Source organism: Blautia sp. HCP3S3_C4, assembly GCF_052064095.1.
Taxonomy (GTDB): domain Bacteria; phylum Bacillota; class Clostridia; order Lachnospirales; family Lachnospiraceae; genus Blautia_A.
In genome coordinates this window covers 1-56572 of record NZ_JBQHWF010000003.1, presented here as the reverse complement: position 1 = coordinate 56572, position 56572 = coordinate 1, and the positions used below count along the sequence as shown (strand labels likewise).

The following is a 56572-nucleotide window of genomic DNA, read 5'->3' as shown; positions in this document are numbered from 1 at the left end:
CACTCAAAAAAGGGCGCTGCCCAAGCAGCCGCCCTTTCGTTAAATCACATCTTTTTTGAAACTATACTCTAATCTTCTTCACTTCCCACTTCACAACCTACCCAACCAGGCAAATCCGCAAAGTTAATACTCTCCTCCACACCACAATCCCGGCGCTCCCAAAAAAGAAGCGCAAGGGTGGAGTCCAGAGGAGGGACAGCGCTTTCTGTCCTTCCTCTGGAACCTTCCGTCCCGGAAAGAGTTTATTTAAAATATTCCACACCAGACTCGAATATTTTAATATCCTGCTCCCCATAGATATTAATAGCAACTCCGTCCCCGCGGCGCTCACTATGTGCCATCTTACCAAGGATACGTCCATCCGGGCTGGTAATACCTTCAATGTTCATATAAGAGCCATTGACATTCCATTCTTCATCAACGCTGAGCTGTCCATCCGGAGTTACATACTGAGTTGCAACCTGTCCGTTTGCAAACAGCTTCTGCAGCCATTCTTCATTTGCAACGAAGCGTCCTTCACCATGTGAAGCCGGGTTACAGTATACACCGCCAAGCTGTGCTTTCTGCAGCCAAGGAGATTTATTACTAACAACCTTAGTATAAACCATCTTGGAGATATGGCGTCCGATAGTATTAAATGTCAGTGTAGGAGAATCTGCTTTCTGTCCGCAGATTTCACCGTAAGGTACAAGACCAAGCTTGATCAGAGCCTGGAATCCGTTACAGATACCAAGTGCCAGACCGTCTCTTTCATTGATCAGCTTCATAACAGCTTCTTTGATCTTCGCATTCTGGAATGCAGTTGCAAAGAATTTCGCAGAACCATCCGGTTCGTCACCTGCGGAGAATCCGCCCGGGAACATGATGATCTGTGCCTGATCGATTGCCTTCTCAAAAAGCTCTACAGAATCATGGATATCTTCAGCAGTCAGGTTCTTGAATACTTTTACATCCACCTCTGCACCTGCACGCTCAAATGCACGTGTGCTGTCATACTCGCAATTTGTTCCAGGGAATACAGGAATAAACACACGAGGTTTTGCAACTTTGTTCTTGCATACATAAATGCTGTCTGCACGATAAAGCTTCTCATCTCTGTCAGCTGCCTCTTTATCATTCTCAGAAGAAACTGTCTTAAACACTTTTTCCAGAGTACCTTTCCATGCATTTTCAGCTTCGTCTACAGTGATCACTGTATTTCCATAGGAGAAGTTACCGTCAGCAGTTACTTCACCGATCACTGTATAAGTAATGGAAAGCTCTCCAACCTTACCATCCGGAACTTCCAGGATAATATCACCAAATCCAGGTGCAAAGAAATCTCTCGGATCAAGGTTATGCTCAATCTTTACGCCCATGCCATTACCAAATGCCATCTTTGCAACTGCAGCTGCAATACCATGGCGGTCAAGTGCATAAGCAGAAACAACTTTGCCGTCCTGCATATCTTTATGAAGTTTTTCATACTGATCCATGATTCCTGCATAATCCGGCAGATCATACTGATCCTTCGGTGCGCGAAGCCATACCAGTTTGTTTCCTGCTTTCTTTAATTCCGGTGTGATCACATCCTGGATCTTCGCAACGTCAACTGCGAAAGATACCAGTGTCGGAGGTACATCAATATCATTGAACGTACCGGACATACTGTCCTTACCACCGATGGATGGAAGTCCGAATCCCATCTGTGCTGCATAAGCACCGAGAAGTGCTGCGAAAGGCTGGCTCCATCTCTTAGGATCTTCTGTCATACGGCGGAAGTATTCCTGGAATGTGAAACGGATTTTCTTATAGTCACCACCTGTAGCCACGATTCTTGCAACGGACTCTGTTACTGCATAAGCAGCTCCGTGGTATGGGCTCCAGGAGGATAAATACGGATCAAAGCCATAGCTCATCATGGTTACAGTATCTGTTTTACCATTCTGTACCGGAACCTTGGCAACCATGGACTGAGTCTCTGTAAGCTGATATTTACCACCGTATGGCATAAATACGCTGCCTGCTCCGATAGAACCGTCGAACATTTCCACAAGTCCCTTCTGAGAGCATACATTTAAGTCTGCAAGAGTTTCCATCCATTTTGCTTTTACATCAGCAACGTCCGGGCGTTCTTCAAAGAGATTACCTTCTTTATTCGGGATTTCTACTTCTACAGTTGTTTCCTGATGTGCACCGTTAGTATCCAGGAATGCACGGGAAATATTTACGATCTCCTTACCTCGCCATACAAGTACCAGACGAGGATCCTCTGTTACAACTGCAACCGGAATTGCCTCCAGGTTCTCTTCATTTGCATAACCAAGGAAAGTATCTACATCTTTCGGGTCAACTACTACAGCCATACGTTCCTGAGATTCGGAAATTGCAATCTCAGTTCCGTCAAGACCTGCATATTTCTTCGGAACCTTGTCAAGGTCTACCCTCAGACCTGCTGCCAGCTCACCGATAGCAACGGAAACACCGCCTGCACCAAAGTCATTACATTTCTTGATAATATGGCTGACTTCTTCACGGCGGAACATACGCTGGATCTTACGCTCAGTAGGTGCATTACCCTTCTGAACCTCAGCACCGCACACTTCGATGGAAGCCTCTGTATGAACCTTGGAAGAACCGGTAGCACCACCGATACCGTCACGTCCTGTACGTCCTCCAAGTAAGATAATGATATCTCCCGGATCAGAATTCTCACGGATTACTGCGCGTCTGGGAGCAGCACCCATAACAGCACCGATCTCCATACGTTTCGCTACATAGTTAGGATGGTAAACTTCTTTTACATAACCTGTTGCAAGACCGATCTGGTTTCCATAGGAGCTGTAGCCATGAGCTGCGCTTCTTACCAGTTTCTTCTGCGGAAGTTTACCCTTGAGAGTTTCTTTTACAGAAACAGTAGGATCTGCTGCACCTGTTACACGCATTGCCTGATATACATAAGTACGTCCTGAAAGCGGGTCACGGATTGCACCGCCAAGGCAGGTAGCTGCACCACCGAATGGCTCGATCTCAGTAGGATGGTTATGTGTCTCATTCTTGAAGTTGATCAGCCATTCCTCTTCTTTACCGTCTACGTCTACAGGAACTACAATACTGCAGGCATTGATCTCATCAGATTCTTCCTGATCAGCAAGCTTTCCTTCTGCTTTCAGTTTCTTCATAGCCATCAGAGCCAGATCCATCAGGCAGACAAATTTATCCTTACGGCCTTTGTAAAGTTCTTCTCTGTCAGCAAGATATTTCTTGTAAGTATCTACGATCGGTGCTTTGTAATCACCTTCGTCAAATTTTACATCTGTCAGCTCTGTGGAGAAGGTTGTATGACGGCAATGATCTGACCAGTAGGTATCAAGTACACGAATCTCTGTCATAGACGGGTCACGTTTCTCTTCTTCCTTGAAATAATGCTGGATATGCTGGAAATCCTTGAATGTCATTGCAAGATTTAAAGAATCATAAAGTTCCTTTAATTCTGCTTCCGGCATTTCCTTAAATCCATCGAAAATCTTAACATCTTCCGGTTCCGGAAATACAGTTACCAGTGTTTCCGGTTTCTCCAGACCTGTCTCACGGGAATCTACAGGGTTGATGCAGTGATGCTTGATAGCATCAAATTCTTCATCTGTGATAGTTCCTTCAATTACATAAGTAGTTGCGGAACGAATGATAGGCTGTGCGTTCTCATCCAGGAACTGTACACACTGAACAGCAGAATCTGCTCTCTGGTCAAACTGTCCCGGTAAAAATTCTACAGAGAAGATGCGGGAGCCTTCTGCTGCCTCAAAATTCTCCAGATATAAATCATCTACAGGTGGCTCTGCAAAAACAGTTTTGCATGCTTTATCAAAAACTTCATCAGAAATATTCTCTACATCATAGCGGATCAGCACACGTACTGCTGTTACGGACTTAATTCCCAGATAGCTGCTGACCTCATGTTTTAATTCCTTTGCCTGTACAGCGAAGGCCGGTTTCTTTTCTACATAGACACGTCTTACGTTACTCATAGAAACTCCTTTCTTGTGTATGCATTGTTTTAAAAATGCTTTAAAAGCATCTTGCAGCCCGACTCCAGTGAACCTGCTGCTTGAACTATTGCTTTCTTTATAGTATCATAGGAAATATCATTAGTAAAATTAATATATCTTATATTTTTATTAATGCAACTAATTAATCACTATCCGTGAAATGTTTTGGAATGAATATGCTAAAATCCAGAGACATACAAGCTCTAAAGTTCCATTGCTGCAGACAATTTATATCATCATATTATTTTATGAAAGGATTTATTTCTATGGATATTAATCTGGAATTATACAAAGTATTCTACTATGTTGCCACCACCCTGAGCTTTTCTGAGGCTTCCCGACAGCTTTTTATCTCCCAGTCAGCAGTCAGCCAGTCCATTAAAACCCTGGAAAAAAAGCTGAATCATCCTCTTTTTATCCGAAGTACCAAGAAAGTATTATTAACTCCTGAAGGAGAACTTCTGCTCCAGCATGTAAAACCTGCGCTCCAGCTTCTGGATGAGGGAGAATCTCTCCTGTCCGGAGACAATCTGCTGAAAGGCCAGCTGCGTATTGCTGCCAGCGATACGATCTGCCGGTATTTTCTCATTGATTATCTGCAGAAATTCCATCAGACCTATCCTGATGTCCGCATTAAAGTCACAAACAGTACCTCCATCGGCTGTGCAGAGCTTCTGGAAAAGGGTCAGGCAGATCTGATTGTATGCAACTGTCCTAATTCCAGGCTTGGCAGTCATTTTCAGACCCGTGTGTTAAAAGAATTTCACGATGTGTTTGTTGCCAATACGAATTACTTTCCTGTACACACTGTTCAGACCGAACTGCAGGAGCTTCTGAACTATCCGATCCTGATGCTTTCCCCCAAAAGTACCACCAGTGAATATTTGCGGGAAGCATTTACAGCCCATAATCTCAAGCTTCTTCCTGAAGTAGAGTTAAACAGTAATGACCTGCTTCTGGATCTGGCAAGGATCGGACTGGGAATTGCCTGTGTTCCTGATTATATGTTAAAAGAAAATGATCAGCTGACACCGCTCATGCTAAAGGAGCCTCTTCCCGGACGTCAGCTTGTACTTGCTCAACATGACAGTCTTACTGTCTCTCAGGCTGCTGAACGCTTTATTGAAATGTTTACTTCCATATAATAAAAGAAGTCCTCACTCAGTACTGAAACAACAATTTTCATAATCGCGTTTCCTACTGAATGAGAACTTCTTTTTCTTATTTCGGCATTACAGCCAGTGCATCAGTAATATACTGATTATCGATTGCTGCAAAGAAACCACCGTCTGCCTTAGTTGCATAATCCATATCGATCGGCATTTTTCCAAGTACAGGAACCTTCAGCTCTGCTGCGATCTCATCAATATGGCTCTCACCAAATACTTTGATCTCTTTTCCGCAGTCCGGACATTTCACATAGCTGTAATTCTCTACGATTCCAAGTACCGGTATCTTCATCATCTCAGCCATATTAAAGGCTTTCTTAACGATCATCTTAACCAGATCCTGAGGTGATGTTACGATCACGATTCCTTCAATCGGCAGAGACTGGAATGCTGTAAGCGGAACATCACCTGTTCCAGGAGGCATATCCACAAACAGATAGTCTACATCGCCCCAGATAACATCTGTCCAGAACTGTTTTACCATATTTGCAAGAACCGGACCTCTCCAGATTACAGGAGTATCCTCTGTAGGAAGCAGAAGGTTGATGGACATTACCTTGATCCCGTTTTTTGTGATCATCGGGTAGATACCTTCATCATTTGCCATTGCTGCACCCTTTAATCCATACATTTTCGGAATGGACGGTCCTGTGATATCCGCATCCAGGATACCAACCTTGTATCCCTGTGCTGCCATCATATTTGCCAGGGAGCCTGTTACGAAGGATTTACCAACGCCACCCTTTCCGCTGACAACTCCGATCACATGTTTTACATTTGACTGAGCATTCATTTCTGCCAGAAAGCTCTGCTGTTTTTTGCTGCTGGAACAACCCTCGCAGCTTGCTTTGTCGCATGAAGTGTTGTTACATTCTTTTGCCATAATTAATCTTCTCCTTTATATTTATCTATATTATTTTACAAATCTGTCAATTGCTACCTCAAGTTCTTTGATTGCATCTTTGTCACCATGTTCCACTGCATCTACAATACAATGCTCAATATGATCCTGCAGAATAATCTTGCCAGTATTATTGATGGCAGATTTCACTGCTGAAAGCTGTATCAGAACTTCCGCACAGTCTCTTCCGTCCTCTATCATGCGTTTAATAGATTCCATATGCCCGATTGCTCTGGACATACGATTCAGCACTGCCTTTGTATGTGCATGACTGTGATGATGTCCATGTTCCCCGTGAGAATGTTCAACTACCGTCCCATCCTCCAGTACATGTGTATGTGTCTTTTGTTCCTCGGCCATAACATTCTCCTTTCTTTTTCAGAATGTATCTGAGATATCAGGGACAAACTAACTTTTGATCCTGACATCTGTCTGAATTTACAGCATAATTAATATTATACCACATTTGTCAAATTTCTGTAAAGGAGCAACGCTGTTTTATTTGTGAAGTTATAATATCAAAAATAATGGTTCCGTCCTCCAGAACGGTTTTCTCATAGGAAACCTCTTTTCCTTTGAATTTATTTCTGATATATTCTTCCGGATCCTCAAGTTCCAGTTCTTCCACAAAAACATCTCTCATCTGATTACGCGGACATTTATTAAAAATTTCCCATATCAGTTCATATTCTTTCATCTCTTATGGCCTCCCCTGCGGTTCATTTTCTGGTAATATTATAATTTTTTTCTCCTTTTTTGTCAAAAATAATTGCACTGAGACAGATTATATCGTATCATAGATACAATTATCAATAGCACATCAGTTGCTTTATCATACTATAATTAATTACATAGAAGGAGAGAAATCTAATGAAACTTTTAAAAGACCGTATTCTTAAGGATGGAATCGTAAAACCGGGAAATATTTTAAAAGTAGACAGTTTCTTAAACCATCAGATGGATATCACTCTCATCAATGAAATCGGCAAGGAATTCAAGCGTCGTTTTTCTGACTGTCCCATCACCAAGATTCTTACCATCGAAGCTTCCGGTATCGGTATTGCCTGTATCGCAGCACAGTACTTTAATGTACCTGTGATTTTTGCAAAAAAAGCGCAGAGCGTAAATCTGGATGGCGAAATGTATACTACAAAGGTAGAATCCTTTACCCATAAAAAAGTATATGATGTTATTCTTTCCAAGAAATTTCTGGGACCTGAGGATCATGTGCTCCTGATCGATGATTTTCTTGCCAATGGCTGTGCACTTCTGGGCCTGATCGACATTGTAAAGAAATCCGGAGCAACTCTTGAGGGTGCAGGAATCGTTATTGAGAAAGGCTTCCAGCATGGCGGTCAGGAGATCCGTGATATGGGTATCCGCCTGGAATCTCTGGCAATCGTAGATTCCATGACTGATGACTCCCTTACCTTCCGTGAATAATCCATTTTTCTGTTTACAACACCATCAAGAATATCAGAACCCCGTCAGCAGGTTGCTTTGTAACCTGCGGCGGGGTTCTTAATATTGTCAAGAGGATATTCTCAATCCGGTTATATTGTTTTGTCTGCTGTAGCCGGAGTCCCACTTGCTGTGGGTGTCACAGTTGCCTTCGGAGTTATCGTTGCCTCCGGATCGGAAGTTACTTCCGGGGTCAATGTTGGTTCGGGGGTAGCAGTCGGTTCCGGGGTAGCAGTCGGTGTTGGATCCGGCTTGATTTCTTCCTCATCATAGGTTCCGTTATCAACCAAAATCTGATAATTATCCTTATCGATCAGCTGTGCCCCACAGGTAAAGGTTCCCACAATCTTGGTACCATTATCATACTGGGAATAATCCTTCACATCTACTTTCTCTCCTGCAAGATAGTCAAGCGCCATCTTTGCTCCACCCTGCGCCAGCTCTTTTCTATCCAAATATGTTGTCAGTGTGATCTTACCCTCTGCCACATCCTTTACAGCCTGCATCTCACTTCCATATCCTGTGATCACAGGCCATTCTTCACTGTCTGACAGGATTCCACGTTCTTCCAGAAGCTCCTGCACTCCAATTGCAAATTCATCTGACGCTGTGATAATAATATTCGGTGTTTTTTCTTCCTGGTAAAACTCATCCAATATGGATTTCATCTTCGCCTGTGCAGCGTCCTGGTCCCAACGAAGGATTCCGGTAGAATCAAAGGTCATATTTCCGGATTTGCATACCAGAGTTCCATCATCCAGATATTCCTGAAGCTTTTCCAGAACACCATTACAAAAGAAAAGTGCCCCATTGTCATCTGTAGATCCCATCAGGAACTCAATGGTATAGGATTGTTTTTCTTCCTGTGCCTTATCCAGATCCATGTTCTTAATAATCTGACCGGCAACCTCTTTTCCGATAGCTCGGGTATCATCGCAGGCATAATAATTCACTGCTGCCGTATTTCGGATCAGCGTGTCATAAGAAATCACAGGAATACTTTTCTCCTTGGCAGTCTCCAGAATATCTGTCAATGCATAAGGGTCCACCGGATCAATGATCAATGCAGATACTTCCTGATCAATGAATTCCTGAATCTGTGAAATCTGCTGAGTAGAATCTCCCTCTGCATTTTTCACTTCTGCCTCATAGCCACCCTCTGCGATCGCCTTAGACATTTCTGTCTCATCCACAGCTGCATTATCATTCTTTTCCGGAAGAAGGATTCCTATTTTCCCTGCCGGTGCTGCTGCCTGGGCATCCTCGCTGTTATCCTCTGCCTGCGGTGCTTCCGACTGATCCTCTGCGCTGTCTTTGGAATCGCTGTCTTTCTCATCACTGCTTTGGGCAGTATCTTTCTGCTCTGCCTCTGTAGTCTCTACTTTTTCTCCCTCTTCCGTTCTCTCACCGGTTCCCTCTTCTTCTACCTGCACACTCTCGCTTGCTGCCTCTTTGGCCTCATTGCTTCCGCAGGCAGAGAGGAGCATGGAAGAAACCATCACTCCCACCAGAATTCCCACTGCTCTTTTTTTCATAGCCGATCCTCCCAGTCTTATTTTTCAATTCCCTTATAGTCTCTGGCAATACTTTTCAGATAATCTCGATAAGCAATAGCCACTTTCTTTGGCTTCACAATATGTACAGTTCTTCCCATAGAAGTCAGCCAGCCATAAAATTTTTCGTCAGGCTCTGTCTGTACAACAACAAGGAAATTATCACTTCCCTTGGCTTTACAGGAAATATCTTTTCCAAAAGTATCAAAAATCTTTTCTTTTACAGAATTTCTGCAGAGAAACTTCAACTCCTTTTCCCCTTTTACAGGGATTTCAGGAGCTACAGTCTTTACCACTTCTGTCTTCACTGTTTCTGTAGCTTCTGTTTTCTTTTCCTCCTGTACAGACTTCCCTTGCTGTATCTCAGGATCTGCAGACCGCTCCAGATAGTAACCGCCCTCACGGCCTCTCTTATACTGTATCTCCATACCAAATTCCCGGAGAGTTTCCATATCATCATAAATACTTTTTCTCTCAGCACGGATTCCATGCTCTTCAAGAGTTGACAGGATTTCCTGCATAGTAATAGGCTTTCCTCCCGCACTTTCGTTCAGCATCTTTTCCAGATATAAAATCTTACTCTTTTGATTACATGATTTCGCCATATTATCCCCTTACAAATCTGTGGTATACATACTCATTTGCTTCTTTTTCCTGACTGTCATCCAGCGGTGCAAGTTCTATCTTTTTTCCATACTTCTGTTCCAGCGCATGGCTGATCAGCCAGTCTGCAAGCTGTGGATTTTTTGGCAGAAGAGGTCCGTGAAGATAGGTTCCGATCACATTTTTATATACAACGCCCTCATATCCTGATTTTCCGTCATTTCCTGCACCATATAAAACCTTTCCCAAGGGCTTATTATCTTTAATATAGGTTCTTCCTCCGTGATTCTCAAAACCTACAATAGGCATATCAAACAGATCGCTTTGCAGTACGATATTATCAATCAGACGTCCTTCTCCCTGCTCTGTGTACAGATCTACCAATTCCAGTCCCTTCATGGTTCCCTGCTCTGTTTTGTAATAATTTCCCAAAAGTTGATAACCACCACAAATTGCGATCACAACTCCATAATTCTCTACATAGGCTTTAAAATCCTTCTGAATTTCCTTAAGCTTTTCGCATACCAGCATCTGCTCACGGTCGGAACCTCCGCCCAGCAGCACAATGTCCAGCTTTGAAAAATCAATTTCATCCTCCAGTTCAAAGGGAATAGTCTCGGCCTCAATTCCACGCCACTGACATCTCTTCATCAGACACTGGATATTTCCTCTGTCCCCGTACAGATTCAGAAGATCCGGATATAAATGCCCTATTGTAATTTTCATGATTTCTCACCCTCCAGCTTCTTCAGAATATTCCTGGTACTGAACAATGCGGTGTAATTTACCAGTACATACAGATTTCCTACTCCATCTTTTACACGGTCACGGATTGCCTTCTCCACATCGCCCTCCAGAATAGAAGGAATATCCACATATTTCAGACGGAGACGCATATCCTGACAACGGATACCACTGACTGTAATTGATCGGATGCTCTCCTCACCCAGAAGATCAAAATCCACATCCCACAGCCAGGAAATATCTGTCCCGTCCTGGGCATTATCATTAATGGCAATTATGATGTCCTTAGGTGATTTGTCCTGCATCACAGCAGAAATATTCTGGTTAAATCCTGCCGGATTTTTTGCAAGATTCAGGGTAACTCCGGTTCCCATGATTCGGAATTGCTCCATTCTGCCGTTTTCAGGATTAAATTTCTGAAGCATATCCTGGAAATGATCTCCCGCAAATCCTGCTGTACGTACTGCGGCATAAGCAGCCAGAATATTATATACATTATAAAATCCCTTATAATTGGCAACTATATGCTTATCCTCCACCCGGAAACTTAACTGATCTCCCACCTTTACATCCTCAGCATCAAAGTTAAGCTCAGGTCTTGCAAAACCACATTTCGGACAGTGATAGTCACCTAACTGGCTGTAATGATAGAAACCATACTCCAGTTTCTCTCCACAGCGTTTACAGAAACGTCCCTCTCGTATCTCATTAGCTGCAGACTGTATCACAGGTTTACTGATTCCATAAGTAACATAGGGGTTTCCGGCATCCATAGCCAGGTAGGCTGACAGGGCATCATCACCATTGACAATGATCTTCATGTCCGGAATCTTCTGCATCATTTCCTCCAGGATCTTCATGGTAATATCAATCTCACCGTAACGATCCAGCTGATCCCGGAACAGATTTGTCAAAAGCATATAGTCCGGTTTGATCCGTGGGAAAATATGTCTGGTTGATGCTTCATCTGCCTCAATGCATGCATAATCTGCATCAATCTTTCCATTCCATTTCGCAGCAAGTACAAAAGCTGCCACTACTCCATTTAACATATTGGAGCCTGTATGGTTACAGATTACCTTCTGCCCTTCAGCCTCCAGAGCTGCGCAGAGCATATTATTGGTTGTGGTTTTTCCATTGGTTCCACAGGTTGCAAAAATGCCCTTGCGCACCTGAGAGGAAAGCTGTTCCAGAATATCCGGGCAGATACCCAGCGCGATCTTACCAGCCCAGGTCACCCCCTGCCTTCCCATTTTCTTGCAGATGTATCCTGCCAGTTTTGCTGCAGTCACAGCAATCATCACTCTAATTTTCATGTTTATCTATATCCTTTTTATCCAAATTCAGATCTCTGTCCTGAAGATAATCGGAACATATGCCGGCAACACCTTTCTGCATATATTCTTTTGCTTCCTTCAGATCATTTACAGTATAAATATAAAGCTTTATTCCCTTTTTGTCAAAAATATCCTGCACATCTTCACTCCAATATTTGTAATATACGGTAGCTGCAGGAATCCCTTTTTCCTTGCAAAAAGATGCAATTTCCTTCAGGTCCTTTACAGAATATTCCTGCCACAGAGAATAGATATAAGTTGGGAAATTATAAAGCAATGCAGTTCCTGCAAACATAGGCTGCGTATAAATCTCAGGTATGATCTGATCCAACACTTCCTCTGCTCCCGCAGCTTCCGCGATCTCCAGATAGTCTGCATAATCCTCCACTGTGGTCTGGTAGCTTCTCACCGAATACTGTTTGGAATCCAGCATCACAAATGCATCAGGATAGTTTTTCAGCAGTTTCAGAAAATCTGCCAGGGTCATAGGTGTATATTTTCTATAGATAGGACTGGAAAGAAACTCTGCTTCAGAAAGAACTCTTGCCTTATCTCCTTCCCACTGTCCCATAGGCTGTGTCCAACTGTGGCGGCATACCCAGACGCCATCAGAAGTCTTTGTCAGGTCTACCTCAAACAGTCTGCATCCCATCTGATAACTGGCCAGAAAACTTTCCTTTGAGTTCAGATAGGTCTTATCTCCGATTCCTCCCAGTGCATGTGCCACAGTTTTATAATTCTCCCAGGAAAAAGCCGGTGTAGTTACAGAAGCAGGAAATACCTCCTGCCCCCACAAAAAAGCTGCAATCCCCATCATTTCCAAAAAAAGAAGCAGCATTCGGCCAAATATTCCTGCTTTACTTTTCTTCTTATCTTGTTTCAATTATGTTCTCCTGATCACAGGTTCCTATGCATTTTCCCCTGCGATCTTCACTTATGTATTTTATAAAGATTTGCTAAATAGTATAAATCATTGTTCTCTACGATTTTACGCTATCCTCATCTAATAATCAAGGAGAAAATTATTCCTACAAATTTTTATGTTATAGGCACATTACAGAATAATTTCCTATAACATAAAAAAGCTGTATATACATGGCTTACGCCACATATATACAGCTCTGTTTTTGGAAATTTAAGCAATTATACTAACTCGATGAGTACTTCCATTGCTGCATCACCTTTACGTGGTCCGATCTTTACGATTCTTGTGTAACCACCGTTACGGTCAGCATATTTTGGAGCGATCTCTTCGAACATTTTAGCAACCATATCTACGTCTTTTGTGTTTTTCTTTCTTCCGGCGCCCTTTGCAGGTACTTCTTTAACCGGATAGAAAACTTTCATCATCTGACGACGAGCATGAAGTCTGGAAGGAGTATCTTTCTTGATCTCTTTCTGAACTTCATCGTATACAGTCTTCTTCTTTCCGTCAACAACTTCTTTCACTCTCTTGCCTTCAGCATCTTTACGTGCAACTTTAGCAGTTACAGTAACAGTTTCGAAGTTATCTTTTTCGCGAACAGCCATAGCTACCAGGCTCTCTGCGATTTTACGGATTTCTTTTGCTTTAGCTTCTGTGGTAACGATTTTTCCATGATATAAAAGGCTTGTTACCTGGCTTCTCAGTAATGCTTTTCTCTGATCAGAAGTTCTGCTTAATTTTCTATATTTTGCCATTTGATTTTCCTCCATCTGTGGGACAGCCGGACACGCTTGTTCGGTCTTACTGTCCGGCTGCTTAGGCATTCCCACCGTATAATCTCTTCGTTAGGGGAGTTCTTACTCTTCTGTTGGCTGAAGCTGTAATCCCAGCTCTTTCAGTTTTGCAAGAACCTCTTCTAATGACTTGCGACCCAGGTTACGAACCTTCATCATATCATCAGAAGTCTTGTTACATAATTCTTCAACTGTATTAATGCCGGCTCTCTTCAAGCAGTTATAGGAACGAACTGATAACTCAAGTTCATCAATGCTCATTTCCAGAACTTTTTCTTTTTCATTGTCTTCTTTCTCGATCATAACCTCAGCGGTCTTTGCATTCTCGGAAAGATCAATGAAAAGGCTTAAGTGCTCGCTTAATACTTTTGCTGCAAGGCTTACTGCCTCATCCGGATCCAGTGTACCATTTGTATACACATCCAGTGTCAGCTTATCATAATCAGTTACCTGACCAACACGGGTATTCTCTACACTCATATTTACTCTGTCAACCGGTGTATAAATGGAATCCACTGCAAGTACACCGATCGGCATATCATCAGATTTACCCTTTTCAGCACTGATATATCCACGACCCTTTGTAATAGTAAGCTCCATAGCCAGTCTGCAGTCTTTACCACCATTTAAGGTAGCGATCACCTGATCCGGATTCATGATCTCGATATCCTGGTCAGCCTGAATTTCTGCTGCAGTTACCACACCGGAACCTTCACACTCAATGTATGCTGTTTTCGGCTCATTATCTGTACTGTGGTTCTTGATTGCAAGGCTCTTCAGATTCATGATGATTTCGCTTACGTCCTCTTTTACGCCCGGAATAGAGCTGAATTCGTGAAGCACACCATCAATTTTGACCTGGCTTACTGCTGCACCCGGCAGGGAAGACAGCATAATTCTTCTTAAAGAATTTCCCAATGTAAGTCCATATCCTCTTTCCAGAGGCTCAACTACAAATCTGCCAAATCTCTTATCTTCGGATAATTCAGTAATCTCGATTTTTGGTTTATTAAAATCAAACACTATAGGGTTCCCTCCTTCTGGGTTAATGAAAGTTTGAGGGTATTAATTATAATCCTATGGATTATTTGGAGTACAACTCGACGATAAGCATCTCGTTAACCGGAACATCGATAGCAGCTCTGTTTGGAAGCTCTTTTACAGTTCCTTTCAGGTTTTCCTGATCTACATCGATCCATTCTGGAACAAGACGTCCACCTGTTACTTCGAGAACAGCTTTGTATCTCTCAGAACCTTTGGATTTTTCTCTGATTTCGATCTGATCACCAGCTTTTACAAGGTAGGAAGGAATGTTTACACATTTTCCGTTTACAAGTACATGCTTGTGGTCAACGATCTGACGAGCTTCTCTTCTTGTTCTTGCAAATCCCATACGGAATACTACATTGTCAAGTCTGCTCTCCAGCATGATCATCAGGTTTTCACCAGTCTGTCCAGGCATTCTATCCGCTTTGTCATAGTAGTTGTGGAAAGGTTTTTCCAGAACTCCGTAGATGAATTTTGCTTTCTGTTTTTCTCTTAACTGTAAACCATACTCAGACATTTTACGATTTGCACGTTTTAACTGTCTTGTGGATTTTTTGTCAATTCCTAAATAAATCGGATCCAGGCCAAGGGATCTGCATCTTTTCAGAACAGGCACTCTATTTACTGCCATTTCTCAAATACCTCCTAATATTCTAAATCAATCAGACTCTTCTGCGTTTTGGTGGGCGGCAACCATTGTGTGGTACCGGAGTTACGTCACGGATGCTTGTTACTTCCAGTCCGCATGCCTGAAGGGCACGGATTGCTGCTTCACGTCCAGAACCTGGTCCTTTTACCATAACGTCTACAGTTTTTAAACCATGAATAAGAGCAGCCTTTGTTGCAGTCTCAGCTGCCATCTGTGCTGCATAAGGAGTAGATTTCCTTGAACCTCTAAATCCAAGACCACCGGCACTTGCCCATGAAAGAGCATTTCCTTCATTATCAGTCAGGGTAACAATTGTATTGTTGAAAGAAGACTGAATATGTGCCTGTCCGTGTTCAACGTTTTTCTTGACACGACGTTTTGTTGTCGCTTTTTTTGTCACTTTAGCCATTTTAAAACTAACCTACACTTTCCTGATTATCAAATATATTTGTTACAAAGAATTATTTCTTCTTGTTAGCTACTGTTCTCTTAGGACCTTTACGTGTTCTAGCGTTGGTCTTAGTCTTCTGACCACGAACCGGAAGTCCTTTACGATGACGGATACCTCTGTAGCATCCGATTTCCTGCAGTCTCTTAATGTTGAGGGCGATTTCACGACGAAGGTCACCTTCTACTGTCATTGTTTCATCAATTACTGCGCTCAGTCTCTTTACTTCGTCATCAGTCAGATCTCTGACACGTGTGTCAGGATTAACCTCAGCCTTTGCAAGAATTTTGTCAGCGCTTGGTCTACCAATACCATAAATATAGGTAAGACCGATTTCAATACGTTTTTCTCTTGGTAAGTCTACACCAGCTATACGAGCCATGTACTGTTTCCTCCATTTTCTTACTTGAAAGCTTCCATAGTGCCTGTACACCACTTACTGATCCATTTGATCCGCAAGGTGAAATGGGGTGCATCTGTCACCTGCTTTCATTATTTCTTAGTTCCTAATTGGGGTGCCTCGGTAAAACACCCAGCTGCAATTGGCGAATAGCAGCCTTTCCGAATGTTGCGGCCAACGGGCCAACGTTGCCTCTCGGTATTAGGCAATACATGCTAAAACTATTTAAACAGTCTGAACAACCCTTCCGGGTGTCTCACACTGCAGCCGCACGTTTCACAAACCTGAATCAGTGAATCAACCCTGACGCTGTTTGTGTTTTGGATTCTCACAGATAATTCTGATGGATCCTTTTCTCTTGATGATCTTGCATTTCTCGCAGATCGGCTTTACAGATGATCTTACTTTCACTGGAAATCCTCCTTCCGTAAATTCATTAAAATCTGCAGTTTTGAACACGCAAAAAGACATACTATCTGCGCGTTCGGGTTATATAGTATCACAACAAAAAATAAAATGCAAGCACTTTTTTGAATAAAATCGCATTTTTCTACGCATTTCCTTTACAGCGCAAAAAAAGAGAACCAGATTTCTCCGGCCCTCTTTCTCATCACTGCACCAAATGCAGTCAATATTTCTTATTTATCTCTCCAGATAATTCTGCCCTTGGACAGATCATACGGAGACAGTTCAATTGTAACTTTATCTCCGGGAAGAATACGGATGAAATTCATACGTAACTTTCCACTGATATGTGCAAGCACCACATGTTTGTTCTCCAGTTCCACTTTAAACATCGCATTAGGCAGCTTTTCCAGAACAGTGCCTTCCACTTCAATTACATCTGCTTTTGACATTTTAAACCTCCTGTATGTCGTCCAATTATTTCGTAAGAGTCAGAATCTCCGGATCTCCGTCTGTAATAAGAATCGTATTCTCATAGTGAGCAGAAAGAGAACCATCCATAGTTACAACTGTCCACTCATCATCCAGCCATGCCACATCTGCTCGTCCCAGATTGATCATAGGCTCTACAGCAAGTGTCATACCCGGCATCAGACGAACTCCTCTTCTCTTCTGTGGAAAATTAGGGATCTGCGGATCCTCATGAAGGTGAGTGCCGATTCCATGTCCAACCAGGTCACGGACAATTCCGTAATGATATTTGGCAGCGTGAGCACCGATCGCTTTGGAAATATCATTCAGATGATTTCCTGCACGTGCGGCCTTAAGTCCTTCAAAGAAACACTCTCTGGTCACATCCATCAGCTTACGTGCCTCCGGTGAAACCTCACCGACAGCATAAGTCCTCGCTGCATCAGAATGATACCCCTTATAAATAAGACCGGCATCAATCTTTACAAGGTCTCCCTCCTGAATGATTTTCTCTTCAGACGGGATTCCATGAACTACCTCATCATTCAGACTGATACAGAATGATCCGGGAAATCCTCCGTAGTTCAGAAAATTCGGGATACAGCCCATATCACGTATCATCTGTTCTCCGATACGGTCAATCTCCTTGGTGCTCACTCCCGGTTTAATGTACGGGATCAGTCCATCATGCACTTTCTCAAGCAGATGTCCTGCCTCTCTCATAAGTTCAATTTCATGTTCTGTCTTGATAGAAACCGACATTTTACCTCCAGATGGTGTTTGAAAACACCCGATTACTCTCCCAGGATGGCAACAATATCTGCAAATACCTCTTCCAGATCCTTTGTGCCATCTACTGATTTTAAAATTCCCTCTTTAGTATAATAATCGATCAGCGGCTGTGTCTGCTCATGGTATACATTAAGACGTTTCTGAACTGTTTCAGGCTGGTCATCATCGCGAAGCACCAGTTTCTCTCCACAGGTATCACAAACGCCCTCAACCTTCGGTGCTGCATGTACTACATGATAAGTAGCACCACATTTCAGGCAGGCACGTCTTCCGGACATACGATTTACAATATTGGAATCCGGAACATCCACATCGATTGCATAGTCAACTTTACTTCCCAGTTTGTTCAGAGCTTCTGTTAAACACTCTGCCTGAGGAATTGTTCTTGGAAAACCATCCAGTACATAGCCATTTGCTGCATCCGGCTGTTTTATTCTATCCACAACCAGATCACAGGTCAGTTCATCAGGTACAAGAAGTCCCTGATCCATATAAGTTTTTGCTTTTTTACCCAGTTCTGTTCCATTTTTGATGTTTGCGCGGAAAATATCTCCGGTAGAAATGTGCGGAATCTGATATTTCGCAGCAATTTTCTTCGCCTGAGTTCCTTTTCCTGCTCCCGGTGCACCTAACATAATGATTTTCATAAGATAATACCCTCCGTTTTCTTTTTTAGCAAATCAAGGCTGTGATGCAATGCACCACAACCTCTCATTTTTAATTGTTCAGGAAGCCTTTGTAATTACGCACGAGAAGCTGAGATTCAATCTGTTTCACTGTCTCAAGGATAACTCCTACGATAATGATGATAGATGTACCACCAAAGGAAACATTTGCTCCAAATACACCATTAAAGATAAATGGGATTACGCACACAATAATAAGACCTACTGCACCTATAAATATAATATAATTTAAGATATTAGTCAAATAATCTGACGTAGGTTTTCCAGGACGGATGCCTGGGATAAAACCACCCTGCTTTTTGATATTGTCTGCTACCTCCAGCGGATTGAATGTGATGGAAGTATAGAAATATGCAAAGAAAACGCAAAGCACGATGTAAAGAACCAGTCCCCAACTATACTGAAGCTGAGAAGGATTACACCAGTTATTAGAAGAAAGACCTCTCAGGATCTCACTTCCGATTCCTGTTCCGTTGCCTTTACCGGTCAGCTGTGCAATAACAGTTGGGAAAGACATCAGGGATGATGCAAAAATGACAGGAATAACACCTGCAGTATTTACCTTCAGAGGGATATTGGTGGACTGACCGCCCATCATTTTTCTTCCCACCATTTTCTTGGAATACTGTACAGGGATTCTTCTCTCTGCTCCGTTAAGGATAAGTACCAGAACTACTACTACAAGGATAACAGCTGCAATAATGATTCCTGCAAGAGTACCTTTTGCAATGGTCTTTCCTTTAATAAAGTTCTCATATAACAAAGCTAAGTCGCTTGGCACTCTGGAGATGATATTAATAGTAAGTACGATGGAAATACCATTTCCAACACCTTTTTCTGTAATACGCTCACCCAGCCACATCAGCATAGCTGAACCGGCTGTAAGGCAGGCTACTACTACCACACCTTTAAAGAAATTCATGTTCGGGATCATGCCCTGGCGGCCAAAACCAATTGCCATCGCAACAGATTCAAACAATGCAAGACCGACTGTCACATAACGTGTGATCGCGGTCATCTTTTTTCTTCCCTCTTCACCATCACGCTGCATTTCTTCCAGTGACGGAATGGCAATGGTAAGAAGCTGAATGATAATGGAAGATGTAATGTATGGTGTGATGTTCAATGCGAAAATTGACATTCGCTCAAATGAGCCACCGGTAAATGCATCAAAGAAGTTAAATGCATCTCCGGTATTGCTGCTGAACCACTGTTTGAAGAAATCACTGTCAACACCCGGAACCGGGATCTGGCAGCCGATACGGATGATAAATATCATCCATATCAGATACAGCAGTTTACGTCTCATTTCTTTCACTCTAAAAACATTTTTAAGAGTTTCAAACATTAGATCACCTCTACTGTACCACCAGCAGCTTCAATTTTTGATTTTGCAGTCTCGCTGACAGCGTTAACCTTGACATTAAGTTTCTTTGTCAGCTCACCGTTTCCAAGAATTTTAACGCCATCAGCGATCTTGGAGATTGCACCGTTTGCAAGTAAGCTTTCTACTGTAACTTCTGCACCATCTTCAAAACGGTTCAGTACGTCAACGTTGATTGCAATGATCTCTTTTGTATTTCTGTTTTTGAATCCTCTCTTAGGCAGACGTCTGTATAAAGGCATCTGTCCACCTTCAAATCCCGGTTTCTTGTGACCGGAACGAGCTAACTGTCCTTTGTGTCCTTTACCGGCTGTCTTGCCGTTTCCAGAACCATGTCCACGGCCTCTTCTGAAGTTATCGCTGTGCTTAGAACCTTCTGCTGGTCTTAAGTTTGATAATTCCATGTTGGCACCTCCTTATTATTATTTCAAATCTATAAGTTCAGATCGTATCTTTTCTGAATATGTTTCTGTATGTTCCCGCTACTCTTGTGAATAACAGGCTTAAATCAGATCCATATCAGAGTTCTCTCTGGTTAAATCGCAATTAAGCTTCTTCAACCTTTACCAGGTGCTGTACCTGCTGAATCATTCCTCTGGTTGCAGCATTATCTGGCATTTCAACTGTTTTGTGCATTTTTGTAAGACCCATAGCTACAACAGTTTTTTTATGCTTCGGAACTGCACCAATAGGAGATTTTACTAATGTAACTTTTAATGTATCTGCCATTTTTGTATTCCTCCTTAAGCCAGAATCTCATCAACAGATTTTCCACGAAGTTTAGCAACTTCTTCTGGAGTTTTTAACTGTCTTAAGCCTTCGATTGTTGCAAGAACAACGTTCTGTTTGTTTCTGGATCCCATACATTTTGTACGGATGTTTTTGATACCAGCTAACTCGATTACCGCACGGGCAGGACCGCCGGCGATAACTCCAGTACCTTCCGGAGCTCTCTTCAGAAGCATTTCAGCGCTTCCGTATTTTCCAACGAAGTCATGTGTAATAGAGTTGTTTTCGTCTCTTGCTACTGTAACTAATTTTTTCATAGCATCCTCTTTTCCTTTGCGGATTGCTTCAGGAATTTCGGCTGCTTTACCTAAACCTGCACCAACGTGTCCGTTGCCGTCACCTACAACAACTAAAGCTGTGAAACGGAAGTTACGACCACCTTTAACAACCTTGGTAACACGCTTGATTGATACTACTTTATCTTCTAATTCTAACTGACTAGCATCAATAAGATTACGTTTCATGTGTTTCGCTCCTCCTTATTAGAATTTCAGCCCAGCTTCTCTTGCTGCGTCTGCCAGTGCTTTAACTTTACCGTGGTACATGTAGCCTCCTCTGTCGAAAACAACGCTTTCGATACCAGCTTCAACAGCTTTCTTACCAATAACGGTTCCTAAATGTGCAGCTGCTGCTACATCATCAGTATTCTCTAACTCAGCTCTTACTTCTTTCTGAAGAGTAGAAGCAGATACTAAAGTTTTTCCTACAGTGTCATCAATGATCTGAGCATACATATGCTTGTTGGAACGAAATACTGCTAAACGAGGTATTGTTGCAGTTCCGTTTAAATGATGACGTAATCTTCTATGCTTATTCTCACGAATTTTCGCTCTAGATGCTTTATTTACCATTTTCTCACCCTCCTGAATTATTTCTTACCAGTCTTACCAACTTTACGTCTGATAACTTCATCAGCATACTTGATACCTTTGCCCTTGTATGGCTCAGGTCTTCTCTTGTCTCTGATCTCAGCTGCAAACTGGCCGACTTTTTCTTTACTGATACCGGATACGATAATCTTGTTACCATCAACTTTGGTTTCGATTCCGTCTGGATCTTCCATTTCTACCGGATGAGAATATCCAAGGCTAAGCACAAGCTTTTTGCCCTGTTTTGCTGCTTTATAACCTACACCGTTAACTTCAAGCTCTTTTGTATAGCCTTCGCTTACACCAACAACCATGTTGTGGATCAAGCTTCTTGTTAAACCGTGAAGAGATTTCATTTTCTTTAAGTCGTTTGGTCTGGATACTACTACATGACCATCTTCAACTTTGATTTCCATTTCTGTAGGAAGTGCTCTTTCGAGTGTTCCTTTTGGTCCTTTTACAGTTACTACGTTGCCTTCAGCGACTTTTACTTCTACGCCTGCAGGAATAGCAACCGGAAGTCTACCAATTCGTGACATATGTTTGTCCTCCTTACTTAGATTATCGGAGAGGATGTTTCATCCTCTCTGTTTTCAGTTTGTTCTCTATAAAAAATCTTGGTTCAAATTACCAAACGAATGCTAATACTTCGCCGCCAACCTGAAGTTTGCGAGCTTCTTTGTCAGTAATAACACCTTTGTTTGTTGAAAGGATTGCGATTCCAAGTCCACCAAGAACTTTTGGAAGCTGATCCTTGCCTGCGTAGATACGAAGACCAGGTTTGGAGATTCTCTTTAAACCAGTGATGATTTTTTCGTTTTTGTCTTCACCGTATTTCAGTGTGATATGAAGAGTTTTAACAACTCCGTCTTCAACTAAATCATATTTTGCAATATATCCTTCATCAACAAGGATGTTAGCAATTGCAATTTTCATTTTGGATGCCGGAACATCTACTGTGTCGTGTTTTGCAGTATTTGCATTACGGATTCTTGTAAGCATATCTGCGATTGGATCGCTCATTGTCATGTTAGTTTCCTCCTATAATTCAGACTTTACATGTGCATGTATATTTATTGTTTACATTGTTACCTGTTTTATCATAAATCTCGCTTGGACACATGACCGGACTGATAAATCAGCCGATCGTTTATTAATATTGAAATCCGGTTCCTACCAGGAAGCCTTCTTAACGCCCGGGATCTGTCCTTTGTAAGCTAATTCACGGAAGCAGATTCTGCAGATTCCGTATTTTCTTAAAACAGAATGTGGACGTCCACAAATGTTGCAACGTGTATATTCTCTTGTGGAGAATTTAGCTTTGCGCTGCTGTTTGATTTTCATTGCTGTTTTAGCCATGAATCGTTCCTCCTATTATTTTGCAAACGGCATATTGAATAATGTCAGTAATTCACGAGCTTCTTCATCAGTCTTTGCTGTAGTAACGAAGATGATATCCATACCTCTTACTTTGTCAACTTTATCATATTCAACTTCCGGGAAGATCAGCTGCTCTTTGATACCCAGAGCATAGTTTCCACGGCCATCGAATGCGTTCGGGTTAACACCACGGAAGTCACGTACACGAGGAAGTGCAAGGTTGATCAGACGATCAGCGAACTCATACATCTTTTCTCCTCTTAATGTAACTTTACATCCGATCGGCATACCCTCTCTGATCTTAAAGTTAGCGACAGATTTTTTAGCCTTTGTAGCGATTGCTTTCTGTCCTGTGATCAGCTCCATATCTGCGATTGCAGCATCCAGAAGCTTAGCGTTTTCTTTGGCTTCACCAACACCCATATTGATTACGATCTTATCGAGTTTTGGCACTTCCATAACATTTTTGTATCCAAATTTTTTGGTCATGGCATCCATGATCTCATTTTTGTACATTTCTTTTAATCTACTCACTTGTCATGCCTCCTCTCTTAATTAATCGATAACCTTACCGGTCTTTTTAGCAACACGGACTTTTTTATCTCCGTCCATCTGGAAGCCTACTCTTGTAGCCTGTCCATCAACAACTAACATAACGTTGGAGATATGAAGAGGAGCTTCTTTTGTGATGATTCCACCCTGCTGGTTTGCAGCAGATGGTTTGCTGTGTTTTGTAACCTTGTTGATGTTCTCAACAACTACGGTATTGTCTTTTGCGTTAACTGCAAGGACTTTACCCTCTTTGCCATTATCTTTACCAGCGATAACCTTTACAGTATCACCTTTTTTAATTTTCATAGCTGACATTAGGCACCCTCCTATAATACTTCCGGAGCTAAGGAAACGATCTTCATGAATTTCTTCTCACGAAGTTCTCTGGCAACTGGTCCAAAGATACGTGTTCCTCTCGGAGTTAAGTCGTCTTTAATGATTACGGCAGCATTTTCATCGAAACGGATGTAAGATCCGTCTTTACGACGAGCGCCTTTTTTAGTTCTAACTACAACAGCTTTTACAACGTCACCTTTTTTAACAACGCCACCTGGTGTTGCATCTTTAACAGTAGCAACGATTGTATCGCCAATGTTTGCATATCTTCTTGTAGAGCCGCCCATAACACGAATACAAAGGATTTCTTTTGCACCAGTGTTGTCGGCAACCTTCAGTCTTGTTTCCTGCTGAATCATACTGGTATCCTCCTTATTTAACTTTCTCTACGATCTCAACCAGTCTCCATCTCTTATCCTTGGATAACGGTCTGGTTTCCATAACTTTTACGGTATCACCGATATTACACTCATTATTTTCGTCATGAGCTTTTAATTTATATGTTCTCTTCACGATTTTTTTGTAAAGAGGATGTTTTACATGGTCTTCAATAGCAACAACAATGGTCTTGTCCATCTTATTGCTGACAACCTTACCCACGCGGGTTTTTCTCAGATTTCTTTCCACGATAGTTTCCTCCTATTATTTGGAAGCGTTAGCCTGCTCAGTGATCACTGTCTGGATTCTTGCAATGTTCTTGCGAACCTCTTTGATACGGCTTGTATTGTCTAATTGGTTAGTTGCATTCTGAAATCTCAGATTGAAAAGTTCTTTTTTAGCAGCTACTAATTCTTCATTCAATTCTGCAGCTGATTTTGCCTTTAAATCTTCCACGAATTTATTAATTTTCACTGTTATCACCGCCTTCTAAGTCTGCACGAGAAACGATTTTGCATTTACATGGTAACTTGTGCATAGCAAGACGTAATGCTTCACGAGCGATTTCTTCAGAAACGCCTGCGATTTCGAACATTACACGTCCTGGCTTAACAACTGCTACCCAGTATTCAAGAGTACCTTTTCCGGAACCCATTCGTGTTTCTGCTGGTTTCGCTGTTACTGGTTTATCTGGGAAAATCTTAATCCAAACCTGACCACCACGTTTGATATAACGGGTCATAGCAACACGGGCTGCCTCGATCTGGTTGGAACGGATCCAACACGGTTCGGTTGCAACAAGTCCGAATTCACCATAATTGATCTTATTACCTCTAAGGGCTTTTCCTCTCATGGAGCCACGGAATTGTTTACGACGTTTTACTCTTTTTGGCATTAACATTATTTATCGCTCCCTTCCTTAGTTCCTTTTGTTGGAAGTACTTCGCCATTGTAGACCCAAGCTTTTACGCCAACTTTGCCGTATGTTGTGTCTGCTTCTGCGAATCCATAGTCAATATCTGCACGAAGTGTCTGAAGCGGAATAGTTCCTTCGCTGTAGAACTCTGTACGAGCCATATCAGCTCCACCAAGACGTCCGGATACGGATGTTTTGATACCTTTAGCTCCAGCCTTCATTGTTCTCTGCATTGTAGATTTCATAGCACGTCTGAAAGAGATACGGTTCTCAAGCTGCAGTGCGATATTCTCTGCTACTAACTGAGCATCCTTGTCTGGTCTCTTTACTTCTTTGATATCTACGATAAGTTTTTTGTCTGTGAATTTCTTTAATTCAGCTTTTACTTTTTCGATCTCAGCTCCGCCCTTACCGATTACGATACCAGGTTTAGCTGTGTAGATGATGATCTTAACTCTGTCAGATGCTCTTTCGATTTCAATCTTGGAAACACCTGCGCTGTATAATTTCTTTTTAAGGAATGTTCTGATGTTGTAGTCTTCTACCAGGTAATCAGCGAAGTCTGCATCAGCATACCATCTTGAATCCCAATCCTTGATAACACCGACTCTAAGGCCATGTGGGTTAACTTTCTGTCCCATGCTTTTCCTCCTTATCTTTCATCCAGCACGATGGTGATATGGCTTGTTCTCTTCTCGATTCTGTAAGCTCTACCCTGTGCTCTTGGCTGAATTCTCTTCATTGTAGGTCCTTTATCTGCATAGCAGGCTGCAACGTAGAGGTTGTCTGCATTCATTCCGTTGTTGTTTTCAGCATTTGCAATTGCTGACTCAAGAAGTTTCTTGATCACGCTGGAAGCGTATCTTGGGTTGTATGTTAAGATACCAAGTGCTGTCTGCACATCTTTACCGCGGATTACATCTAACACGTAGCAGGCTTTCTGAACAGAAATTCTTGCGTAAGATAATTTTGCAGACGGTCTTGTCTCTCTATTACTCTCATTTCTGGCTCTTTTTATCTGGCTTCTATGTCCCTTTGCCATTTTAAAGTGCCTCCTTTCCATTTTCTCTCAATATCAGGTTAAACCTGCCTGCTGCATTGCAGCAGACAGAATATAAAGTCAAATACTAGCGAACACCGGATTTCTTTTCGTCTTTTCCGTGTCCTCTGTAGGTTCTGGTTGCAACGAACTCACCAAGTTTGTGGCCAACCATATCCTCTGTTACATATACCGGCACGTGTTTTCTTCCGTCATGGACAGCGATTGTGTGTCCTACGAAGGACGGGAAGATTGTAGAACGGCGTGACCAGGTTTTGATAACGGATTTATCATTTGCAGCGTTTAACGCATCTACTTTTTTCAGTAAGCTTGCATCTGCAAAAGGTCCTTTTTTCAGTGAACGAGACATGCTTAATCCTCCTTATTATTTCGATAAAGCTTTTCCATCGCGTCTTCTTACGATGAGCTTGTTGGACGGTTTGTTTTTCTTTCTTGTCTTCAGACCAAGAGCAGGTTTTCCCCATGGAGTGCATGGACCTGGGCGACCGATACCGGTCTTTCCTTCACCACCACCATGTGGATGGTCATTCGGGTTCATTACGGAACCACGAACAGTAGGTCTGATACCCATGTTACGTTTACGTCCGGCTTTACCGATGTTAATCAGGTTGTGATCTCCGTTTCCGACAACACCAACAGATGCGCGGCATACGATCGGAACCATTCTCATTTCACCAGATGGCAGACGCAGTGTTGCGTATTTGCCTTCTTTAGCCATTAACTGAGCGCCGTTTCCAGCAGAACGAACCATCTGTCCGCCCTTTCCAGGATGAAGCTCAATGTTGTGTACCATAGTACCAACCGGGATAAGCTCTAATGGTAAGCAGTTACCAACACGAACTTCTGCTTCTGCTCCGTTCATGACTTTCTGGCCTACTTTTAAGCCTTCCGGTGCAAGGATATATGCTTTCTCGCCATCTGCATAGCAGATAAGAGCGATGTTTGCTGTTCTGTTTGGATCATACTCGATGGAAACTACTGTTGCAGCGATTCCATCTTTTCTTCTCTTGAAGTCGATGATTCTGTATTTTCTTCTGCTTCCGCCTCCGCGGTGTCTAACTGTGATTTTACCCTGGTTGTTACGTCCAGCGTTTTTCTTTAAAGACACGGTAAGAGATTTCTCTGGTGTAGATTTTGTGATCTCTGAGAAATCGGAACCAGTCATATGTCTTCTAGACGGTGTATATGGGTTATAACTTTTGATTCCCATTTTTGTTCTCCTTTCAAATTTGTCCTCACGCTTTTGAATGCGTATAATCGCTATCTGTTAATTAAAGTCCTTCGAAGATTTCAATATCTTTGCTGTCTTCTGTCAGAGCCACGATAGCTTTTTTGGTTTTAGCAGTTGTTCCAACTGTCATACCACGGCGTTTTTTCTTTCCATCCATATTCATGGTGTTAACGCTCTTTACTTTTGTTCCTTCGAACATTTTCTCTACAGCTTCTTTGATCTGAGATTTATTTGCTTCTGGATGAACTAAGAAAGTGTATTTCTTTTCAGCCATTGCATTCATGGATTTTTCTGTAATCACTGGTTTCTTGATTACGTCATAGTACTTGATATCAGCCATTATGCATATACCTCCTCGATGGATGCTACAGCATCTTTGGTTACGATTACGGTGTTGTGTTTCATAACATCGTATACGTTGATTGTACTTGGAGTTGCAGTCTGAACATCAGCGATGTTTCTTGTAGAAAGGATTACGTTCTTGTCATCTGTTGCTGTGATAACCAGAGCTTTTTCTGCTTTCAGGTTTGTAAGAACCTTCTGCATTTCCTTTGTCTTAACATCTGCTAATGTAAGAGCATCAACAACTACTAATTTATTGTCCTGAACTTTGGAAGTCAGAGCAGATTTTAAAGCAGCTCTTCTTTCTTTCTTGTTCATTTTTACTTCATAATCTCTTGGTACCGGAGCGAATACAACACCGCCGCCAGTCCACTGTGGTGCACGGATGGAACCCTGTCTAGCATGACCTGTTCCTTTCTGTCTCCACGGTTTTCTTCCGCCGCCGCTTACTTCAGAACGAGTTTTAGCTTTCTGAGTACCCTGGCGATTATTTGCAAGCTGACGAACAACAGCAAGGTGAACAAGATGCTCATTGACTTCTACGCCAAACACTGCATCATTCAGTTCCATTGTTCCAACTTCGTTGCCTTCCATATTATAAACAGTTACGTTTGCCATTTGTGTGCTCCTCCTTTCTTATTATAAGGACTTTACTGTCTCTTTGATTGTTACCAAAGATTTCTTAGGTCCTGGAACAGCACCCTTAACTAACAGTAAGTTATTCTCTGTATCTACGCGTACGATCTCAAGGTTCTGTACAGTAACCTGAACATTTCCCATATGACCTGGCATGTGTTTTCCTTTGAATACCTTGCTCGGATCAGAACAAGCACCATTGGAACCTGCATGACGGTGATATTTGGAGCCGTGAGCCATAGGTCCTCTGGACTGGCCGTGTCTCTTGATCGCACCCTGGAAACCTTTACCTTTGGAAACAGCTGTTGCATCAATGTGATCGCCGTCTGCAAAGATATCAGCTTTAATTTCCTGTCCTACTGCATACTCAGCAGCGTTATCAAATCTGAACTCTTTAACGAATCTCTTTACTGCAACGCCAGCTTTGTCAAAGTGTCCTTTTTCCGGTTTGTTAACAAGGCTTTCTCTGATGTCGCCGAATCCAACCTGAACTGCAGCGTATCCGTCGTTTTCTTCTGTCTTAACCTGAGTTACGACACAAGGACCAGCCTGTAAAACTGTTACCGGAATTAACTGGCCGTCTTCATTGAAGATCTGAGTCATTCCGACTTTAGTAGCTAAAATAGCTTTCTTCATTTCTTTCTTCCTCCTTATAGCGGATTACCGATTACCGGCAATCATATAGTAAATAGCTTAATGCTTAAAGCATTATCATAATTTAAGATGCTTATTTGGTCTTCATTTTGATATCAATATGAACACCTGCAGGCATTTCCAGTCTGGACAGCGCATCTACTGTCTTCTGGGTTGGTGTAAGAATATCGATCAGTCTCTTATGTGTTCTCTGCTCAAACTGCTCTCTGGAATCTTTGTATTTGTGAACGGCTCTTAAGATTGTAACAACCTCTTTCTTTGTAGGAAGTGGAACCGGTCCGCTTACCATTGCTCCGTTCTTTTTAACAGTTTCGATGATTTTTGCAGCAGATGCATCTACTAACTGATGATCATATGCCTTTAATGTGATTCTCATTACCTGATTTGCCATAAAAAAAGTCTCCTCCTATTCGTACTTTTCAAGCAGTACGACAAGCGGCGACTGTACACATCTCCGTGTGTGTCATCAATTTTTTCCACACACGCCCATCCCATGATGGTCTTTCTGAACTTGTACAGTGACTTGTCGTCAGTTTTCAAACTTGACATTCGCTCCACGGAAAACCTGCCATCTGTCTGGCAGCAACCTCGCGCTTCATTGCTATCAATGTCACAACAAATAGGAGTATACACGACCTTTTGGGAAATTGCAAGTATTTTTTTTACTTTTTTATTTTTTGTTTATTCTACCCTGTGATCAGGCATTCGCCCGAAAAATGCAGACATTTTGCACAATAACAAATGCGAAACCTGAATGTATATCAGATTCCGCATTTACTCATTCCTAATTCTGTTTTTCCGCAGATGCAGGTTTGGCACCGGCTACAATATCTGAGTAATCAAAAAGTGTAACCTTTGTAATATCATCTTTCACTATATCAGGGGCATCTCCCTGGTTTTTGGCACTCTCTGCAATCTGTGCTGCTGACCATACCGGGATTGCCATACGTCTTATAGGAAGTGATTCTGTCTCTTCTTCCTCATCCACAGGTGCTTCCGGCTCCTGTTTTTCTTCTTCCAGCGCTTCCTTTAGATGTGTCACAATATTTTCTGTAGGAGAAATCACCACTTCTTTCTCCGGCTCCTCCTGCTGCGTCTCCGGCTCATCTGCTGTTGCTGCTGCAATTTCCTTTTTCAGCAGCTCATGAGCCTCGCTGGTAGCAGTCTGTACTGTAACCGGCTTTTCGTTGTCCGGTTCCAGTTCATCCTCATAGATCGTATCCACGAAGCCACCGGTACGTATTTTTTTTCTGGGGGCATCTGCTCCCTTTCGGTTCTGCTTTTCTTCTTTTCTGATCTGTTTTTCTTCTTCTTTATATCTCCGTTGTCTGGCTTTTTCTTCCCGTTTCAGTTCTTTCTTACTTTTCACATAACCGGGCTCTGTATCCATCTCATCATAATCATCCTGGGGATCTTTCTTCCACAGCTCTGCTATAATATAGAGGATAATCAGGAAAAGTACAGCCAGTCCCAGAATAATAAGTCCCTCAATACTTTCAGTGGCGATCAGAAGATATCCTACATATCCTATAGTGATCACTACCTTTGGGAAGTACTCCTTCGCCTGTACTGTAAGAGCTTTCTCTTTGGAATTGGAAGCATCGATAACCTGAAAGGTCTTATTCTTCTGATCGATCTCGGTGATCATATATTTGTAAGCCTTGGAGTCTCCCTGATAAAGAATGGAATCTCCCACAGCAGCTTCCTCCGTTTTCACAGGAATTGCATAGGTAACTGATCCCATCGGAAGATTGGTTTCCTTGCTGGAGTCATCCAGGATCTCTGTTGTAATTCCCAGAAAAGGCGGAACAGCCAGGCCGACAACGCATATAATAGTACAGATAACAATAAAATGTACAATAAATTTCAAAAACTTCGACATAGGTAATGCCCCTCATTTCTTCTAATCTCTCAAAAACACATCCAGAAAGCGGTCTTCCTTTCCGGATGTGTTTTCAGTTTTCAGATCAATAATTACTGATTACTCAGATACTGCTCAATACTGTTCATAGCAGCCTCTTCATCCTCACCATTTGCTGAAAGGGTTATCTCCTCACCAGAATCAAGTCCCAGAGTCATCATACCCATGATGCTCTTTGCATTTACCCTTTTCTTTCCAATCTCTACATATATCTCGCTGTTAAACTGGCTTGCCACCTGTACCAGCTGTGCCACAGGGCGTGCCTCCAGACCGGTTGACAGGTTAATGGTGATTGGTTTTTTAATCATAATACTTCTCCTCCTTGTTTCTCCCGCAGTTCGTCAGCCAGCTCACTCAGCTTTCTGAGCCTGTGATTGACTCCCGATTTGCCCACCTGCGGATTCAACATCATCCCTAATTCTTTTAATGTAGCTTCCGGATATTGCATCCTCAACTCCGCGATCTGTACAAGTCCCTCATTCAGCTGTTCAAACCCTATTGTCTGCTGAATCAGTCTGATATCCTCCATCTGCTTGACAGCCGCATTTACCGTTTTATTAATGTTCGCAGTTTCACAGTTCACTTTTCTGTTAATGGAATTTCTCATTTCCTTCAGAATGCGGATGTTTTCCAGGTCCATCAATGCCACATTCGCTTCCATTACGGCCAGCATGTCTACAATCTGTGCACCCTCCTTCACATAGACCACATGTGATTTCTTACGCTGCACGATCTTGGCATCTACTGAAAAGCTACGAATAATTGTCTGCAGTTCTCTGGCTTTTCTCTCATTGGGATATACAATTTCAAAATGATACCCTTTCTCCGGATCACTGATGGAACCGGATGCAAGAAAAGCCCCCCTGATATACGCCCTCTTACAGCAATTCTGCTGTACTACCAGCAGATCCTGCAGAAAAAGCGAATCATGGTCTTTACTGTCCGGGGCCAGCTTTGCCGCCTGAAGAATTGCCTGGATCTCTTCTGGTCTGGATATCTCAATTGTGTATACCTTGAACCATTTCAGGTGACTACTCTCCCGCACAGATACTTCTTTCTCTATATTAAATGTTTTTTGCAATAATGTAAAGCACTTTCTTGCAACTGCTTCATTTTCTATCTGGATTTTAAGTTTATCCCCCTGAGGCAGATGCTGCAATTTTCCGCAGGAACAAAGAATAGCAGCCAGTTCTGCGATCATACAGTGTCTTGCCGTTCCCACCTGTCTGGAAAGTTCTTCTTTCACCATCCCTGAAAAAGACATTTCCCGGTCTCACCTTTCATGTTTTTTTAGCAGTCTGTCCTTACCTATATCTCTGTGTTCCAGACGGAAGCCATATCTCTCATTCCCGGACAGCCTGGAATATAATTCTCTGGCCAAAGTCACAGAACGGTGCTTTCCGCCTGTACATCCAATGGCAATGACCAGATTGGTCTTGCCTTCCTTTACATAGTTGGGGATCAGAAAATTGATCATATCCTCAAGCTTATCTGCAAACTTCCTGGCAGTATCACAGTTCATTACATAATTGAACACTCCATCGTCCATTCCTGTCATGGGACGAAGTTCATCCACATAATATGGATTGGGCAGAAAGCGCACATCAAACACCAGATCCGCATCAGCCGGTATCCCATACTTAAACCCAAAGGAAAGCACAGAAACCATCATATTACAGAAATCCTGATTTGCCACAAAAATCCTCTCTATTTCCTGCTTCAGCTCCCGGGTAAGCAAATGGCTGGTATCTATAATATAATCTGCCCTTTTTTTGAGGAACTGCATTTTTTCTCTTTCCAGGCGGATTCCGTCATCCACTCTGCCCCCCATAGCCAGAGGATGGCTTCTGCGTGTTTCCTTGTAGCGCTTCACCAGCACACTATCCTCTGCATCCAGGAAAAGGATCTCAAACTCATATCCTGCTTTCTTCATCCGATCCAGCACAGCCTCCAGCTCATCCAGGGATCTGCCACTGCGGGCATCGATTCCCAGTGCCACATTCTGTACATCCTCTCCATGTATTTCCGGCATCAGAGATGCAAATTTCTCCAACAATGGAATAGGAAGATTATCCACACAAAAATAATTTGCATCCTCAAGCATTTTCAATGCTGCTGTTTTTCCTGCCCCTGATACTCCCGTCACGATCACAAAACGCATGATTTATCTCCTGTTCTGTCTAAAATTCTCCAAGGAATTTCACTTCCGGTTCCAGTGTTACACCAAACTGCTCCTGAACCTTTTCCCTGACATTATCTATCAATGTAAGTACATCTGCTGCTGTTGCATTTCCTTTATTGATCACAAAGCCACAATGCTTCTCTGATACCTGGGCATCCCCCACCTGATAACCTCTCAGGCCTGCATCCATGATCAGCTTCCCTGCAAAATATCCTTCCGGTCTTTTGAAGGTACTTCCTGCACTTGGATATTCCAACGGCTGTTTGCTCACTCTCTTTTCTGTCAGATCCTTTGTTATGTCTCTGATCTTATCCATATCTCCCTGTTCCAGAACAAGTCTTGCCTCCAGAACCAGATAACCGGCTTTTTTGATCCTGCTGGTTCTGTATCCCATGTCCAGCTTTTCCACAGGAAGTGTCAGGATTTCTCCCTGCTCTGTCATAACAACTGCTTCCTTCAACACATCCTTCAGCTCTCCGCCGTAGGCACCGGCATTCATAAATACAGCTCCTCCCAGAGTTCCCGGAATCCCGCCTGCAAATTCAAATCCTGTCAGAGATGCGTTCCTTGCGGCTGCCGCGATCTGGGAAAGCAGTGCTCCTGAAGAAGCACAGATTTCATTTCCTTCTACTGAAATATTGCTGAAATTACGGTACAGCTGTATGATCACACCTCTGTATCCCTTATCACTTACCAGCAGGTTACTTCCATTTCCAAGTATAAAATAGGGAAGCTCCTCCTCACGGCATATTTCCAGTATTCCCCTTACCTCATCTACTGTAGACGGAAGTAAGAAGAAGTCCGCCGGACCTCCGATGCGGAAAGTAGTATGGCGTTTCATAGGCTCATCTACAAGTACCCTGTCCTTTCCCAGCAGATTCCAAAATTTCTCTATTACTTTCTGATTCACAGATTCTATTCCTCATACTTTCTATTTTTATTTTTCCTGCCCATTCTTTTTCCCCTGGGCTGATTGTCCCATTCTTTCCCCAGAAGGTCTCTCACCACTGCTCCTGCCAGCATAAATCCTGCTGTCCCCGCTACAAAGGAAAGGCTGTTCCCCTCTTGGCTGTTTTCTGTTTTCCAGTCATTTTTTTCTCTGGAACAAAGCACCTTTACCTTTCGGATTCCTTTTTTTCGAAGCTGGGTACGAACCACCCTGGCCAGCGGGCCTACACTGGTTCTGGAAATATCCATAACCTCAAGTCTGGACGGATCCAGCTTATCACAGACATCCATACAGGAAATCACCGGAGTTTTGCTTATTCTTGCATTTTCGATCAGCAGCACCTTGGATGCTGCACTATCAATGGTATCTACAATATAATCATAATTACTCAGGTCAAACATTCCCGCTGTTTCTTCATTATAAAAGGTCTCATAGGTATGAACCAGTATTTCCTCATCAATATCTCTGATTCTCGCCTTGGCTACCTGCACATTGCTCTCGCCAACAGTAGAATGAAGGGCATAGAAAGTTCTGTTTATATCATTTACAGATACCCTTCCATTATCCACAAGGGTCAGACTTGCCACCCCACATCTGGCCAGTGCCTCAGCTACATAGGAACCTACACCTCCCAGGCCAAAGACTGCGATCCTGGCCCGCCCCAGTACATCAGCCACAGCAGTTCCGGCCAGAACCTTTGCCCCTGAAAATGCCTCCGCCATACATAAACCTCCTCAAACTCTCTTCATCTGCAGTCAGACAGAGCTTTGACAAAAGCCAGTCTGTCCATACCAACGATATTTCTAATTATACTATCTATCCCTGTAAAAGTACAGTTTTTCATACATTCCCCTATATTTTCCATTTATGTATAGTTTTCCGGCATTTGTGCATACTGATTTCTAAATGGCTGCTATCTTTGGAAGGGGCAATTTTCTTTACCATATCCATTTTTTCGGAGGTATTTATGTTTCAGTATATTTTTCTCGGCTTTGTAGGGCTCTGCTCCGGTGTAATCATAGCCGGCGGAATCACCGGACTTCTTATGGGGCTTTCCATTGTTCCCCGCTATGCAGGGATCACCCGGACTGCAGACCATATTCTCTTATATGAAGACCTGGCACTCCTGGGTACTGTCACCGGAAATCTGTTTTATCTTTTTCAGTGGAAGCTTCCTCTGGGATCTCCTTTTCTCATGCTGTACGGAATTTTTTCCGGAATTTTCCTGGGCGGATGGATCATGGCCCTGGCAGAAATGGCAGATGTTTTTCCAATCTTCACCCGAAGGATCCGTTTCCAAAAAGGGCTCTCCATTGTAATCCTCTGTATTGCCCTTGGAAAAGCCACAGGCTCCCTGATTTACTATTTCAACAGATGGATGCCCTGATTTGGTCAACAATAGCACCATTATAAATAGAATCCCCCAAAAAGTCAAAATAAGAAGTATATTCTCTGCTCTTTTTTCACATACTAAAGAAAAACAGAAGGGAGAATGTCTATGACTTCTGAAAAACAACAACAATATGAAAAATATGTAAAGCAGATAACTCCCACCCACAGCCTGGGCCTAAATATGCTGAAAGCCTTCCTCACAGGCGGCCTCATCTGCATGTTTGGACAGCTGATCCTGCATTACGCATACAGCCTGGGACTGGACAGGGAATCTGCTGCCTCCTGGTGTTCCCTGATCCTGATACTGATCAGTGTCCTGCTTACAGGCCTGAATCTTTATTCCAAAATCGGCAGGTTTGCAGGTGCCGGAAGCCTTGTTCCCATCACCGGCTTCGCCAATTCTGTTGCAGCCTCAGCTATTGAATACAAGGTGGAAGGCCATGTATTCGGAATCGGCTGTAAAATATTTACCATTGCCGGGCCTGTGATCCTGTACGGAATCCTGAGTTCCTGGTTTCTGGGCCTTATCTACTATCTTCTGAAAATAACGGGGGTACTTTCATGACAAAACAATACACCTGTGGAGCTTCCAGCATTTCCTTTCAAGAACCTGTGTTTATCCAGAGCTGTGCCTCTGTAACCGGACAGAAAGAAGGAGACGGTCCCCTGGGCTCCTGCTTTGATATGATCTGTCCGGATCCCATGTTCGGTGCTTCCACCTGGGAAGCAGCAGAAAGCACTATGCAGAAAGAGGCAGCCACACTGGCCATGGGAAAAGCAGGCCTGAAGCCCGCAGACATTCGTCTGCTTTTTGCAGGTGACCTGCTGGCACAGACAGCAGCCTCTTCCTTCGGTGCTGCAGGTATGGGGATTCCCTTCTACGGACTGTTCAGCGCCTGCTCTACCATGGGAGAAGCCCTCTCCCTGTCCGCCCTCTGCATTGCTGCCGGATATGGAGAACATATCCTGTGCGCAACCTCCAGCCACTTTTGCAGTGCGGAAAAAGAATTCCGTTTTCCCCTGGGCTACGGAAATCAAAGGCCCTTATCTGCTACCTGGACAGTTACCGGTGCCGGTGCCTGTGTACTTGGCAGCCAGCCTCCTCTCCCTGCATCCGGAAAATCCCGTCCTCTGCGCTGCGGACACAGCTGCATTGCCATTACCGGCCTGACAACCGGCAGACTGGTGGATTATGGACTAAAAGATTCCATGAACATGGGCGGCTGTATGGCTCCCGCTGCCTGTGACACGATCCATCAGAACTTTCTGGATTTCCACCGGACACCAGCAGACTATGACGCCATCTTTACCGGTGACCTGGGTGCAGTAGGGCAGAAAATCCTGATAGATCTGCTATATCAAAAAGGCTATGATATCTGTTCCTGCCACCAGGACTGCGGTATCCTGATCTATGACTCCCAAAAACAGGACACCCACTCCGGCGGAAGCGGCTGCGGCTGTGCAGCCTCTGTTTTGAGCAGCTATATCCTGCCAGGGCTTCTTGCCGGAAAATGGAAACGGATTCTTTTCGTCCCTACCGGAGCCCTTCTTTCCAAGGTCAGCTTCAACGAAGGTGACACCATCCCCGGCATCGCCCATGCAGTAGTAATTGAAAAATACGAAATCACTTCATAATAAAAGGAGGTTCCTATTTTGGAATATTTTCATGCATTCTGGACAGGAGGTCTGATCTGTGCCCTGGTCCAGATCCTGTTAGACAAAACCAAACTTATGCCAGGACGGGTCATGGTCCTTCTCGTCTGCTCCGGTGCACTTTTAAGCGCTGTGGGCATCTACCAGCCTTTCGTAGAATTTGCAGGTGCAGGCGCCTCTGTCCCTCTCCTTGGATTTGGAAATGTACTATGGAAGGGAACCCGGGAAGCCATTGACAGTCAAGGATTTCTCGGCCTTTTTACCGGAGGGTTCAAAGCCTGCGCTGTAGGAGTTTCCGCAGCACTGATTTTTTCATATCTGGCCAGTCTTATTTTCAAGCCCCAAATGAAAGGATAATTGCTATGAGTGATACCCTCTATCTGCTTCTGGACAAAAACATCCAGACCCTGCACCCCCACATCTATCTGCAGGACATTGCCAGTCTGTCCTGCAGCAACAGCAAACTTCTGAATCGCCTCCGTGTCATGCCTGTGGTAAATCTTCCTCCTGACAAACCGGGACGCTATGTGCTTTCTGTTATGGATCTGATCTCCAAAATCCAGCAAAAAGAACCGGATCTGGAGATCACGCCTATAGGAGAACCTACTTTTATCATCACATACAAAAACAAACCCGGACCCGGACTTTTGTGGGAATGGATCAAAATCCTGTTCGTAGGTCTCTCCACATTTTTCGGCGCTGCCTTTTCCATTATGACCTTCAACAACGATGTAGATGTAGGAAAACTCTTTTCCTCCATCTATACCCAGGTCACCGGCAGGATTTCTGATCATTTTACAATCCTTGAGATTACCTACTCCATTGGTATCGGACTGGGAGTTCTGTTTTTCTTTAATCATTTCGGACATAGGAAACTTACTGCTGATCCCACTCCCATGCAGATACAGATGCGCCTCTATGAAGATAATGTAAACACTACCATTATAGAAGAAGCAGACCGTAGAAAAAATATTGACCCGCTGCCAAATAAGTGATATACTGGCAGGCGCCGGATTTATATGCAATATTCAATAAGGTCCTGCTGATCCGGTAAACCGAGTGTTCGAGACCTTCCACTCGTAAAAAAAATACTAAAGGAGACAATATCATATGAAAAACAAAAGTACTATCTTTCTGGCAGAGGCAGCTGCCATCGGAGCCATCTATGTAGTTCTGACTTTACTGTTCGCACCCTTAAGCTACGGAGAAGTTCAGATCCGTTTCTCAGAGGCCCTGACTATCCTGCCTTATTTCACACCGGCAGCTATACCGGGACTGTTTGTAGGCTGTATCATTGCCAATCTTTTCGGAGGTGCAATTCCTGTAGATATCCTCTTCGGAAGTATTGCCACCCTGATAGGCGCAGTTTTCACCTACAAGCTTCGTAACTGCAGCCGTTTTCTTGCACCGATCCCGCCTATCGCAGCCAATTCCATTATCGTACCCTTCGTACTTCGATTTGGATACGGTGTAAACCTGCCAATTCCTCTGATGATCCTCACAGTAGGTATCGGAGAGGTAGTATCCTGCGCAGTTATAGGCCTGATCCTTCAGACTGCACTGCTCAAATATAAAGGCATTATTTTCAGATCACAGAAATCTGCCTTATAAACACACAAGGAGCTGAAACACTGAACCACCAGTGTCCCAGCTCCTTATTTTTACCCATATTCCTTTTTCAGCTTTTGAAGGATCCTCTTTTCCATTCTGGACACCTGCACCTGGGAAATTCCCATCTTCTCCCCAATCTCCGTCTGCGTCATATCCCTGTAATATCGCATATAAATAAGCTGTCTTTCCTGGGCTTCTAATTTTCCCAGCATTTCATCCAGGAAAATCCTGTTCAAAGCCTGCTCCTGTCCGTTCACCTTCTCCGGCAGCCTGTCCAGCAGGGAGATATCACTTCCCTCACCCTGGCAGATAATTTTCTGAAGAGAATCCACCTCTGCTGCAGCCTCCATGGAAATCACCACAGTCTCTACAGGAAGCTCCAGTGCAGCAGCAATTTCAGCCACCCCTGGCTCCCTTCCCAGCCTTTTCTCCAGCTCTTCTCTGCTTCGGCAGATCCTCACACAGTTTTCCTTAAGACTACGGCTTACCTTCAGGATACCGTCATCCCTAAGGTAACGTTTGATTTCTCCGATGATCATGGGAACTGCATAGGTGGAAAATTTCACCTCAAAGGAAATATCAAAGTGATCAACTGCTTTCAGAAGTCCGATGCTTCCGATCTGAAACAAATCCTCCCTCTCCACCCCTCTTCCCTGAAATCTCTTCACTGTACTGTATATCAGTCCGGTATTTTCTCTGAACAAGGTATCTCTTGCCTCTTTATCTCCCTGGTGTGACCTTTTGATCAGAGCAAGAGTATGATCCATTTCTACCTCCCGATCACTTTTTTCATATGGACAATGGTACCCTTACCTACCTGAGATTCCACCTTGACCTCGTCCATAAACGCCTCCATAAAAGTAAAACCCATTCCTGAACGGTCCTTCTCCGGCTTTGTGGTAAAAAGCGGTTCCATAGCCTGGCGAATATCTGAAATTCCCACTCCCTGATCCTCCACATCCACCCAGAGTGCTTTTTCTGCCAGCCTGCAGGTCAGTCTGATCTTACATACCTTTCCTTCATAGGCATGAATGATGCAGTTGGTCACAGCTTCGGAAACAGCGGTTTTCAGATCCGCCACCTCCTCCAAAGTAGGATTCAGCTGTGTACAGAAAGCCGCCACTGTTACCCTGGCCAATCCCTCGTTCACAGGCGAACTGTCAAATATAAGTTCCATTTCATTGGTATTTTCCATAATAAACTCCTTTCCCCCTTTTCAGGCTTCCCTGCAGATTTCCACAAATTTATACACCCCGGATAAATGCAAAAGCTTCTCAATATAAACACTGACCCCGGTTACCCGGATACAGTTTCCCCTCATCCCCATAGCCCGGTATCTCCCCATGATCATGCCGATTCCTGAGCTGTCCATAAACATTGTCTCCGAAAAATCAAATACCATGGTCCGTATATAATTTTTACGCAATATATTGTCTGATTCCCGCCGGATCTCATCTGCTGCCGGGTGGTCCACTTCTCTGGGCAGGTAAACGGTTAGACAATTTCCCTGAATTTCAAATCTGTTCTTCATATAATCCCCCTGTTTCTGTCCAACGGATAAGATCACGAAAAAAAAGAGACACCCATATTTCTATGTGTATCTCTTTTGTATTTTCGCAATGATCCGTTATTTTCCAATTCATGTATCAGATTCATTTAATACTCGGAATCATCATAATTCCCTTCATCATAGGAGCTGTCATCATAAGAACTGTCGTCATAAGAACCATCTCCACTGTCTGAATAACCCTCACCGGAATCCTCTGCTCCTGTATCTCCTGCACTGTCAGCATTATCCCCGGAGGAATCTGCCTGTCCTGCAGCACTGCTGCTCTCAGATCCGTCTGCACTTTCATCAATACCTGTCACACCGGTATCATTACTGATGGTATTGTAAATACTCTTCAGATCATCCGGCAGTACATTTACATATACATTCTGAAGCTTCAGGGCAGCCTCATCCATATTTTGCTGCTTATAGGCAGCATAGGCTTCCAGAAGGGCCTGATAGGTGCTGCTCTTTTTCTGCTCCTGTGCGATCTGGGCGGAAGCTGCCTCCACCGTATCATCTGACTCTTTCACCTGGCTCTGTGCTTTTGTAAGCTCTGCTCCCTGGCTGGATACTGCATCACTGTAACTGACGATCTGCTGATTGGCTTCTCTGTAAATCCTCTGCCTGATGGCCGGTACAACCAGCAGATAAAAGGCCAGCAGACCAGCTGCAAAACCAGCCACCAGAGTAAAAAACAAAGAAACTCTGGATCGTTCCCTGTAAGCAGGTGCCTGGACCATCATCTCCGGTCCCATTCCTGCTTTCTCACTGCCAGTCTCATCCCCATTCCTGAAAAGTCCCTTATTCTGACGTCCAAGCTTTGTGGAAACTCCTGTCTGTTCCTCAATTTCTTTCAGGAAGCGCAGGGTCGTTGTATTCGTCTGATCGATCCTGGCTGCCTTCTTCAGGGTTCTTCTGGCTTTGTTGTATTCTCCTTCCTTGATTCTGATCAGGGCAAGCAAATGATATCCCTTGATCAGCTTTGGATTCTGGGAAAGTATCTTCTTCAGCCGTATGGCTGCCATATCCTCATGGCCCTCTCTGCACAGATTCAGGGCCTCATTATATTTTCGTATTGTCTCATTGATCACCTCAAGCTTATTGGAATTAGCCTGAAGCTTATTAATATATTCCGAAGCCAGATTACGGCTGGGCTGCAGATTCTTGCTGATCACCCACTCACTGAGGGCAGCTACCACCTCACCTGTCTCAAAATATACCAGTCCCAGCAGATTCCTTGCCTGAATATTGTACTTACTGTAAATCAGGCTCTGCTTCAGACAGCTGATCGCCCCTGACAGATCACGGACACTGGCTTTCTCCAGGCCCAGGTTATAATACTGCCTGGAAAGATAATCCGCCTTTTTCTGGATCAGTACATTACATCCGCAGTGCGGACAGTAATCCAGGTCCCTGTCTGTCAGGAACGCACCACAATTCATACAGTTCATCTGTTTCTCCTTATTTCGCCCTTCTGCCGCTTTTCGCTTCCCTCAGGACTTCCTGAAGTACATCCAGGATATCCGTCAGTTCTCTGTCATATATGGCACCCTCAGCATCTGTCACATCCAGACAGGGCTCAAATTTCTTAAGTTCCTCTTCATAATCTATCATTTTTTATTTCTCCTGATCACATCTTTAATCTCGCCCACCAGGTACAGAGAACCTACACAGAACAACATGCCCTTCTCTCCACGTAGCTGCAGTGCTTTCGCAAAAGCCTCCTCCAGATCAGGAACAGCCTCCACACAGTCACAGCCTGCGTTCTCAAACAACCGGGCAAAATCCTCTGCAGGCACCTGGCGGTAGCCTCCCACTGAAGTCACTACCACATGCTCAAAGTGAATCCTGTCACAGATCGTTTGTATCATATCCCGGTAATCCTTATCATCTACTGCGGAAAAAAGCAGTGTCAGAGGATATTCCTGCTGAAAATGCTCTGCAGTCTCTACAAATTTCTCCACACCGTCCTCATTGTGGGCACCATCTACGATCACACCCGGCAGAACTGTCTCCATACGTCCCTGCCAGCGGGTCCTTCTGATTCCCTCCTGCAGCCTATCCATGGAAACAGGAATTTCTTTTCTCAGAACCTCCATGGTTTTCAGGGCCAGGGCACTGTTCATCACCTGATACCTTGCAATAAACGGGATGGAAAAGACCGTATCCCCATAATAATCATTTCGGAATGAAAAATCAATGCCTGCAGAAGTATTTCTCACAATTTCCGTATCTTCCCTCTTTACCTCATACCAGGGACTTCCCAGCTTCCTGGCAGTCTCTCTGATCACTTCCGCTGCATCAGGAGCATTCCCGTCAAAAATCACCGGCACTCCCGGCACAATGATCCCGGCCTTCTCTCCTGCGATCTTTGCCACAGTATCTCCCAGATACTGCATATGATCCAGACTGATAGAGGTGATCACACAGGCCACCGGATTCTCCACAGCAGTGGTAGCATCCAGTCTTCCACCAAGCCCAGTCTCCAGTGTTACGTAATCCACACCGGCTTCTGCAAAGATCAGCATTCCCATGAGAAACAGCATCTCAAAATAGGTAGGATGATAGCTTCCCTCTGCCACCAGTTCATCTGCCAGTGCCTTCACCTTATGAAAGGCCTTCAGAAATGTATCATTATCAATATTCACCTCATTGATCTGAAAACGTTCATTGATCTCCACCAGATGGGGAGAGGTAAACAGACCGCAGGAATATCCGGCCTCTCTGAGGATGGAAGTAAGAAAAGCACAGGTACTTCCCTTTCCATTGGTTCCTGCCACATGGATCACCTTAAATTTGTCCTGTGGACTGCCAAGTCTCCTCAGGCATTCCTTCGTATGCTCCAGACTGTTTTTCTTTGTAAATTTGGGAGTTTCATCAATATAAGCAACCGCTTCTTCGTATGTCATAAAAAATCCACCACTTATTATATAATGTTTAGTTATCTTTCGTATAATCCACAACAGACTTTTTCCTGTGGCTTATACCAATTAGTTACTCTAACATTATATAATAGTGATGGAATATGTCCAGTACCAATCGTAATATTTTATCCGACAAAATCTGTAAACAGTAACTCTGATTTTAAAGTTTAGCTGTCTGTATCAGAAATCTCTGTATCTGCACTGTCCGTATCAGATTCTGTATCCAGCTTCCATGGATTCTGTGCATACAGAGCATAACAGGACCGGTCATAGCTCTTACTCAACGGCTTTCTGGTAGAACTGTTGCTTCGCTGGATCACCGCCAGCCTGTCAAAATCATTAAGCTGGGTTCCTGTGATCATCAGTGTGGTGGGGTTCAGATAAACCGTATCATACCACTCTCCGTTCAGCTTAACCTCACTGGAAGGAGTAAACTCTGTTCCCTTGATATAATAGGTATAATCAGTATCCGAAATACACCGGATGGAATCCAGAGTGGTATCATAAATACCCATCCGCATTTTGGTGCGCAGATAAGGGCTTTCTCCGGTCTCCCCGTAAGAATATCTCTTTCCATAAAGCAGGTCGTACTGCAAGGTTTCCAGATCCACCTGATAATTCTTTGTATTTCTTCTTGCCTGATGATAGCGGAAAATGGTTCCCTCATGGATGCCAACCCGGTCCATGACCTCTGCAGCCATCTGGTAGGCAGCCAGATTTTCTTTTTTCTTCTTCAGGCCAAAATTATCCCACATTACATATTCTGTCTGGAACAGATATTTATTATCCAGATCCTCCACAGTCAGTCCCATAGTAGGCAGATGGTCCCCATACATAACCAGAACCACATCCTCCGGATAATCAGCCAGCTTATCTGTGAGATCCTTTACAAAATTATCCATCTCATGGATTTCATTCACATAGTATTCCCACTTATTATTTTCCTCTTCCGTAGGCGCACCGGAAACCGTGATCTCCGGGTCCTCCAGAATCTGCTCATCCGGATAAGCACCATGGCCCTGAACGGAAATCGTATACACATAATCCGGTCCTTCTGTGGAATCCAGGCATTTCAGGATTTCATCTGTAAGAACTGCATCCTTCACCCACCCATTAGGGTTTTTCTCATTTTCCCGCGCCATATACTCCTCGGAAGTAAAGGTGTCAAAGCCCAGATTTGGGAAAATAGACCTTCTGCCATAGAAGTTTGCCTCATTATTGTGTACTGCATGGGTGCTATACCCCAGATTCTTCAGTACATAAGGGGCACTCTCGCAGGTTGTCTCTCTCAGGATACTCTTATAGGGATATTCACCGGGGCCAAAATAATGCATGCTCATACCGGTGATGGATTCAAACTCTGTATTTGCAGTTCCTGCTCCTACAGAAGGAACCTTATAATATCCGGAAGAATAGTCCTCCATCAGTTTCCGGAAGGTAGGGATCGGATCCTCAGAAATATCCAGATACTTCACCAGGGTAGGATCAAAGAAGGATTCCAGCTGGAGGAAAAGAATATTCGGTTTTTTCTCTTCCTGAGTCTCCAGCAGGTTCTTCTCTGTTTTCTCGATCCGTTTGATCTCATACTCAGAATAATCCCTGGGACAACTGATTCCTGTGTTAAAGATCGTAGTTGCCAGACAGTAGGGATATCCATAATCCTCATATGCAAAGGCAATGTTTCCAAAATAGTTGGAAAGCACCCTCTTCTCCAGTGCCAGCTGTGTGCTTCCTGCAAAAAGAGCTGCAGCCACAAGGATCAGAGGAATATTATAACGGTACTTTATCTTGTTTTGATACTTCGGTCCTTTGATAAAAAGAATCAACAGTAAAATAACAAAGATCCCGAACAGGATGCCGACTGCCACAACACCTGCAGCAGGCAGGTATTTGTTGGCAATCTTCAAAGCATCTGTAATCAGATGCAGGTCCGGTCCGGTAAAGGGTGTAACACGGTTCAGCAGGAGAACACCGTTGATAATAGCCAGTATCAGCCAGAACAGCGTAACCAGTACTCTCCAGAACACCCTTCTGTGAAACAGATAAACAATCAGTGACGAGGTAAAAATAAATGCGGTATTATAGGCAAAAACCAAAGGCTTCTGTGTCATATAATTCCATGCTTCTACGAACGAGTGACGACAAATTGCTTCCATAATAAAATATCCCACAGCACTTGCCAGTGCATGCAAAAGAAGGGAAATTTTATTACAAATCCTGTATAATTTCATCTAAGCACTCCCTTATTTCTGTAACTGCTCTAACTGTCCTTTAACCTTATCCATCATTTCTTTGTATTTTGCAAGCTTGTCCTTCTCCGCATCCACCTTGGCAGCAGGTGCCTTGTTTACGAAGTTTGGATTATTCAGCATACCTTCGCATCTTGCAATCTCTTTTGTGAGACGTTCTGTTTCTTTTGTAAGACGCTCAATCTCTTTGTCCTTGTCAATCAGGTCTTCCAACGGCATATATACAACCGCATTGGAAACAACTACGGAAACTGCATCCTCGCTGATTCCATTCTTGTCTGTCTGTACCAGGATCTCTTTTGCAAATGCAAGATTTACAAAGGATTTCTTGCTGTTTTCATACATTGCTGCTGTATCAGCATCCTTTGCCACAATATGCAGGCTTGTCTTGCGGTTGTTTGGAACGTTCATCTCTGTTCTGGTATTACGGATACCTCTTACAACCTCTTTGAAGCCCTCGATTGCTTTCTCAGCATCCGGGAAGTTTCTCTCTTCTCTGTATACAGGCCATTCGGAGATCATGATAGACTCTTCTTCCGGAAGAAGTGTGCAGTAGATTTCCTCTGTGATAAACGGCATATATGGATGAAGAAGCTTCAGACCTTCTGTCAATGCTGTTCTTAATGTCCACAGTGCATCATTTGCAGCCTTCGGATCTTCCTCTGCCTTCCACAGACGAACCTTTGCCATCTCAATATACCAGTCGCAAAGCTCATCCCACAGGAAGTCATAAACCTTCTGTACTGCAATGCCAAGCTCATATTTTTCCATGTTCTCTGTAGCTTCGCGGATCACTGTATTTAAGTGAGACAGAATCCATTTATCCTCTGCACAGAGATCATTTAAGTTCTCCGGCTCTGTCACTGTCTTGCCTTCCAGATTCATCATAATGAAACGGGAAGCATTCCAGATCTTGTTTGCAAAGTTACGGCTTGATTCTACCTTTTCCCAGTAGAAACGCATATCATTTCCAGGTGCATTACCTGTCATCAGAGTAAGACGAAGTGCATCTGCGCCGTATTTATCAATAACTTCCAGAGGGTCGATACCATTTCCAAGAGACTTACTCATCTTACGTCCCTGGGAGTCACGTACCAGACCATGAATCAGTACATGGTGGAACGGAACTTCTCCTGTCTGCTCCAGAGCAGAGAATACCATACGGATAACCCAGAAAAAGATAATGTCATATCCTGTAACCAGTACGTCTGTGGGATAGAAATATTCCAGTTCCGGTGTTTTCTCCGGCCAGCCAAGTGTGGAGAATGGCCATAATGCAGAACTAAACCAGGTATCCAGTGTATCCTCATCCTGATGAAGATGTGTGCATCCGCATTTAGGGCATTTCTCTGGCATTTCTCTGGCAACAACTACTTCACCGCACTCATCACAGTAATAAGCCGGGATTCTATGTCCCCACCATAACTGTCTGGAAATACACCAGTCACGGATATTCTCAAGCCAGTGCAGATATGTCTTGTCAAAACGGGACGGAACGAATTTCAGATCTCCGTCATCCAGAGCTTTGATCGCTGCCTTTGCCATCTCGTCCATCTTTACAAACCACTGTGGCTTGATCATAGGCTCTACGGTTGTGCCGCAGCGGTCATGGGTTCCAACGCTGTGGTTGTGAGGAACTACTTTTACCAGAAGTCCAAGCTCTTCCAGATCTGCTACCATTGCCTTACGTGCTTCATAACGGTCCATACCGGCGTATTTTCCGCCAAGTTCGTTGATGGTCGCATCGTCATTCATAATGTTGATCTCTTCCAGATTGTGACGGCGTCCAACCTCGAAGTCGTTAGGGTCATGGGCAGGTGTGATCTTTACACATCCTGTTCCGAATTCCTTGTCTACATATTCATCGGCAATCACCGGGATTTCTCTGTCTGTGAGAGGAAGCTTCAGCATCTTGCCGATAAGATCTTTGTAACGCTCATCTTCCGGGTTTACGGCAACAGCAGTATCACCCAGCAGAGTTTCCGGACGTGTAGTTGCGATCTCTACGAAACGTCCCTCTTCCCCTACGATCGGGTAATTGATGTGCCAGAAAAATCCGTCCTGATCCTCATGCTCAACCTCTGCATCAGAGATGGAAGTCTGGCATACAGGACACCAGTTAATGATTCTGGAACCTTTGTAGATATAGCCTTTTTCATATAATTTGATAAATACTTCCTGTACTGCTTTGGAACATCCCTCATCCATTGTGAAACGTTCTCTCTCCCAGTCTGCGGAAGCACCCAATTTCTTTAACTGATTAATGATCTTTCCGCCGTACTCCTCTTTCCATGCCCACGCATGTTTTAAGAATTCCTCACGGCCGATATCGTGTTTGTCGATACCTTCTTTTTTCAGCTTGTCGATAACCTTAACCTCTGTAGCGATAGCTGCATGGTCAGTTCCCGGCTGCCATAATGCTTCATAGCCCTGCATTCTCTTGAAACGGATCAGGATATCCTGCATAGTTTCATCCAGTGCATGTCCCATGTGAAGCTGTCCGGTTACGTTTGGCGGCGGCATAACAATAGTAAACGGTTTCTTGTCCGGATTTACTTTTGCATGGAAATATCCATTGTCCATCCATTTTGTGTAAAGACGCTCTTCGATTCCCTTAGGATCGTAAGTTTTTGCAAGTTCTTTGCTCATAATGTCCTCCTGATATTCTATATCTTTAATAAAAGCATCTGCGGATTACTCCGCTGTAAGCAGTCAACGATAAAAAACGCCCTTTACACGCATTATACGTGCAAAGGGCGACATAGATCGCGGTACCACCTTAGTTTATCTCTCATTCCCTTAACGCGGGATACGTGAAAGCCTACCATGGGCGTATATGAATCTCAACACTATCATACCACTCACTTCAGCCTCCCGGCTCCAAAGCTACCTTCAGCGCTTCTGTTCCCGGGAAACCTTCCAGCTTATAAGCTTCCCTCTCTGTGGGGCATTACCGCCTACTCCTCTTTTTCACAGCCTTTTTCTGGATTCTACTATAATGAAAAAAGGCTTTCTTGTCAAGAATGTTTCTCCGGATTTCACAATTTTATCAGGCATCACTGCTGATCAGGACTTTCTTTGGTGCACCCGACATCTTTTTTTGATTTCTACTTTCTGTACTTTAGACCAGTCTCCATATTCCAGCCTGCCATTAGCTTTTTTCTTATATCCCCGGCAATACAGATAATATTTTCCTTTCTGAATGTGCTTAAGCGTCATGTAGGTATCCGTTTTTACATTTTTTAACTTTTTTTCTGCTGCAAATTTTTGTTTTGCAAGATTTTTCCTGTCAGATACCAATACACATTGATATCCCTGCGCTTGTGCAGAGGCTTCTGCTATACAAACCCTAACTATATTACTGTTGTCATATGTTCTGGCTTTCCCCAGCAGCGGTGCATTAAGTTTTTTATATGCGGCAATTTTTATCGGCATTTTTACTGTTGTATCCAGATGGTCGCCATTTGTTTCAGGATCATCAAATATCAATTCTCCCATAACTACAAATTTCTGTGCTTTTTTACAGTTTTTCTGATAAGCACAGTGTTTAACATCCCATTTCACATCTACAGCAAAAGTTGTTTTTTTCTCGGCTCCATAAACATGTATATATTCGGGCAGACCTAATCCTTCCTGTGTTTTTTTCACACCATTTACATGTTTTATTGTCTGTAGTTCAGAAGGTACTACTCCGCAAAAGTATTGATCACTTACCTCAAAACGATAGTATATTGATTTACAGAACATTTTTCCTTCTGAATTCTCTCCCATAACCTTAAGTTCAAGGGAATGCCAGCCCGTGGGCAGATTTTCTTTTGGCTGCACATTTATGGTAACTGTTTCTCCTGCTTTTAATGTTCTTGTGGATGGCATACTTATTGTAAACTCAGTACTGTTTTTATCTATATACAGAGTCATATCTTCCTGACTGACATTTTTCACTTCCATAGATAAGGCTTTAGGCAGTGTATCATATTTCCATATCTTCGTTCCAAAATCTGTCTTGTCTGCTGTGACCTGAAGATACTCTGTCTTGTCCGGTTTCTCTCTGTCCATCTTTATATGTATTGGATATCTGCTTCCGTCATTTGCACAAAGATAAACCACTTCATCATAAACTCCGTATTCCTGTTTGGGCATGATCATAAGCCTCTCCTGCTGCCCTGGCTTCAAATCTTTCAGCTTAATCTGTCCCGGGTCAATTTCATTCAGTCCTTCCTCATCCATAAATACGAAATGTCTCAGTTCTGAAGCATCTACTGTAACCGTAGTATCTTTCTGTCCGGTAACTCTGAAATATATTCCTTTCGGCCAGTCTTCCCAGCTCTCCTCATCCTCTGTAAACCAAATCCTGTCATATTCCGGCTTTAAATCATAATCCCTGTCCGAAGATGGTCCTATGGTCAGCTTCAGATTTATGTCACAGGATGCGCCTTCTTCTGTATGAACTGTTACTGTTTCTTCATATGTTCCCCGTGGGAGCTGCTTCTGAAGGCTCACTTCCACCCACAAATAGGTGTGCGTTTCAACCGCTTCCCGGTCACTTACTTTACATTTGAAATAAGTCCCTTCTATTGTTTCATATACCGGATGCAAGGTTTGGGTTCCTGTGTTGATCAGAGGTACTTTTCCTGAATAATCGCTGCTTTGACTTTCCGGAATTACTCCCAAGTCCTCATTCGAATCCAGTTTCGCCTGATCATAATTATCCAGAAGCTCCAGTCTGTAAGGAACCTCCTCTCTTTCCCTGCTTCTAATCTGAAAAGAAATGTTTTTATATACAATCAGTTCTCCGTTATCCGCCTGAACTCCAAAGGAATAATACCCCATTCTCTTCGGCATTCCACTGAGCACTCCATCTTCGGAAAAAGTAAAACCATCCGGCAGCTTATTCTCTCCGCACAATTTCCACTTCACAGGCATTTCACTGTCAGACTTCAGTTGTACAGAATAAAATTTATCTACATGACCGTATTCCAGTTTATCCGTCAAAATAGAAAATACTTCTGAGGGATTATCTTTTGTTTCATCGTTTTCTGCATCTGCATTAAATACTTCAGATGAATCTGTTAAATTTCCTGTATTTTCATTATCACTTACTGCATCATCCGCTATTTCCACATCCTCTGTATCCATCGTACTGTCACCATCTGTCAGCTCAGTCTGTCCGTCAGAAAATACAGTGATATCCGTCTCAGAAGCCCAGGCATAAGATGGCATTGTTGCTGTTATTGCAGCGCAAAGCAAACATGCTGTTATGGTTTTATAACTTTTCATTTTCTTCCTCCCTTGTATAATTATTGTAATTGTAATACTAATACCCCAAAAATCAAGAAATATCCACAATCAAAAGTAAAATGTTATTAAATGTCCCTAAATTGTTTTATTCAAAAATTAACGTCTTCAACACTTCAAATGTATCTTTTTGCACTTCATTTTTTACTTGAAAATTCCCACATATAGCCATCTGTTTTTTACCTGAAATAATATCCATAGATTCTATTTCATAATTTTTATAAGTTTCACTTTTATCAAGCAAAATTGCAAAGTCAGGTCTGACAACACCCCCTTGTTTAAGTGCATATTCAATTTGTTCTTTTGATATATGAAAGATTATAGCCTTATTTTTTAATCCATTAAAACTAGTTACTGGAACAAACATTCCATAAATGCTATTATAAAAAATATCCTGTAACGTTTCTCCTGTTTTTCGTCCAAATTCCAATTTAAATGCATTTTGTACGATATTCATTGTTGTATTTTCGAAAATAGCAATATCAAAGGGTATTGTATTATCAGCATTTTCTCTTTCATCATAAACCTTTTGGTTCATCAAAAGAATTTCACATCTGCTTGTCTCTTTCTTGTATAATGCAATTCCATACTGCGGTTTTCCACTATCATAAATCTTTAAAACTTTACCGTTTTTATCTACAACATAAATATTCTTTTTTATATTGTTCTTGTCTGATTTATCATATCCACAAATATACAAATGTTTATCATTTGAATTATACATCATTCCATTACAATGATATAAACAATCTTTATCTTTATAGACCGCCACTTTAGTTGCTCTTATACTTTCAAGATTTGAAGTACTCATAAGCACCGCATGTTCGTTCTGGCTGTCACATTTCAAACAATACGCTTTTCCACTCTCATCAATTGCCATACTTTCCAAATTTTTACATTGTATATTGTCGACAACTTCATCTGGAATCAGCGCCCCAGTCTTTGTTGCCCCTTTAAAATAAAAATAACCATTCTCAAATTCATTCTTACCTGAATCTACTTTTGTAAAGGTCACACCTGCCTGGTAGGTCACGCGGTCTGTGTCAATAGTGTTACTGCCGGTTCCAATCACATTGGAAAGTTCCCACATATTATTTTTGTACAGAGCAATTCCCTCAAAATTAAACTGTCTATACTTCGTTGTGTCAAAATCAGCCTGAAAAACTGCATAAGGACTGTACACTGTATTTGCTTTGTAATCTGCTGCACGCACAAGCAAAATACGATTTTTACACTGGCTGTAGTCTGAAATATAATGGTTGGCCAAAATAAATATTCCATAATTCACATCAAAATAAATTCCGTTAGCCTTAGTATATTCTGTAGCATCATTGGCAGTTACCGTAAATTTTCTCTGCTCATTCTGACCAAATTCTGCCAGAGTACCTCTGGCAAACTTTAATATAGCTGGTACTTTAGAGTCAAGATATTCCATCATTAAAAACTCACTTCCCACATAAGAAGCAATTCCCACATAAGTTTTATCCAGTGGAGTATAACTGCGGATATTCCCATTCAAATCCATAGCAAGAACCCCTGACTCTGTACTGCTCTTTTTACATGTTAAATATAGTATATTTCCTTTTACCGTCATTCCATATACAAAATAATCAATCACTTTCACGACAACCCTGCTGATCTCTGCAGTACCTGTAAAATCAGCAGCCTTATATACAGTGCTCTTATACACATTCTGAGAGTTTACCCGCTTATGTGTTTTTACCCAATACATAGTATTTCCTACAATTGCCATTGCTGCCGCATTATTATACGCAGATGCATTTTTTTCATCCGGAACCTGCGCACATAGTTTACTTCCACAATTAATTCGTAACTCTTTTTCTGACATTGTACCTGACATTTTGGTTTCCTCCTGAAATATAGATATATTATTTTAGAATTTGCAAATTCTATATCATAAGGAGTATTCCTTATCCGCATCTGTAAACCAAAATGAAAAAAGTCTCCCTGCCCTTTTGCGACTGAGAGACTTTTTTCATTCATGTAACTCTTATTTAATCTGATTGTTCATTTTTCCCCAGCAGATTGTTCTTAATCTCCTTCAGATCACTCTGCACCTGGGTCAGAAGCTGGAACTTTTCTGTGAGTCTTTCGATTACTGTCTGATAATTTTTCTCACGCTCTTCCTGTTTGGCATCACGCTTTTCATTCGATTTCACTATATAAATCAGCAAAAAAACCGCCAACACAGCCCAGATTCCCTGGGATACCGCTGTTTCCATAACCGTTGACTCCATAACTTTCCATTCCTCCCTTCCTCTTTTTTGAATCCCGGGATTCAGTCTATAAGGACAGGAGAATTTTCTGTCTGTCAACTTGGTACCCTTTAAAATCCGATTTATCCAGACCTGCTTCACTTTCTCTCAGTTTTTCTACAATACATATTACTGTTCACTTCATTGGCAAACACTTTTTTCTCTTTTCAGGTTTCTGATTTCATTTCTTTCCACTACTTCCCCTAAAAAGGAGGTAGCACAATGAAATCATTATTACAACTAATCCACGATTACCAAGACGGAGAACCCAATTCCTCTGAAGCCATTCTGAAACGTATGGAACCACTTATCAGAAGTTATTCCTCCAGAATCCATTGTATGGAATACGAGGACGCTTCACAAGAACTATATCTGGCACTGCTGAAATCTCTTCCTTATCTGAATCCCAACTTCTCAGAAGGAGAATGCGTAACATATATGAAAACTGCGGTAGAAAATCGTTATCGCTCCCTTTGTCACTACTATCTTTCTCAACCGCCCAGAGAAAATATATCTGACTACACCGACACCCTAAAATCGCCCGATTTTTTTGATGATACATACACAGATGTTGCTGCATATATCCATTCTTATCCAAAAGAAAGCATGGATTACAAAATCCTCTTCCTATATTTCTACCAAAATAAAACGGACTCTGAAATTGCCAGGATTCTAAGCGTATCTCGTCAGTACATCAATCGCAGAAAAAAGAAACTTCTGCTGCAATATGTTACAGAACATCCGAATTAATAAAACTCTCCGTCACTATTTTGAGACAACAAAAAGAACATTCCCACTCCGGTTATCCCATTCATCAGTGCCGGATTCAACCGTTCTGTTACCAACAAACTTTGCTCATCCTTTAGATATCCTGTCAAACGCACTATTTCTTTTTTATATTCTACATTCAGCTTTCTGTCCGGATATTTCTGCAGATATCTCTGCATGATCAACAGGTTTCCTGCCATTCCATGGCACAAACATATCTTTGAATCTGTTTTCTGGTAAAATAATGCTTGTGCAGCACGTTTAATATCTTTATTCACCTGTTCATCTGCTGGAAGCATATCCACCAGTTTTAACCGTACAAGTAAGATTCCCGGTGCCCCATGACACCAGCCATTCATAATGCGTTCACCGGAAGATTCCCTCATATCCAGCCAGTTTTTCTTCTCCTCTGAATAAAGTGCATCCTCATATGCCAGCAATCTATGAATTTTGTCCAGATAATCCGGTTTCTTTGTTATTTTATAAAGATCAGCATATGCCATAAGAAATCCACTGTTTCCATGAGCCATCCCTGCAAGTGGGACTTCCAGATTCTCAGGTTTCCATCCATACCCAGAACCTGTCTCCTGGCCTTTTGCCCACAGCCCGCTTTCTATATCAACTGCATATTCAAGGTATTTCTCTTCACCTGTTATTTCATAAAGCCTTACAGACACTATAATTGCACCTGCATTTCCGCTTAGAAGATCCATAAATTTATCTTCTGAGAGAAATCTCAGAACCACCTCAAAATGCTTCCTGGCCCAGGAAATCCATTCCTGATTTCCTGTAATCTCATACAGCAACAAATAGCAATATATCACAGAGCTTTCTCCATCATATAACCCGGTACGTCCAATTTTCTCTGCCTTTATTTCTTGATACCGCCTCTCTGTATACTTTTTCATTTTGTTCAGCGTCAATTCATATATTCGGCTGATTTTACAATTGTCTCCCCCATAGATCTGTATATACTTTGCCAGAAATATAGTGATTCCTGCAATTCCATCATAAATATACATTCCACAGGGTTCCAGACTCCAATAACCATTCTCCCAGAAATGCAGGGCGGCCCAGCTGATATCCTCATCCTCGATAACCGCATTTCTAATCAGCCAGTTAACAATCTTTTGAATCTGGACTTCTATTTCTCTTCCCAGTGATATGTCATCTATGGTTTCATGCTTCTGCTCTTTTCCTGGATTTCCAATATATCCTTTATTAAGTAGTCCCATGGACAAACGAATATAATCACACTGTCTCTCCATATCCTCAATGCTTATCTGTTTCATATGCTCTATCCAAGATTCATAGGGTGTACAAGGCAGATAGCCGGTATGTTCCACACCATCCCCATCAAATATGGATGTACTGTGCGCATCAATCTCAAAATAAGGAATATTCAGTTCTAACAAACTTTCGATTTCATAATCCCTGAGTTCCTGCTGAAGCTGAGTTTCTCCATCTTTGTGCATAACCTGAAGCAGTTTCTTACGCTGTTCCCTGCTTTCCATATAATCCGGATGAAAGGATGCAAACAGATACATATAATATTGCTGGGTATGCCGCAGAACTACCCGAGACTTACCATAATAGAATTTCTCCAACATGGCTTTTATTTTCTCATCCTTCATCATTTCCAGATAAGCTGCCCGAAATCCCTGAACCAGATATTCTGTATACTCTGCTGAATTCACCGCCTCTCCATTTAATCTGACAATACACTCCTCCATTTCAAATTCCACCTGCTCATATTCTATATGAATATTTGAGGTTTTATCATCCTTTACCACAGGTACTTTAAAGGGCGTCCGTATTTTCCCGTTCATATTCATGGCACTTATAAGTACTCTGTTGTTTCCTCTGCCCCAGGTGAGAACCGGGAGCATACCTGTTCGCATTACTGAAGTTACAATTTTCTCTCTAAGACTGGTTTCTGCTTTATCTTTCGTACTACTTCTATCAAAATGTGGAATAAATCCGGGATAGGTTTCCATATCTATAATCACAGGATACTCTCCATGAGCAATAATATTCTCTCCATGAAGGTCTGTTGCCCCCAGCGAATATGCCAGAAACAGATGGATTCCCATCCTATAATAATATCGTTTTATCTCCTCCCTTGTTTTGCATGATTCATTTTCAATATTTTCTTCCCAGCCATAATTGGACCGGGATAAATATTTTATTTTTTTATTGTGTATCCCCTTTCTTTCGCATAAATATCCATATATTTTTTGGTACTGTATATTCCTTTCCAGGCAATAAGTTTTATAATATATACTCCCAGAATTCAAATTAACTTTCGAAACACTACCTGTTCCTTTATGCCAGTCACCTTTGCATATTTCAACTTGTTTAATATTTGTGCTTAAAATTGTAAACCAAATTAAATTTATAATCTTTTTATCTTTCTCATAGTTGCTCTTAATTATCTTATTTTCCCACATCAACATACGATATTGAAGTTTATATAGTCTATATAATTCAGGATATTTTTCAAACATTTTTTCATAATATTCTTTATTATAAAGATATTGTGTCTTATAATAGTGTTCTTTTTTTTCACATTTTTCTTTAATTCTTCCTTCTTTTTTAGCTATGAAAATATCATAAATATGAATACGGATAAATATCCATTTTGAATAACTATTCATTATATTCTTTAACAGCAAAATACACTGTTCCATGAACCACCCAATGAATACATTCCTTCCGTCTTATCATTTGGTTCATCCATTTTCTCTATTTCTTCTAATTCACTCTCAATTGTTAGCTTCCAGCGATTTTTCTACCTCGAACAAAATTGGGTGAATTAGAAGTAAAAATAGCCCGTATTTCTGCGGTTTTTCTTGCAGAG

At 42.6% G+C, this 56572-nt stretch carries 67 protein-coding genes and 1 other annotated feature; of the genes, 9 read left to right on the top strand and 58 right to left on the bottom strand.

The window, feature by feature from the left end; genetic code table 11:
- Positions 1-242 precede the first annotated feature (242 nt).
- Positions 243-4007, bottom strand: coding sequence for a phosphoribosylformylglycinamidine synthase (locus ACTNC6_RS03835; protein WP_441043263.1), 3765 nt, complete (start codon positions 4005-4007; stop codon positions 243-245).
- Positions 4008-4294: 287 nt separating this feature from the next.
- Here ACTNC6_RS03835 and ACTNC6_RS03830 point away from each other — a divergent pair, with 287 nt between their 5' ends.
- Positions 4295-5173, top strand: coding sequence for a LysR family transcriptional regulator (locus tag ACTNC6_RS03830; protein ID WP_441043262.1), 879 nt, complete (start codon positions 4295-4297; stop codon positions 5171-5173).
- Between the two features lie 76 nt (positions 5174-5249).
- Here ACTNC6_RS03830 and ACTNC6_RS03825 read toward each other — a convergent pair whose 3' ends face one another.
- The 3 genes from ACTNC6_RS03825 to ACTNC6_RS03815 all read right to left on the bottom strand — a co-directional run bounded on the left by ACTNC6_RS03825 (position 5250) and on the right by ACTNC6_RS03815 (position 6795).
- On the bottom strand, positions 5250-6080 hold the full coding sequence (locus tag ACTNC6_RS03825; protein WP_195565571.1) for a P-loop NTPase: 831 nt from the start codon (positions 6078-6080) through the stop codon (positions 5250-5252).
- A 30-nt stretch (positions 6081-6110) separates the two neighbouring features.
- Positions 6111-6458, bottom strand: a complete 348-nt coding sequence (locus ACTNC6_RS03820) for a metal-sensing transcriptional repressor (RefSeq protein WP_118593090.1) — start codon at positions 6456-6458, stop codon at positions 6111-6113.
- 109 nt (positions 6459-6567) lie between these two features.
- Positions 6568-6795 (bottom strand): hypothetical protein, encoded by a 228-nt coding sequence (locus tag ACTNC6_RS03815; RefSeq protein WP_195565570.1) that lies wholly within the window; start codon positions 6793-6795, stop codon positions 6568-6570.
- A 173-nt stretch (positions 6796-6968) separates the two neighbouring features.
- Here ACTNC6_RS03815 and ACTNC6_RS03810 point away from each other — a divergent pair, with 173 nt between their 5' ends.
- The gene (locus ACTNC6_RS03810) at positions 6969-7541 is read left to right on the top strand and encodes a xanthine phosphoribosyltransferase (RefSeq protein WP_173743532.1); all 573 of its coding nucleotides are present in this window, start codon (positions 6969-6971) and stop codon (positions 7539-7541) included.
- Between the two features lie 110 nt (positions 7542-7651).
- Here the strand turns inward: ACTNC6_RS03810 and ACTNC6_RS03805 are convergent, their stop codons facing one another.
- The 42 genes from ACTNC6_RS03805 to ACTNC6_RS03600 all read right to left on the bottom strand — a co-directional run bounded on the left by ACTNC6_RS03805 (position 7652) and on the right by ACTNC6_RS03600 (position 34714).
- On the bottom strand, positions 7652-9094 hold the full coding sequence (locus ACTNC6_RS03805) for a substrate-binding domain-containing protein (RefSeq protein WP_441032520.1): 1443 nt from the start codon (positions 9092-9094) through the stop codon (positions 7652-7654).
- A gap of 17 nt (positions 9095-9111) precedes the next feature.
- A complete protein-coding gene (locus tag ACTNC6_RS03800; RefSeq protein ID WP_441043261.1) occupies positions 9112-9717 on the bottom strand; it encodes a hypothetical protein in 606 nt (201 codons plus the stop codon).
- 1 nt (position 9718) lies between these two features.
- Positions 9719-10441, bottom strand: a complete 723-nt coding sequence (locus tag ACTNC6_RS03795) for a type 1 glutamine amidotransferase (RefSeq protein WP_303243462.1) — start codon at positions 10439-10441, stop codon at positions 9719-9721.
- The gene (locus tag ACTNC6_RS03790; RefSeq protein ID WP_303243461.1) at positions 10438-11775 is read right to left on the bottom strand and encodes a MurT ligase domain-containing protein; all 1338 of its coding nucleotides are present in this window, start codon (positions 11773-11775) and stop codon (positions 10438-10440) included. Before ACTNC6_RS03790 ends, ACTNC6_RS03795 begins: the two co-directional genes overlap by 4 nt.
- Positions 11765-12679 (bottom strand): phosphatidylinositol-specific phospholipase C/glycerophosphodiester phosphodiesterase family protein, encoded by a 915-nt coding sequence (locus ACTNC6_RS03785; protein WP_441043260.1) that lies wholly within the window; start codon positions 12677-12679, stop codon positions 11765-11767. Before ACTNC6_RS03785 ends, ACTNC6_RS03790 begins: the two co-directional genes overlap by 11 nt.
- A 260-nt stretch (positions 12680-12939) precedes the next feature.
- Positions 12940-13476, bottom strand: a complete 537-nt coding sequence (locus ACTNC6_RS03780) for a bL17 family ribosomal protein (protein ID WP_441032509.1) — start codon at positions 13474-13476, stop codon at positions 12940-12942.
- 102 nt (positions 13477-13578) lie between these two features.
- On the bottom strand, positions 13579-14538 hold the full coding sequence (locus ACTNC6_RS03775) for a DNA-directed RNA polymerase subunit alpha (RefSeq protein WP_019162481.1): 960 nt from the start codon (positions 14536-14538) through the stop codon (positions 13579-13581).
- A 61-nt stretch (positions 14539-14599) separates the two neighbouring features.
- A complete protein-coding gene (gene rpsD, locus ACTNC6_RS03770; protein ID WP_173743538.1) occupies positions 14600-15193 on the bottom strand; it encodes a 30S ribosomal protein S4 in 594 nt (197 codons plus the stop codon).
- 31 nt (positions 15194-15224) lie between these two features.
- Positions 15225-15620 (bottom strand): 30S ribosomal protein S11, encoded by a 396-nt coding sequence (gene rpsK, locus ACTNC6_RS03765; RefSeq protein ID WP_019162483.1) that lies wholly within the window; start codon positions 15618-15620, stop codon positions 15225-15227.
- Positions 15621-15672: 52 nt separating this feature from the next.
- Positions 15673-16041: a 30S ribosomal protein S13 gene (gene rpsM / locus ACTNC6_RS03760; protein WP_008707282.1), complete on the bottom strand. Its 369-nt coding sequence runs from the start codon at positions 16039-16041 to the stop codon at positions 15673-15675.
- 315 nt (positions 16042-16356) lie between these two features.
- A complete protein-coding gene (gene rpmJ, locus ACTNC6_RS03755; protein WP_026077040.1) occupies positions 16357-16470 on the bottom strand; it encodes a 50S ribosomal protein L36 in 114 nt (37 codons plus the stop codon).
- 227 nt (positions 16471-16697) lie between these two features.
- A complete protein-coding gene (gene infA / locus ACTNC6_RS03750) occupies positions 16698-16916 on the bottom strand; it encodes a translation initiation factor IF-1 (RefSeq protein WP_005428560.1) in 219 nt (72 codons plus the stop codon).
- 25 nt (positions 16917-16941) lie between these two features.
- Positions 16942-17697 (bottom strand): type I methionyl aminopeptidase, encoded by a 756-nt coding sequence (gene map / locus ACTNC6_RS03745; protein ID WP_173743539.1) that lies wholly within the window; start codon positions 17695-17697, stop codon positions 16942-16944.
- 32 nt (positions 17698-17729) lie between these two features.
- Positions 17730-18374: an adenylate kinase gene (locus tag ACTNC6_RS03740; RefSeq protein WP_118509294.1), complete on the bottom strand. Its 645-nt coding sequence runs from the start codon at positions 18372-18374 to the stop codon at positions 17730-17732.
- 70 nt (positions 18375-18444) lie between these two features.
- Positions 18445-19761 (bottom strand): preprotein translocase subunit SecY, encoded by a 1317-nt coding sequence (secY, locus tag ACTNC6_RS03735; protein ID WP_441032495.1) that lies wholly within the window; start codon positions 19759-19761, stop codon positions 18445-18447.
- Positions 19761-20201, bottom strand: coding sequence for a 50S ribosomal protein L15 (rplO, locus tag ACTNC6_RS03730; protein ID WP_433845303.1), 441 nt, complete (start codon positions 20199-20201; stop codon positions 19761-19763). The genes secY and rplO overlap by 1 nt, the downstream gene beginning before the upstream one ends.
- A 142-nt stretch (positions 20202-20343) precedes the next feature.
- The gene (gene rpmD, locus ACTNC6_RS03725; RefSeq protein WP_019162489.1) at positions 20344-20526 is read right to left on the bottom strand and encodes a 50S ribosomal protein L30; all 183 of its coding nucleotides are present in this window, start codon (positions 20524-20526) and stop codon (positions 20344-20346) included.
- A 14-nt stretch (positions 20527-20540) separates the two neighbouring features.
- The gene (gene rpsE / locus ACTNC6_RS03720) at positions 20541-21050 is read right to left on the bottom strand and encodes a 30S ribosomal protein S5 (protein ID WP_019162490.1); all 510 of its coding nucleotides are present in this window, start codon (positions 21048-21050) and stop codon (positions 20541-20543) included.
- Positions 21051-21068: 18 nt separating this feature from the next.
- On the bottom strand, positions 21069-21437 hold the full coding sequence (rplR, locus tag ACTNC6_RS03715; protein WP_441032490.1) for a 50S ribosomal protein L18: 369 nt from the start codon (positions 21435-21437) through the stop codon (positions 21069-21071).
- A 17-nt stretch (positions 21438-21454) separates the two neighbouring features.
- On the bottom strand, positions 21455-21994 hold the full coding sequence (gene rplF / locus ACTNC6_RS03710) for a 50S ribosomal protein L6 (RefSeq protein WP_173743542.1): 540 nt from the start codon (positions 21992-21994) through the stop codon (positions 21455-21457).
- Between the two features lie 88 nt (positions 21995-22082).
- The gene (gene rpsH, locus ACTNC6_RS03705; protein ID WP_019162493.1) at positions 22083-22484 is read right to left on the bottom strand and encodes a 30S ribosomal protein S8; all 402 of its coding nucleotides are present in this window, start codon (positions 22482-22484) and stop codon (positions 22083-22085) included.
- 144 nt (positions 22485-22628) lie between these two features.
- On the bottom strand, positions 22629-22814 hold the full coding sequence (locus tag ACTNC6_RS03700; RefSeq protein WP_019162494.1) for a type Z 30S ribosomal protein S14: 186 nt from the start codon (positions 22812-22814) through the stop codon (positions 22629-22631).
- A gap of 15 nt (positions 22815-22829) precedes the next feature.
- A complete protein-coding gene (gene rplE, locus ACTNC6_RS03695) occupies positions 22830-23369 on the bottom strand; it encodes a 50S ribosomal protein L5 (protein ID WP_008707267.1) in 540 nt (179 codons plus the stop codon).
- A 21-nt stretch (positions 23370-23390) separates the two neighbouring features.
- Entirely contained in the window at positions 23391-23702 is a 312-nt protein-coding gene (gene rplX, locus ACTNC6_RS03690) for a 50S ribosomal protein L24 (RefSeq protein ID WP_008707266.1), read from the bottom strand.
- 11 nt (positions 23703-23713) lie between these two features.
- Positions 23714-24082, bottom strand: coding sequence for a 50S ribosomal protein L14 (rplN, locus tag ACTNC6_RS03685; protein ID WP_019162495.1), 369 nt, complete (start codon positions 24080-24082; stop codon positions 23714-23716).
- A 13-nt stretch (positions 24083-24095) separates the two neighbouring features.
- The gene (gene rpsQ / locus ACTNC6_RS03680) at positions 24096-24350 is read right to left on the bottom strand and encodes a 30S ribosomal protein S17 (protein WP_008707264.1); all 255 of its coding nucleotides are present in this window, start codon (positions 24348-24350) and stop codon (positions 24096-24098) included.
- A 15-nt stretch (positions 24351-24365) separates the two neighbouring features.
- Positions 24366-24575, bottom strand: coding sequence for a 50S ribosomal protein L29 (gene rpmC, locus ACTNC6_RS03675; RefSeq protein ID WP_019162496.1), 210 nt, complete (start codon positions 24573-24575; stop codon positions 24366-24368).
- On the bottom strand, positions 24565-25002 hold the full coding sequence (gene rplP, locus ACTNC6_RS03670) for a 50S ribosomal protein L16 (RefSeq protein ID WP_019162497.1): 438 nt from the start codon (positions 25000-25002) through the stop codon (positions 24565-24567). The genes rpmC and rplP overlap by 11 nt, the downstream gene beginning before the upstream one ends.
- Positions 25002-25658, bottom strand: coding sequence for a 30S ribosomal protein S3 (gene rpsC, locus ACTNC6_RS03665; protein ID WP_008707259.1), 657 nt, complete (start codon positions 25656-25658; stop codon positions 25002-25004). The genes rplP and rpsC overlap by 1 nt, the downstream gene beginning before the upstream one ends.
- 11 nt (positions 25659-25669) lie before the next feature.
- A complete protein-coding gene (gene rplV / locus ACTNC6_RS03660; RefSeq protein ID WP_008707257.1) occupies positions 25670-26059 on the bottom strand; it encodes a 50S ribosomal protein L22 in 390 nt (129 codons plus the stop codon).
- 85 nt (positions 26060-26144) lie between these two features.
- Complete coding sequence (gene rpsS, locus ACTNC6_RS03655) at positions 26145-26426, bottom strand: 30S ribosomal protein S19 (RefSeq protein ID WP_008707255.1); 282 nt, start codon at positions 26424-26426, stop codon at positions 26145-26147.
- A gap of 15 nt (positions 26427-26441) precedes the next feature.
- Positions 26442-27287: a 50S ribosomal protein L2 gene (gene rplB, locus ACTNC6_RS03650; protein WP_173743543.1), complete on the bottom strand. Its 846-nt coding sequence runs from the start codon at positions 27285-27287 to the stop codon at positions 26442-26444.
- Between the two features lie 61 nt (positions 27288-27348).
- Positions 27349-27648, bottom strand: a complete 300-nt coding sequence (gene rplW / locus ACTNC6_RS03645; protein WP_008707251.1) for a 50S ribosomal protein L23 — start codon at positions 27646-27648, stop codon at positions 27349-27351.
- Positions 27648-28268 carry a 50S ribosomal protein L4 gene (gene rplD, locus ACTNC6_RS03640; protein ID WP_173743544.1) on the bottom strand — a complete coding sequence of 207 codons (621 nt, stop codon included), beginning with the start codon at positions 28266-28268 and terminating at the stop codon, positions 27648-27650. Before rplD ends, rplW begins: the two co-directional genes overlap by 1 nt.
- Positions 28269-28289: 21 nt before the next feature.
- Positions 28290-28922: a 50S ribosomal protein L3 gene (rplC, locus tag ACTNC6_RS03635; RefSeq protein ID WP_173743545.1), complete on the bottom strand. Its 633-nt coding sequence runs from the start codon at positions 28920-28922 to the stop codon at positions 28290-28292.
- Positions 28923-29013: 91 nt separating this feature from the next.
- Positions 29014-29331: a 30S ribosomal protein S10 gene (gene rpsJ / locus ACTNC6_RS03630; protein ID WP_019162501.1), complete on the bottom strand. Its 318-nt coding sequence runs from the start codon at positions 29329-29331 to the stop codon at positions 29014-29016.
- 393 nt (positions 29332-29724) lie between these two features.
- Entirely contained in the window at positions 29725-30822 is a 1098-nt protein-coding gene (locus ACTNC6_RS03625) for a hypothetical protein (protein ID WP_441032468.1), read from the bottom strand.
- 92 nt (positions 30823-30914) lie between these two features.
- Entirely contained in the window at positions 30915-31169 is a 255-nt protein-coding gene (locus ACTNC6_RS03620) for an HPr family phosphocarrier protein (protein WP_173743547.1), read from the bottom strand.
- Positions 31166-32125 (bottom strand): DNA-binding protein WhiA, encoded by a 960-nt coding sequence (gene whiA / locus ACTNC6_RS03615; RefSeq protein WP_441032465.1) that lies wholly within the window; start codon positions 32123-32125, stop codon positions 31166-31168. Before whiA ends, ACTNC6_RS03620 begins: the two co-directional genes overlap by 4 nt.
- A gap of 9 nt (positions 32126-32134) precedes the next feature.
- Complete coding sequence (rapZ, locus tag ACTNC6_RS03610; RefSeq protein ID WP_019162505.1) at positions 32135-33022, bottom strand: RNase adapter RapZ; 888 nt, start codon at positions 33020-33022, stop codon at positions 32135-32137.
- 19 nt (positions 33023-33041) lie between these two features.
- Positions 33042-33953, bottom strand: a complete 912-nt coding sequence (gene murB / locus ACTNC6_RS03605) for a UDP-N-acetylmuramate dehydrogenase (RefSeq protein ID WP_441043259.1) — start codon at positions 33951-33953, stop codon at positions 33042-33044.
- A 5-nt stretch (positions 33954-33958) separates the two neighbouring features.
- Positions 33959-34714 carry a tRNA threonylcarbamoyladenosine dehydratase gene (locus ACTNC6_RS03600; protein ID WP_441032460.1) on the bottom strand — a complete coding sequence of 252 codons (756 nt, stop codon included), beginning with the start codon at positions 34712-34714 and terminating at the stop codon, positions 33959-33961.
- 245 nt (positions 34715-34959) lie between these two features.
- On the opposite strand from ACTNC6_RS03600, the gene ACTNC6_RS03595 reads away from it, so the two are divergent.
- The 6 genes from ACTNC6_RS03595 to ACTNC6_RS03570 all read left to right on the top strand — a co-directional run bounded on the left by ACTNC6_RS03595 (position 34960) and on the right by ACTNC6_RS03570 (position 38648).
- A complete protein-coding gene (locus ACTNC6_RS03595) occupies positions 34960-35379 on the top strand; it encodes a stage V sporulation protein AB (RefSeq protein ID WP_441043258.1) in 420 nt (139 codons plus the stop codon).
- A 111-nt stretch (positions 35380-35490) separates the two neighbouring features.
- Entirely contained in the window at positions 35491-35949 is a 459-nt protein-coding gene (locus ACTNC6_RS03590; protein WP_441032455.1) for a SpoVA/SpoVAEb family sporulation membrane protein, read from the top strand.
- Positions 35946-37019, top strand: a complete 1074-nt coding sequence (locus ACTNC6_RS03585; protein ID WP_433845307.1) for a stage V sporulation protein AD — start codon at positions 35946-35948, stop codon at positions 37017-37019. Before ACTNC6_RS03590 ends, ACTNC6_RS03585 begins: the two co-directional genes overlap by 4 nt.
- An 18-nt stretch (positions 37020-37037) precedes the next feature.
- On the top strand, positions 37038-37394 hold the full coding sequence (locus ACTNC6_RS03580) for a SpoVA/SpoVAEb family sporulation membrane protein (protein ID WP_441032453.1): 357 nt from the start codon (positions 37038-37040) through the stop codon (positions 37392-37394).
- A gap of 5 nt (positions 37395-37399) precedes the next feature.
- The gene (locus tag ACTNC6_RS03575) at positions 37400-38032 is read left to right on the top strand and encodes a stage V sporulation protein AA (RefSeq protein WP_441043257.1); all 633 of its coding nucleotides are present in this window, start codon (positions 37400-37402) and stop codon (positions 38030-38032) included.
- Between the two features lie 115 nt (positions 38033-38147).
- On the top strand, positions 38148-38648 hold the full coding sequence (locus ACTNC6_RS03570) for a QueT transporter family protein (protein ID WP_433845309.1): 501 nt from the start codon (positions 38148-38150) through the stop codon (positions 38646-38648).
- Positions 38649-38698: 50 nt separating this feature from the next.
- On the opposite strand, the gene ACTNC6_RS03565 is transcribed toward ACTNC6_RS03570, so the two are convergent.
- The 11 genes from ACTNC6_RS03565 to ACTNC6_RS03515 all read right to left on the bottom strand — a co-directional run bounded on the left by ACTNC6_RS03565 (position 38699) and on the right by ACTNC6_RS03515 (position 52926).
- Entirely contained in the window at positions 38699-39415 is a 717-nt protein-coding gene (locus ACTNC6_RS03565) for a SigB/SigF/SigG family RNA polymerase sigma factor (RefSeq protein WP_441032448.1), read from the bottom strand.
- A 2-nt stretch (positions 39416-39417) separates the two neighbouring features.
- A complete protein-coding gene (gene spoIIAB, locus ACTNC6_RS03560) occupies positions 39418-39843 on the bottom strand; it encodes an anti-sigma F factor (RefSeq protein ID WP_019162514.1) in 426 nt (141 codons plus the stop codon).
- A gap of 21 nt (positions 39844-39864) precedes the next feature.
- Positions 39865-40179 carry an STAS domain-containing protein gene (locus ACTNC6_RS03555; protein WP_173743560.1) on the bottom strand — a complete coding sequence of 105 codons (315 nt, stop codon included), beginning with the start codon at positions 40177-40179 and terminating at the stop codon, positions 39865-39867.
- Positions 40180-40304: 125 nt separating this feature from the next.
- Complete coding sequence (locus ACTNC6_RS03550) at positions 40305-41651, bottom strand: tetratricopeptide repeat protein (RefSeq protein ID WP_441032444.1); 1347 nt, start codon at positions 41649-41651, stop codon at positions 40305-40307.
- 10 nt (positions 41652-41661) lie between these two features.
- Positions 41662-41814 carry a hypothetical protein gene (locus tag ACTNC6_RS03545; protein WP_019162517.1) on the bottom strand — a complete coding sequence of 51 codons (153 nt, stop codon included), beginning with the start codon at positions 41812-41814 and terminating at the stop codon, positions 41662-41664.
- A complete protein-coding gene (locus ACTNC6_RS03540) occupies positions 41811-43109 on the bottom strand; it encodes a bifunctional folylpolyglutamate synthase/dihydrofolate synthase (RefSeq protein WP_441043256.1) in 1299 nt (432 codons plus the stop codon). Before ACTNC6_RS03540 ends, ACTNC6_RS03545 begins: the two co-directional genes overlap by 4 nt.
- Positions 43110-43291: 182 nt before the next feature.
- Entirely contained in the window at positions 43292-45355 is a 2064-nt protein-coding gene (locus ACTNC6_RS03535) for a sulfatase-like hydrolase/transferase (protein ID WP_441043255.1), read from the bottom strand.
- 12 nt (positions 45356-45367) lie between these two features.
- Positions 45368-48022 carry a valine--tRNA ligase gene (locus ACTNC6_RS03530; RefSeq protein WP_019162520.1) on the bottom strand — a complete coding sequence of 885 codons (2655 nt, stop codon included), beginning with the start codon at positions 48020-48022 and terminating at the stop codon, positions 45368-45370.
- A 100-nt stretch (positions 48023-48122) separates the two neighbouring features.
- Positions 48123-48356: a binding site (T-box leader), on the bottom strand.
- Between the two features lie 83 nt (positions 48357-48439).
- Positions 48440-50650 (bottom strand): hypothetical protein, encoded by a 2211-nt coding sequence (locus ACTNC6_RS03525; RefSeq protein WP_441043254.1) that lies wholly within the window; start codon positions 50648-50650, stop codon positions 48440-48442.
- Positions 50651-50756: 106 nt separating this feature from the next.
- On the bottom strand, positions 50757-52529 hold the full coding sequence (locus ACTNC6_RS03520) for a hypothetical protein (RefSeq protein WP_441043253.1): 1773 nt from the start codon (positions 52527-52529) through the stop codon (positions 50757-50759).
- Positions 52530-52683: 154 nt separating this feature from the next.
- On the bottom strand, positions 52684-52926 hold the full coding sequence (locus ACTNC6_RS03515) for a BhlA/UviB family holin-like peptide (protein ID WP_441032425.1): 243 nt from the start codon (positions 52924-52926) through the stop codon (positions 52684-52686).
- A 240-nt stretch (positions 52927-53166) separates the two neighbouring features.
- On the opposite strand from ACTNC6_RS03515, the gene ACTNC6_RS03510 reads away from it, so the two are divergent.
- Positions 53167-53694, top strand: a complete 528-nt coding sequence (locus ACTNC6_RS03510; RefSeq protein ID WP_441032422.1) for a sigma-70 family RNA polymerase sigma factor — start codon at positions 53167-53169, stop codon at positions 53692-53694.
- Here the strand turns inward: ACTNC6_RS03510 and lanM are convergent.
- Positions 53691-56369, bottom strand: a complete 2679-nt coding sequence (gene lanM, locus ACTNC6_RS03505; RefSeq protein ID WP_441043252.1) for a type 2 lanthipeptide synthetase LanM — start codon at positions 56367-56369, stop codon at positions 53691-53693. The two genes, ACTNC6_RS03510 and lanM, sit on opposite strands and share 4 nt — an antisense overlap.
- Between the last annotated feature and the right edge of the window lie 203 nt (positions 56370-56572).

Coding starts and splice junctions, on each gene's coding strand:
- rpsD (WP_173743538.1), bottom strand. CDS start 15,193: ATGGCAGTAAATAGAGTGCCTGTTCTGAAAAGATGCAGATCCCTTGGC.
- ACTNC6_RS03800 (WP_441043261.1), bottom strand. CDS start 9,717: ATGGCGAAATCATGTAATCAAAAGAGTAAGATTTTATATCTGGAAAAG.
- ACTNC6_RS03600 (WP_441032460.1), bottom strand. CDS start 34,714: ATGGCGGAGGCATTTTCAGGGGCAAAGGTTCTGGCCGGAACTGCTGTG.
- ACTNC6_RS03535 (WP_441043255.1), bottom strand. CDS start 45,355: ATGAAATTATACAGGATTTGTAATAAAATTTCCCTTCTTTTGCATGCA.
- infA (WP_005428560.1), bottom strand. CDS start 16,916: ATGTCAAAAGCAGATGTAATTGAAGTGGAAGGCACTGTTCTGGAAAAG.
- ACTNC6_RS03795 (WP_303243462.1), bottom strand. CDS start 10,441: ATGAAAATTACAATAGGGCATTTATATCCGGATCTTCTGAATCTGTAC.
- ACTNC6_RS03825 (WP_195565571.1), bottom strand. CDS start 6,080: ATGGCAAAAGAATGTAACAACACTTCATGCGACAAAGCAAGCTGCGAG.
- ACTNC6_RS03590 (WP_441032455.1), top strand. CDS start 35,491: ATGACTTCTGAAAAACAACAACAATATGAAAAATATGTAAAGCAGATA.
- lanM (WP_441043252.1), bottom strand. CDS start 56,369: ATGAATAGTTATTCAAAATGGATATTTATCCGTATTCATATTTATGAT.
- ACTNC6_RS03530 (WP_019162520.1), bottom strand. CDS start 48,022: ATGAGCAAAGAACTTGCAAAAACTTACGATCCTAAGGGAATCGAAGAG.
- ACTNC6_RS03810 (WP_173743532.1), top strand. CDS start 6,969: ATGAAACTTTTAAAAGACCGTATTCTTAAGGATGGAATCGTAAAACCG.
- ACTNC6_RS03830 (WP_441043262.1), top strand. CDS start 4,295: ATGGATATTAATCTGGAATTATACAAAGTATTCTACTATGTTGCCACC.
- rplX (WP_008707266.1), bottom strand. CDS start 23,702: ATGTCAGCTATGAAAATTAAAAAAGGTGATACTGTAAAGGTTATCGCT.
- rplO (WP_433845303.1), bottom strand. CDS start 20,201: ATGGAATTATCAAACTTAAGACCAGCAGAAGGTTCTAAGCACAGCGAT.
- rpsS (WP_008707255.1), bottom strand. CDS start 26,426: ATGTCTCGTTCACTGAAAAAAGGACCTTTTGCAGATGCAAGCTTACTG.
- rpsE (WP_019162490.1), bottom strand. CDS start 21,050: ATGAAACGTAATCTTATTGATGCTAGTCAGTTAGAATTAGAAGATAAA.
- ACTNC6_RS03585 (WP_433845307.1), top strand. CDS start 35,946: ATGACAAAACAATACACCTGTGGAGCTTCCAGCATTTCCTTTCAAGAA.
- ACTNC6_RS03625 (WP_441032468.1), bottom strand. CDS start 30,822: ATGTCGAAGTTTTTGAAATTTATTGTACATTTTATTGTTATCTGTACT.
- rplC (WP_173743545.1), bottom strand. CDS start 28,922: ATGAAGAAAGCTATTTTAGCTACTAAAGTCGGAATGACTCAGATCTTC.
- rplV (WP_008707257.1), bottom strand. CDS start 26,059: ATGGCAAAGGGACATAGAAGCCAGATAAAAAGAGCCAGAAATGAGAGT.
- ACTNC6_RS03545 (WP_019162517.1), bottom strand. CDS start 41,814: ATGATAGATTATGAAGAGGAACTTAAGAAATTTGAGCCCTGTCTGGAT.
- ACTNC6_RS03575 (WP_441043257.1), top strand. CDS start 37,400: ATGAGTGATACCCTCTATCTGCTTCTGGACAAAAACATCCAGACCCTG.
- ACTNC6_RS03620 (WP_173743547.1), bottom strand. CDS start 31,169: ATGATTAAAAAACCAATCACCATTAACCTGTCAACCGGTCTGGAGGCA.
- whiA (WP_441032465.1), bottom strand. CDS start 32,125: ATGTCTTTTTCAGGGATGGTGAAAGAAGAACTTTCCAGACAGGTGGGA.
- rpsK (WP_019162483.1), bottom strand. CDS start 15,620: ATGGCTAAAGTGACAAAAAAAGCGACAACAAAACGTCGTGTCAAGAAA.
- ACTNC6_RS03525 (WP_441043254.1), bottom strand. CDS start 50,650: ATGAAAAGTTATAAAACCATAACAGCATGTTTGCTTTGCGCTGCAATA.
- rplN (WP_019162495.1), bottom strand. CDS start 24,082: ATGATTCAGCAGGAAACAAGACTGAAGGTTGCCGACAACACTGGTGCA.
- ACTNC6_RS03700 (WP_019162494.1), bottom strand. CDS start 22,814: ATGGCTAAAACAGCAATGAAAATCAAACAGCAGCGCAAAGCTAAATTC.
- rplR (WP_441032490.1), bottom strand. CDS start 21,437: ATGGTAAATAAAGCATCTAGAGCGAAAATTCGTGAGAATAAGCATAGA.
- ACTNC6_RS03515 (WP_441032425.1), bottom strand. CDS start 52,926: ATGGAGTCAACGGTTATGGAAACAGCGGTATCCCAGGGAATCTGGGCT.
- rplW (WP_008707251.1), bottom strand. CDS start 27,648: ATGGCTGATATCAAGTACTATGACGTAATCAAGAAACCAGTGATTACA.
- rpsM (WP_008707282.1), bottom strand. CDS start 16,041: ATGGCTCGTATAGCTGGTGTAGACTTACCAAGAGAAAAACGTATTGAA.
- rplP (WP_019162497.1), bottom strand. CDS start 25,002: ATGTTAATGCCAAAAAGAGTAAAACGTCGTAAACAATTCCGTGGCTCC.
- ACTNC6_RS03540 (WP_441043256.1), bottom strand. CDS start 43,109: ATGACATACGAAGAAGCGGTTGCTTATATTGATGAAACTCCCAAATTT.
- ACTNC6_RS03550 (WP_441032444.1), bottom strand. CDS start 41,651: ATGAACTGTATGAATTGTGGTGCGTTCCTGACAGACAGGGACCTGGAT.
- rpsH (WP_019162493.1), bottom strand. CDS start 22,484: ATGACAATGAGCGATCCAATCGCAGATATGCTTACAAGAATCCGTAAT.
- ACTNC6_RS03570 (WP_433845309.1), top strand. CDS start 38,148: ATGAAAAACAAAAGTACTATCTTTCTGGCAGAGGCAGCTGCCATCGGA.
- rplD (WP_173743544.1), bottom strand. CDS start 28,268: ATGGCAAACGTAACTGTTTATAATATGGAAGGCAACGAAGTTGGAACA.
- ACTNC6_RS03595 (WP_441043258.1), top strand. CDS start 34,960: ATGTTTCAGTATATTTTTCTCGGCTTTGTAGGGCTCTGCTCCGGTGTA.
- rapZ (WP_019162505.1), bottom strand. CDS start 33,022: ATGCGTTTTGTGATCGTGACGGGAGTATCAGGGGCAGGAAAAACAGCA.
- ACTNC6_RS03555 (WP_173743560.1), bottom strand. CDS start 40,179: ATGAAGAACAGATTTGAAATTCAGGGAAATTGTCTAACCGTTTACCTG.
- rplF (WP_173743542.1), bottom strand. CDS start 21,994: ATGTCACGAATTGGTAGACTTCCGGTTGCTATTCCTGCAGGCGTAGAA.
- rpsC (WP_008707259.1), bottom strand. CDS start 25,658: ATGGGACAGAAAGTTAACCCACATGGCCTTAGAGTCGGTGTTATCAAG.
- rpsJ (WP_019162501.1), bottom strand. CDS start 29,331: ATGGCAAATCAGGTAATGAGAATCACATTAAAGGCATATGATCATCAG.
- ACTNC6_RS03565 (WP_441032448.1), bottom strand. CDS start 39,415: ATGGATCATACTCTTGCTCTGATCAAAAGGTCACACCAGGGAGATAAA.
- rpmD (WP_019162489.1), bottom strand. CDS start 20,526: ATGGCAGATACATTAAAAGTTACATTAGTAAAATCTCCTATTGGTGCA.
- ACTNC6_RS03815 (WP_195565570.1), bottom strand. CDS start 6,795: ATGAAAGAATATGAACTGATATGGGAAATTTTTAATAAATGTCCGCGT.
- ACTNC6_RS03520 (WP_441043253.1), bottom strand. CDS start 52,529: ATGTCAGGTACAATGTCAGAAAAAGAGTTACGAATTAATTGTGGAAGT.
- ACTNC6_RS03790 (WP_303243461.1), bottom strand. CDS start 11,775: ATGAAAATTAGAGTGATGATTGCTGTGACTGCAGCAAAACTGGCAGGA.
- ACTNC6_RS03740 (WP_118509294.1), bottom strand. CDS start 18,374: ATGAAAATCATTATGTTAGGTGCACCGGGAGCAGGAAAAGGAACTCAG.
- secY (WP_441032495.1), bottom strand. CDS start 19,761: ATGTTTGAAACTCTTAAAAATGTTTTTAGAGTGAAAGAAATGAGACGT.
- ACTNC6_RS03805 (WP_441032520.1), bottom strand. CDS start 9,094: ATGAAAAAAAGAGCAGTGGGAATTCTGGTGGGAGTGATGGTTTCTTCC.
- map (WP_173743539.1), bottom strand. CDS start 17,697: ATGTCGGTTTCTATCAAGACAGAACATGAAATTGAACTTATGAGAGAG.
- ACTNC6_RS03780 (WP_441032509.1), bottom strand. CDS start 13,476: ATGGCAAAATATAGAAAATTAAGCAGAACTTCTGATCAGAGAAAAGCA.
- ACTNC6_RS03820 (WP_118593090.1), bottom strand. CDS start 6,458: ATGGCCGAGGAACAAAAGACACATACACATGTACTGGAGGATGGGACG.
- rplB (WP_173743543.1), bottom strand. CDS start 27,287: ATGGGAATCAAAAGTTATAACCCATATACACCGTCTAGAAGACATATG.
- ACTNC6_RS03510 (WP_441032422.1), top strand. CDS start 53,167: ATGAAATCATTATTACAACTAATCCACGATTACCAAGACGGAGAACCC.
- ACTNC6_RS03835 (WP_441043263.1), bottom strand. CDS start 4,007: ATGAGTAACGTAAGACGTGTCTATGTAGAAAAGAAACCGGCCTTCGCT.
- spoIIAB (WP_019162514.1), bottom strand. CDS start 39,843: ATGGAAAATACCAATGAAATGGAACTTATATTTGACAGTTCGCCTGTG.